The following is a 57,671-nucleotide window of genomic DNA, read 5'->3' as shown; positions in this document are numbered from 1 at the left end:
GAAGTGACCGCAGACGTTTTGGGTGCTGTTGCTGACTCGTTTAACTTGACAATTCAAAATCTGCGCGAAATTGTCCATCAGGTGAAGCAGGCGGCTCGGGAGGTCAGCAAAGGCGCTACGGATAGTGCCAAGTTTGCGGGCGATTTGTCTTCCGATGCGCTGCGGCAAGCTGAGGAACTGGCGGCAACGCTGAATTCCGTGCAAGTCCTCACCGATGCGATTCAGCGGGTCGCAGAGAGCGCTAGAGAGGCGGAAGAAGTGGCCAGGGGCGCGGCGGCAACGGCTCTGAAAGGGGGCGAGGCTGTGGAGCGGACGGTGGCCGGGATTTTGGAAATTCGCGAAACAGTAGCAGAAACCACGAGAAAAGTCAAGAGGTTGGCGGAAGCTTCTCAAGAAATTTCTAAGATTGTGGCTTTAATTGCGACGATCGCCTCCCGGACGAATTTGTTGGCCCTCAACGCCAGTATTGAGGCGGCGAGAGCTGGGGAAGCGGGCAGGGGTTTCGCGATCGTGGCAGATGAGGTGCGACAATTGGCAGACCGATCGGCTAAGTCTTTGAAAGAAATCGAACAGATCGTGATGCAAATTCAAAGCGAAACCGGCGCGGTAATGACGGCGATGGAAGAAGGGACCCAGCAGGTTATTGAGGGGACAAGATTGGCAGAACAGGCGAAGCGATCGCTTGAAGATATCATTCAAGTAACTAACCGAATTGACGTGCTAGTGCGATCGATTACTGCCGACACAGTAGAGCAAAACGAAACAGCTCGCGCAGTCGCCAGTGTGATGCAAGCAGTCGAGCTAACTGCTCAGGAAACCTCCCAAGAAGCGCAGCGAGTTTCGGGTGCTTTGCAAAATTTGGTGGGCGTTGCTCGCGACCTTTTGACATCGGTGGAAAGATTCCGAGTAGAAACAGCAGAAAGGCAGTAATCAATTGTCTAATGCTTTTTTTGCTGGCTGATTTACAAGCACGTTAGTGTGGCAATGATGACAGACAAAAAGCAACCTCGCAGTCTTGAAACCGCTGCGGGGATGCCAATCCAACACCTAAACAAAGTAGGAGTTGCACAGATGGACGATAACATAGTAGAGGTAATACCGGGCATCTTTGGTGAAGTTCAGCCGACGGGCTGTATTATCTCTACCCTAACCAAATCTAGCAGTGGCTATGCCAATAAAAGACTTCGCATTAACGGTGAATGGAAAACGTTTACTGTCCACCGTTTAGTATTAGAAAATATCTTAGGTCGTCCGATTAGACCGGAATACTTTGCTTGCCACACTTGTGATGTCCGCAACTGCATTAATCCAAACCATTTATGGGAAGGTTCTAGACTGGAAAATTCTCAAGATAGGTTTAAGAAAGGACGTATTAAAGATGTCGGAAGTACATCTGCTCCTCAACCTCAAAAACAAGTGCGAGGCATAGAAATAATTCCCGGTATTCGGGCCCAAATACAGCCGAACGGCTGCATGGTTTGTACCTTGGCTAAAAGAAGTGATGGTTACTCGGTGAAAACTATCAAGATTAATGGGAAAAATCAAAGTTTCTATCCCCACAGGCTGGTACTGGAACACAAACTGGGAAGGCCTGTCAAACCCGGTTATTTTGCTTGCCACAGTTGCGACGATCGCGGTTGTGTCAATCCAGACCATTTGTGGGAAGGAACCCCCGCCGATAACTCCCGCGATGCTATAGAAAAAAACCGCTTTCCTTTCGTTCCCGGCAAGATATCTGTCCACCGCAAACTCCAACCCGAACAGGTGCGGGAGATTCGCTATCTTTTAAGTGAGGGCATATCGAAAAGAAAAATAGCCAGGACATTTGCCATATCTCGCAGTCAGATTATTCTCTTGGCAAGGGGCGAGATATACAGAGACCTTCTCTAGAATTACTAACATAGACCCAATACAATAACGCTTAAAATCAGGAATAAAACTATGCTGCCGGAGCAACAACAGAGGATAATGGGCTACTTTATTGAGGAGGCCAAAGACCACCTCAATACGATCGAACAAGGCTTGCTGAATCTGCAAACCACGATCGAAGACCCAGAACTGGTCAACGAAGTATTTAGGGCCGCTCACTCTGTCAAAGGAGGAGCAGCAATGCTGGGGCTGACGAGCATTCAGCAAACAGCTCACCGACTAGAAGATAGTTTTAAAGTATTAAAAGAGTGCAGCGTTAAAGTAGACCAACAGCTAGAGTCCCTGTTTCTGCGAATTTTTGACACATTGCAAGGGCTGTTAGAGCAACTGTCGGGGCCTTTTGGACTGACAGAAGAATTGGGAGAACAGATGGTTCGAGAATTAGAACCAGTATTTGAAGAACTTAATGGGCACTTGGGGGGACTCGTTGGACACGGAGAATACCATGCATACGAGAGCAGCGCTCTGGCCGTACCCGAACCAGTTATGGCGGGGATGGGAGTCGGGGCGTTGGCCTCATCAAGGAGTATTCAGGATTCGCGGTCAGTTTATGCACCTGATGCCAGAGCAACAGAAGACAGCGCGCTGCAGCTAGTATTTGACTCGGACGTGCCGGCGAGGATGCGGGAACTTCTGCAAGAGTTCAAACAGCCCGAAGGGCCAGAAAGCAGGCGGCAACTCAAGAACATTTGTCGGAACTTGCTCAGGGCGGGGGAAGAATTTGAACTGCCCTGCTGGATAGAATTGATCCAAGCTGTATCCAAGGCGATCGCCAACCCAGACAATACCTACCGTACCTTAGCCCCAACGGTGATCAAAGACATCAAACAAGCGCAAGAACTGGTCATTTCTGGTCTAGAATCGTCGATCGCACCAAGTGCAAAACTTCTGGCGCTGCAGCCGGCTGTTCTGGTTCCAGAAACAGATTTTGAAGATTTGCTGGCCTTCGCTCAACCGAGTAAATCCGGGAAAAATGTGGTTTCTGTTGAGGATGAGGCCTGGGATCTGGTGGGATCGGGCGATGCCCCGGATGGATTGAACAAGTTGCTGCCGACTATTTCGGGGCTGAGTATAGACGAGCTGTTCGACCAACTCGACAGTGGCAACAGCAACGATGAAAGTGGCATTCGATCGTCCCAGTTCGACGCGGATTCCGCCTTCGCAGAATCGGATATAGAGACGGGTGCATTTAGAGGCTCGACCCGCACCGGCCCGGAAGTGGGCGCGGCAGAACTCAACACTTTAGCTGACTTGTTTGACGGCGAGTCCCCGGATCTCGACGGCGCTTGGGAAGAAGAAGAAGACCTCGACTATGCACAGTCTTCTGGGATATCGGCGGGAATGCTGGGGTCAGACGATGACAATTCCGGCGATTTTACTGATTTGTTGTTTGACGAATACGATGCGGAAAGTTCCGAAACGAACACGAAGCCTCCGATTGATGACCTGACGAGTTTGTTTGGGGAGGATTTGCTGTTTGGAGAGGAGGCAGAGGGCACGGCAGTAGCTGCCGGTCAGAAAAATGCGGGTTCGAGCCAGCGGTTAACTCGCAAACAGGTTAAAACGGGTAACGGTAAGGGCGGTTTGGAGCGGCGAGACGAGACGGTGGCCCCAGCCAGGGGACAAGCTGACGAAGATGCTCTCGGTACGCTTTTGGACGAAGTGGCTGCCCAAACTTCTGCAGGTGGTACGGACAATGCTGATTTCGAGAACTTGTTCAGCGATTTAGGCTTATCTGAGGCAACAGGTGGGCTGGCAGTCTCTTCGGAGTATTCCCTGAAGTCTGAGGCTTTAGATGGAGAATCGAAGAAACCTGCAGCAGGGGGGGGCAATGATTCAGCGGAGGCCGAAGCGGTTGGTCTGCCTGAAATCGATGATTTCGAGTTGTTCTCTGAGCTTGGCGAGGATTCGGATTTGAGCGAGTTGTTGGGGATTACTTCTAATTTCCTTTCTTCAGAAGACGAAGGTGGGGAGAACGGGGGCGATCGAGATCAAGCTGCAGGCACCGAACAAAATGAGGAAATGGGCAACGTTCTTAACATGACATCAAATTCTGATTTAGATATCTCTGCGGATGAAAACTGGCTAGAAGATGCTTTGGGCATGGAAGACGAGTCTGTGCAATCGCTCAACCTGGAAGTGGACGATACGGATTTAGATGCGCTGTTTGGGGATATGACCTCGGACGCGATTTCTGAGGATGAACAAACTGTGCGGGATGGCAAAGGATCGGCTACTTCCCGAGAAGCGGCGGATTTGGCTGAGCTGTTCGGTTCTGTACCTACGGGTACTGAGTATGACGGAGAAGCTTCGGGGCAAGCCCGTGGGAGTTGGCCCAATGATGGGCATTCAGAATTGCTGAGTGCGGATGTGGGAGTTGATGAGGGCGACTTGGGGAGTTTGTTCGAGAACAATGGTGCGGCGGTTTCCGACCAAGGCTTGGCAAATTCGGCAGAGGCTGAACTAGAGGCTTTGTCCGACGATCGTCCTGAGTCGGAAATTTTAAATGTCGAATCTGATGAGGGCGCAGCTTTCGATTTCTTGGAGGATATGTTTGGGGAAGGCATGGTGCAGCAGGGGGATGCTGGATCGGCGCCAGATGACGGCGCTGCGGATGTGAAGGAGTTGTCTGCCCAACCTGCCGATGGTTTGTTCGACGAGGCGAGTGCGGATTTGTTCGATCGAGCCGAAACAGATGCCGCCGGGGAGTTTGAGGGCGAAGATGATTTGTTTGATGCCCTGGAAACGGATTTTTCGAGTGTGGATTTAGAGGCACTGCCTGCAGAATCTCTCGATGGTATGTTTGATGGGGATGCTGACTTGCTCTCGGCGATGGAAACCGGGGCTACTCTCAACAACGAAGAGTTGGAGGGTTTTGATGATTTGTTGGATTCGATCGATGCTGAGGTTCTGGTGACTTCGGAACTGACGACGGGCTTTTGGGACGCTGAGGACGAGTCGGCCCAGGCCGATTCCTCAGAGTTAGAAGAGGCGTCGCTGGCAGACTTTTTTGGCGAGGGCGAATCAGGCGATGAGGATGCCGAAGGCAATTTTGACGATTTAGAAGCACTGTTAATTGCCGGGGGTGCGGGAGCTGTCATAGCAGCTTCTGGGAACACAAATCAGAGTCCGGTAAATACAGAAGTTTTCTCGGATCTCGAAGAACTCCTCAGCGAGAGCGCAACTATGCCGGAAATTTCTGCACCGGCGACAACTGCCAGTAAAGTTTCGCGCGCTGCTGCCGAGGAGAGCGACGACGAATTTGGCGATTTGGAAAAACTGCTGGAAGATCCCAAGGACAGTGGCCGCCAAGGGGAAGGCAATATGGGGCCGTCGGCGATCAACAGACCCAGGCGGAATGCCCGCGCGGGCGGGTTCGGCGACCAGACGATGCGGGTGCCGGTCAAGCAACTGGACAACCTCAGCAATTTGATGGGGGAACTGGTTGTGAACCGCAACAGTTTGGAGCAAGACCAAGAACGGATGCGGCAGTTTTTGGACAATTTGCTGCACCAGGTAACGCTGCTGAGCGATGTGAGCCAGCGGACTCAGGATTTCTACGAGCGGAGTCTTTTGGAGATTGCTTTGCTGGCCAACCGGCAGGGACACCGATCGGCCTGGCGCTCTGAGGATTCGGCGCACACCAGGGAAAGTGCCTGGAGACCGGAGGAAATGGACAGGTTTACTCCTTTCCACAGTTTGGCTCAGGAGATTATCGAGCTGATCGTGCGGGTACGGGAGTCGGCGGCGGACATTGAGTTTTTGGTGGATGAGGCGGATCAGGTGACTCGCCAACTGCGGCAAGTCACGACTCAACTGCAAGAAGGTTTAACTCGCGCCCGGATGAAGCCGTTTGCGGAGACAACGGACAGGCTGTTCCGGGCGGTGCGGGAAATTGCGATTAAGTGCGGCAAGCAGGCTCAATTGCAGGTTGAGGGTAAGGATATTTTGATCGACAAGATGATTGTGGATCAACTATATGACCCGATGACTCATTTGGTGAACAATGCGATTACTCACGGGATCGAAGCGCCGGAGGTGCGTCTGGCGGCTGGGAAGCCTGCAGTCGGCAGGATTACGATTCGCGCTTTCCACCAAGGGAACCAAACCGTGGTTTCGGTTTCTGATGACGGGGCCGGAATTGACCCGCAAAGGGTGAAGGCGAAGGCGATTAAGCAGGGTATGCTGACGGCGGCTCAGGCTCAGAGGATGTCTCGCTCGGAAGTTTACGATTTGCTGTTTATGCCGGGTTTCAGCACTCAGGAACAGGCGACGGAGTACGCCGGCCGGGGGGTCGGTATGAATGTGGTGCAGACTTCGTTGCAGGAAATCCGGGGCACTGTGTCGATCGATTCAACCATCGGCAAGGGGACTGTGTTTACGATCCGTTTACCTCTGGTGTTGAGCATTTCTAAGGCTCTGACTTGCATTAGCGATCGCGCTCGCATTGCTTTCCCGATGGATGGGGTCGAGGATATGATCGATGTGCCTCGCGATCAGGTGACGACGGGGGCGGATGGTTTGCCTTGCATTGAGTGGCGGGGTCAAAGCTTGCCGTTCCGGCCGCTGCGGGATCTGCTGGCTTACAGCCGCCATTTGGGTCGGGGCAGTGTTTACGGGTTTAATACTGACGATGACATGATTTCGGTGATTGTGCTCCGCTCTGCTGGCAATTTCTTGGCGGTGCAGGTGGATCAGGTTTCGACGGAACAGGAAATTGTGATCAAGCCGTTGGAAGGGCCAGTGCCGAAGCCGATCGGGATTGCTGGGGCCACGGTGCTCGGAGACGGTCGGATCGTGGCAATTGCGGACGTTCTGGAGCTGATCGATTTGGCTACTGGAAGGCTGCGGAAGGACACTGGCGGTACGCTTTGGGATGAGGGCGATCGGGCTGCTGCCGAAGCGGAACTCGAGAAGACTGAGCCGACTGTGCTGATTGTGGATGACTCGATTACCGTGCGATCGCTATTGTCGATTACTTTCGAGAAGTCTGGCTATCGTGTAGAAGAAGCTCGCGACGGTAAGGAAGCTTGGGAAAAGATGAAATCTGGTCTGCCTTGCGATATCGTTTTCTGCGATATTGAAATGCCGAGAATGGACGGTTTGGAACTACTTTCTCGGATGCAGAAGGATGCGGTTTTGTGTGAATTGCCGATCGCGATGCTAACTTCTCGCGGTGCTGACAGACACCGCCAAATGGCTTACAGTTTGGGCGCGAAAGGCTATTTCACTAAGCCTTATTTGGAGGAGCAATTGCTTGATGCTGCTTCTCGGATGTTGAAAGGTGAGGTTGTTGGTGCTCCGGTTGGTGTGTAATGTGTAAATCGGCATTTATCTGCGGTTAAAAAAGGTAATTTCTTAACCACAGATAAGAATTGATAGACGCGGATTCACGCAGATAATCTCTAATTCATCTGCGTGAATCTGTGTTTATCTGCCTCTATCTGCGGTTGCAAAAAAGGGAATTTGTTAACCGCAGATGAAAATGGATAGACGCAGATTAACGCAGATTTAGCTCGCGCTTTCGGTTTTGGTGGTAGGCTGGGAATGTGGGGTGTAGCGGAAGGGCGATCGAGGTTATGAATGACGGCTGAAGAACTTTTAGAAAAATACGCCAAAGGCGAACGAAGCTTTGGGGGACAACTGTTAAGCGGGATAGACCTCAAAGGTGCAGACTTGAGTGGCATACACCTAGTGAATGCAAATCTGTCGGGAGCTGATTTGAGTGAGGCCACTTTGAATGGTGCAGACCTCCGAGGAGCAAACTTCAGTAGAGCATCCTTGGTAGGAGCAAACTTAAGTGGGGTGACAGGTAATGTCAACTTCAGTTTTGCAGACCTCAGCGGTGCTGACTTGAGTATGGCAAACCTCACTGGAGCCAATTTGAGTAATACTAAACTGGACAATGCAAACCTAAGTGGTGCTCAATTAATCTCTCTATGGTTAACTAAAGCTTCCTTGAAGGAAGCAAATTTAAAGAGAGCAAATCTGAGCAAGTCAAATTTGACGAGGGCAAACTTGACAGGAGCAGAATTGATTCAAGTGAACTTAGAGGGTGCTAACCTCCAAAATGCCAATCTCCAGAAAGCCAAACTCCGAGGAGTCAATCTGTCTGCACTTAACTTATCAGGCATGAATCTGGCTGAGGCGGATATTAGTGCAGCGGACCTCACAGGAACCAATTTGAAAAAAGCCTGTCTGGCAGGGACAAATCTCGAAAGAGCGATTCTTCAAAAAGCAAATTTGATAAGAGCAAATCTGGAGGAAGCCTACCTTCAGGAAGCAGACTTGACTGATGCTCAAACCTATGATTGGAATATTAAAAATGCAGGCTTGACTGGTGCGATAATGCCAGATGGAGAAATCTACCAGCCAGAAATCTCAGAACCAGAAATCGACTACAAACCGGAAACCTCTCAACAAGAATCCCAAAAAGTGACATCTATGACCCGCAAAATTATTCGTACTGACAAAGCACCGGCACCCGTGGGCCCTTACAATCAAGCGATCGCCGCTACGGGCACTATGCTGTTTGTAGCTGGTCAAATTGCGATCGACATTAGACTAAACGATATTGTCTACACCGACGATGTGGCAAAACAAACCGAACAAGTTATGGCGAATCTAGAAGCGATTCTCACAGAAGCCGGCGCTACTTGGTTGGATGTGGTAAAAACTACGGTTTTTCTCAAAGATATGAATGATTTTGCCGCCGTGAATGCGGTTTATGCGAAATATTTTGATGCGGAAACTGCACCGGCGCGCGCTTGTGTGGAGGTTTCGCGTTTGCCGAAAGATGTGTTAGTAGAGATTGACTGTATTGCGGTTATTTAACGTGAGTTAGAGTGCTGACCTGGCACGTCGATCGGATCGACGTGCCAGGTATATAGAGTCTGACTTCTCAAGCTGCAATAGTCTCACTACTTCTTCAAATTAGCAGGAGTTTAACTTAAGTGCCAAATAGTTTGCTAAACTTATTCATAGTTAATCACGCTTGAGGGAGTTTTATGTTTGCCATCAAACGAGCGCTAAAACTAAATAATAAGGAAGCGACGTTGATGGCAAAACACGCAGGATTCCGGCGCGTGGTTTTTAACTTTGGATTGAGCTTGCGGACTCAAATGTACAGTGAGGGGAAATTTACCGACTCGAAGGTAATCAACGAAGTCAAGAAAGTTCTCACCAACTACGTCAAGAAAAAACCTGAATTTGCTTGGATGAATCAGTTATCCAGTCGAGTTTATCAAAATGCGTTAATCGATTTGAAAGATGCGTTTAGTCGCTACCGTTCTGGTTCTTCAGGTCATCCGAAATTTGCTAGCCGACGCTCCGGTCAATCTTTCACTGTTGACTCGTCGAACGGTAAAGTTTTGTTAGCCGCTGGCAGCAAGATCAAGATTCCTACTTTGGGAACTTTTCGACTCTATGAACCATTAGAATGCAGTTTCATCTCTCAAACTTTTACTATTTCAAAAGAAGGGAATCGCTGGTTCGTTTCCTTCTGCGTTGACGCAGAGCGCTTGCCCGTCCAGCACTTTGAAGGCTCCGTGGGAATTGATGTCGGCATCAAGTATGCGGCCACGCTATCAACCCAGCAGACTTTTGATGCACCAAAGCCGCTAAAACAAGCGAAAACCAAGCTTGCTACTTTACAGCGCCAAGCATCAAAACAGGTAAAAGGCTCTCGCAATCAGCGCAAAACTTACAGCAAAATTAGTCAGCTTCATGCCCGGATAGCTCGCATTCGTTTGGACTTTCTCCACAAGTTGACAACTTATTTAGCCAAAAATTTCAGGGTAATTAAGATTGAGAACTTAAACGTTCAAGGAATGATGGCAAATCACAAATTAGCCGGGGCAATATCTGACCTTGGATTTTACGAATTCAAACGTCAACTCGACTACAAGTGCCAAATGTACGGAGCTAATTTAGTGTTGGTAGACCAGTGGTTTCCCAGCAGCAAGACTTGCTCGAATTGTGGCACAAAAAAAGATATGCCGCTAAGCGTTCGGACTTTTGACTGTCCTGCTTGCGGTATATCTTTAGATCGCGATTGGAATGCAAGCGTTAATATTTTAAACTGGGAACCCTCGGCTTGAGGGAGATAGCCTACTTATCTTGGGATTAGCCGTCTACCCAATAGCGTAGGAAGTGAACTAAAAACTGTGTCTGAAAATGAGTTTAGACAAGTTTAGATAAGTTTTACGAAGCAGTTTCAGGTACAACCCAGTAGTAGACTGTTCTCTCGCCCACTTTTACTACCTGCTCAGGTTTCCAGTCGCCCATATCGAATTCATGGGACACAATGCGCGTACCTGGTTTTAATTCACTGAGTAATTTGGGGCGCAGTTTTATGTTAAGTTCTGGCAGTAGGTAAAGCGTGACAACTGTTGCCTCACTGAAGTCTGTTTGGAATAAATCTTCCTGACGAAACTCGACACGATCGGTCACGCCAGCCTTTTTGGCGTTCTCGTTAGCTTCTCGAATGCGTTCTGGGCTGATGTCAATACCAATGCCCCGCGCGCCAACCTTTTGAGCGGCTGCAATCACAATCCGACCGTCGCCACTACCCAAGTCGTAAACTACGTCATTGGATTGCACGTTTGCCAGCCGCAGCATTTCATTCACAACCGGTACAGGGGTTGGAACGTAAACGACATCGGGTTGACGGGTGGGAGCTTCTGTTGTGGGGCTAGGAGTCGCTTGAGCCAGATCGGAAACAGAATTAGTTGGGGATGTGGCAGCCGGAGTTGGAGCCACTGTCTCAAAGTTACGTTGTTCGGTACAGCCGATCGCAGCAAAACTGAGAATGCTAACGCCAACAAAGACTGATTGCCTAATGGTTTTGAGTTGCATGATCGTAAATCTCCAAAAAAAGTTGCTATGTAGTATGACGGGCAAAGGGAATACCCAGTAGAACAACGATGACCCCTACGATCGCGCCGATGCCTGTATAGACCAGACTGGAATAGAGCAAATAGCCACAAATGGCGCAGAACATTATGGGAACGATCGGGTAAAGCGGTACGCTAAACGGGCGGAGTTGATCGGGTTCTCGAATGCGTAAAACAATTAACGACAGAGTGCTGATCAAAAAGAAAAACCAGAAGATGGGCGCAGTGTAGTCCACCATTGTTTCAAATCCTTTGCGGGTGAAGGTTCCCAGCCCAATCAGCGTCAGCGCGATCGCACCTTGCAATAAATAAGCGGTTGTTGGTGAACTCGGATGCGGATGCCAGCGTCCCAACCAGCGAAACGCAGACCTATCCTGCCCCAGAGCAAAGCTGCTGCGTGCCCCCGTAAAGATGCTGCCGTTGATCGACCCCAGCGTGGCGGTCACAACCAGTAAACTCACAAACGTGGCTCCCGGTTCACCCAGCACTCGCCGCAGTAAATCTGATGCAACGGCTTGAGAGTCTGCCATGCCTGCGATACCCAATCCCCGCAGATATGCCAGATTAATCAGCAGATAAAGTGCTGTAATGATGCCAATGCTCCAGAGGAACGATCGCAAAATATTGCGCTGCGGGTGGTGAATTTCGGCAGAAATGTAAGCGGCTTCATTCCAACCACCATAGGACAGCAGCACGAAGACCAGCGCTAAGCCCCAGGAAGAGGTAGGAGAGGCATCGAAGGGAAGGGGCCCGACGGGAGGAGGGGAGGATGCCAGACCAACCACGATCACTAGGAGTAAGCCTAAAACGAGTATCACCGCTAGCCAGTTCTGGAGGCCTTTACTCTGGCGCAGTCCAATGATGTTCAGCATTGTGAGCAGGGCGATTGCGACTGCTGCGTAAATTGCAGGCGAGTAGCCACCTAGTCGAAATAGCTCCGAGGCATAGTCGCCAAACACAAATGCCAGCAGCGCGATCGAGCCAGTCTGAATCACAGTCATGCGCGCCCAAGCAAATAAAACCGCGATCGGTTGCCCAAATGCCCGTTTCAGGTAGTAGTAGTTGCCGCCGACATGGGGATAAGTCGTTGCCAATTCGGCGTAGCAAAGTGCCCCCAGCAATGACACAACACCGCCCATTAGCCAGATTCCTATGACACCACCAACCGTTCCGGTATTAGCAGCGACCAGAGCAGGGGTTTCAAAAATGCCTGCGCCGATTACTAGCCCGACAATCAAGGCGATCGCTTCAATTAGAGTAATAGAGGGTTTTGGAGTCCCTGTTTGGGGTTCGTTACGTTCCACCAGTGCAGTGTTCTCTAATCTATCCACAGTTTTAGCTTCTCAACGAGTAGAATTTGTAACGACACCCAGGCGTAAAGCAATTTCCGTTTTGCCCAAAAATCCGACGCCCACTCAGAAGAATTAAAATTCCTGCGATACCAGAAATTAAAAAGAGTTGCTGGAAACGTGAACTGTTCATCCTCAAAAATCTATTGAGGAGAGGGTTGACAATCAAGGTCTACTCTTAGCGTCAACAGCAAATGTGACTCAAAGGTGACAATCCCCACATTTCTCCAATTAATTACTGGGAGCCTATCGATATTACAGAAGACACAATTTCTAGTCCTTCTCATCACAGGCACTAAATCCCTGCTTAGGATCGGCGGCACTCGATCTATTTCCCACTCGCGAATGGTGCAGCAATTTTTTGATCATCCGCTTAGTTCTTAATACGGTAGCTGATCAATTTGCGGACATTTTCAACCGGCATTGCTAATTCTTGGGCGATCGTTGCTTCGACCTGACTGGCTTGGGTTACTGGAAACTCGTATTCCAGCTTCTTTAGAGTTGAGTCACTGGTGTTGACAAAAATAGTGGTAACACCTAGGCTGCGATCGATTTCTGCATTTATGGTCAAGATTGTTACTGGTAATCTCCGATTTAACGGTCTATCTGCCTGGAGTTTGTGGACAGAGTTATAAGGACGGCTGAGAACTTGAACCGCGAGGAAGTTACCTGTAGTCCAGAATAAGGCTGCTACCAAAGGCAGGGGTAACCAGAATTCCCAGGCAGCGCGGTGTAGAAGCGGTAGGAGGCGAGGTAAAGCCATTGGAATGTTGGATTTTAGATTTAGATGGCTCGAAATAATCTGGAGAAACTACCAACATTTTAGTTAGCAACAGATTGGCATAAATCTTACCTGTGATGGAGGCTTTGCCTAAATTTCTTCTCTACCATACGTAAAATTTGCCAAACAATGGTTAGACGGATGCGAATTCTCCTGGTAGAAGACGATGTAGATCAACTGGAGCCACTTCAAGCTGCTCTCTCTGAGGCTGGACATATTGTCGATGGTGTAGAAGATGGGGCGACGGCCCAGTGGATTTTATCGAAGCGGGACTATGATCTGTTGATCCTGGATTGGTTATTACCTGAGATCAGTGGCTTAAGCTTATGCCAGCAATACCGCCGTCTGGGAAAAACGGCCCCAGTGTTGCTGTTGACTGCCAAAGATGCGATTGTTGACAAAATTAGCGGTTTAGACGCTGGAGCTGATGATTATCTGATCAAACCTGCCGATGTGTTTGAACTGCTGGCACGGGTGCGGGCATTGGGACGACGATCGCCACTTTGGAAAGGAGATACTTTACAGGTTGAAGATATGACTCTACATCTATCAACGCTGACTATTGAACGGGGGGAGCAAAGTATGCAGTTATCGACTCGTGAATTTCTATTTCTAGAGTATCTGATGCGCCATCCGCGTCAGATACTCTCCCGTAGCCAAATAGAACAAGCTTTGTGGGAGTGGGGCAGCGAACCGGAGAGTAATGCGATTACTGTCCTAGTGCGTCGTCTGCGGCAGCGATTGCAGATGATAGGTGCTGTCCGTTGGCTAGAAACCGTATATGGTATGGGATATCGCTTGAATCCAGATGTTTAATCGTAGCCGCCGCAATCTTGCCCACTGGTTTACGCTCTCGATGGGGGCTATTCTGATCATTTTTGCAGGGATCATTTACTACCAGCGAGCAGTTAACCGCTTAGAAGAGAGCGATCGACTACTCTACAAAAAAGCAAGAGTCATGGCTGCCAATATTGACTATGGTTTGCGGCAGGGAAAAGAACACATCGATCTGAGTAACGTTCCGATTCTTGGGAATTATTCTCCTCCCTCTGACAGTGAAGTTGTTTATGCTCGGTGGTATTCAGCGACTGGACAACTGCAACAGTTTTATGGGGCGCAGCCCTCGGCTCAGATTCAGGCTCGCGCGGCGTTTCAAACCATTCAGTCTCACCCCGAGTGGCTGCGACAATTAACCCTTCCGGTTGACTACAAGGGACGCACGATTGGCTACCTCCAGATTGCCATCCCATTGACTGATGCTCAGAAAACACTGAGAGAGTTACTGATGGTAATGGTGGTAACATTGCCCTTGACCCTGGGCGCGATTAGTCTAGTAGGTTGGTTTTTAGGCGGATTGGCAATGCAACCCATTCAAAACGCCTATACCCAAATGCAAAGATTTACATCTGATGCTTCCCACGAACTAAGGGCACCGCTTGCCACAATACTCAGCAATGCCCAAGTTGGCTTACTCAGCCCAGTCGATGCCGGCAAGCCTAAGCACTCTCGATTGGAAAAGATTGCTGAAACGGCTAAGTCGATGAATCGGTTGGTGACTGATCTCTTGTTTTTAGCACGACAGGCAGGACAGTTAGACCGAAACTCGCTTCAATCAATTCACTTAAATGACCTGTTGAAAGATACGATCGCCACTTCATCAATACAGGGTGTTGCCCAGCATTTAAGCCTTCATTTAGAACTGCCTGAAGAGAGAGTTATCATCAAAGCCAATTCTGATTTATTAAAACAAGCTATCACTAATCTACTCACCAATGCCTGCAAATATACCTTACCTGAAGGAAGAGTGTGGCTGCGGTTATTGACTCAATCTCATCGCATTTTAATTCAAATAGAAGATACGGGAATCGGCATTCCCGATGTAGATTTGCCACACATTTTTGATCGATTTTACCGAGTTGATGAGGTACGAACACGGAAGAAAGGCGGCTCTGGATTGGGATTGGCGATCGCCCAGCAAATTGTGGAAGCTCACGGCGGACACCTAACAGTAAGTAGCGAGGTTGGGAAAGGTTCTCTGTTTCAAATAGAACTGCCCCTGTCAATCGATTTTAGATTTTAGATTTTAGATTTTAGATTTGAAGCATTGACTTGCGCGAGATAAATTCGGGGGCTCCTTTATCGGATACAGGTTTTTTATTTCTGGACGGATGAATCACGTGGCGGGTATCCTGGATGCTTTCGGTCATAGAAGATATCCTGCGGCTATAACGGGGACATAGAAGATTGTCACTCTTGAATCACAGTTGCGATCGATTATGTAGTTACGGTTTCAACCGCCGAGGGTAAAGTGCGCGACTTTATTAACTTCCACAGCCGATCGCACTTTTGTCGATCTGTCGCTGTCGCGCACCTACTCCCAAATCAATCTGAAACAATCAGATTTCATCTCAATTAGCAATTAGCAATTACTAATCACCAGTTAGCAATTAGCAATTAGCAATTACTCTACAAGTAATTACCAATTACCAACCGTAAACTATTTATTCAGCGCTTCGCGGGCGGCTACCGCTTCGTCGGGATGAATATTCAAGCGGGTCAAATTAATTCGACCTTTATTGTCAATTTCTCGCACTTTGACAATCACTTCATCATTGACAGCTAACTCGTCTTCCACTTTCCCGACGCGGTAGTCCGCTAACTGGGAAATGTGAATCATTCCTTCTTTTCCGGGCAAAATTTCCACAAAAGCGCCGATCGGAATAATTCGAGTTACGCGGCCGACATACACATCTCCTGCATTCAACTTGCGCGTCATGCCTTGGACAATGTTGTAAGCCCGCTGAGCTTTTTCGCTGTCGTTGCCAGCAATTGTCACGGTTCCGTCGTCTTCAATGTCAATTTTGACACCGGTTTCTTCGGTGATGGCTTTGATCGTTTTGCCACCAGGCCCAATTACCAAACCGATAAATTCTGGATCGATTTTCAGGGTTAGCAAACGCGGTGCAAACGGCGACATTTCCTTGCGGGGAGTGTCGATGGTTGCCAGCATTCTTTCTAAAATGTGCAGTCTGGCTGGTTTGGCTTGTCGGATGGCGGTGGCAATCACATCTAAGGGCAAACCTTTGATTTTCATGTCCATCTGCAAAGCAGTAATGCCGGTGTCGGTACCGGCTACTTTGAAGTCCATGTCGCCTAAGAAGTCTTCAATTGCCTGAATGTCAGTCAAAATTCGGACTTCATCGCCTTCTTTAATTAAGCCCATTGCCGCGCCGCTGACGGGTTGGGAAAGGGGAACGCCTGCATCCATTAATGCTAGCGTTGAGGCGCAAACTGAACCCATTGAGGTGGAACCGTCGGAAGAAAGGATTTCGGAAACTACGCGAATCACGTAGGGGAAATCTTCTTTGGATGGCAACACGGGCAGCAAAGCGCGTTCTGCGAGGGCTCCGTGACCGATTTCTCGGCGGCCGGGCGATCGCATCGGCTTGGTTTCTCCTACCGAAAACGGCGGGAAATTGTAGTGATGCAGGTAGCGTTTGTCTTGCTGCGGGTGCAAGTCGTCTCCTAAGTCTTGGGCGTCGCCTGGGGTTCCCAGGGTAGCTGCGGACAAGACTTGGGTTAACCCCCGATTAAACAACGCACAGCCGTGTACTCGCGACGGCAGCACGCCTACGCGACAAGAAACGGGTCGCACCTCGTCTAGCTTGCGACCGTCTACGCGAATGCCATCTTCGAGGATCTGCTTCCGCATCATTTTTTTGGTAACGTCTTTGAAAACGTTGCCGATCGCCTTGCTGTTGGCGGTGGCGGCTAGTTTTACCGGATCGTCTTCGGCAAGTTCGGCGATCGCAGATTCGACTGCATTTGCCTTAACTTCGTCCAAAGCTGCATTCCGTATTGTTTTGTCTTTTTCAAATCTTGACAAAATGATGCGGATGGGTTCTTGGGCGCGATCGCGAATGAAGTTTTCTAGGGCCGAATCTTGGGATGGCCGTTCCTCTACCACCAAATCGATACCCAATTCCGCCATAATTTCGCGCTGGGCTTGAATCAAGTCACAGGCTGCTTCATAGCCGAAGTCGATCGCCTCGATGATATCCTGTTCCGGCAACTGGTTGGCGCCGGCTTCTACCATGATTACTCCGTCAGGAGAACCAGCTACCACGAGATCCAACTCGCCTTCTCTGATTTCGCTGTAAGTTGGGTTGATGATGAAATCATCTCCTACCAAACCGACTCGCACCGCAGCCATCGGCCCGTAAAACGGCATTTTCGCCAGCAGTATCGCTACTGAAGCCCCCGTCACCGCCAAAACATCCGGTGGCACTTGTTCGTCCATCGAAACCGTTGTGGCTACAACTTGGATGTCATCTCGCAGCCAGCTTGGAAATAGGGGACGCAGGGGTCGATCGATCAAACGACCCGTCAGAGTCACTTTTTCTGGGGGACGCCCTTCCCGGCGCAAAAATCCACCGGGAATTTTACCGCCAGCGTAGAGTCTCTCTTCGTAATCCACCAACAGGGGCAGGAAATCAATTCCCTCTCTCCCCTGCGATCGAGTCGCTGTCACCAAAACGGCCGTGTCACCCGACTGAATCAAAACTGCACCGCCTGCTTGAGGCGCTAGTAAACCAATCTTCAGTCTAATATCCCGTCCATCGAAGGATATTGACTTGTCTATCTCTACCATGTAGCACTGCTTCCTTATCTACCACATTCTTTCTCTGTCGGGATCGTAACATTACCACAGGATGTTTGAGAGTCCGACGCCAAAAGACAGGGATAATCGCCTCGCGATCGACTGTCTGCGTCTGGCTTATAAGCATTTATACTCTCGAATTATTTTTTGCAGTCTGGGGTCGATTCTCTGGTCGATCGTCCGCTAAACGCCTTCCATAGATGGTACGATCAATTTTCGTTTGGGAATTGGGACGTTGAAGGAAGAAGGAAGAGGGATTTAGTTATCTAGGCCTGGCAATAAGCGGTAAGGTGTGCCCTAAGTACCTAAATATACAGGTTCTACCTAATTCCTATCTGGCTCAAAATTTCCTCGGTTTGTTTTAAATAAAATTTTCACAAATTCCATATAAATGCTGTAGTCAACCTCGCACTTAAATACAAATATCAGGGTAAAAAAATATGGCAATTTTACACGGCAGTTGGCTCCTAGAGGATGAGAAAAATTGCTTATTTATATGGGGAGAAACTTGGCGAAAAATAGGGGCAATTGACACCAAGGTGGGGATAAATCTACAGCATCCCTTAGCTATGACCGAAGCTGAATTTAAGAGTTTCCTAAATTCCTTGCAACAGTCGGGAAAACTGGATTGGCAATTACCGGAAACCGCAGAAACTCCACCGGAAAAAAGCAAAAAAACTAGGCGATCGCCTAAAACTCAAAACGCAGCAGAAATTCCCGCCCAAAACTCCTCGATTAAAAGGGAAATTCGGGCGATCGCACTTCCCACCCAAATCTCAGAATCAAACGCAACTCTGATGCCGCAGCACTCAGCAGCAGCACTTGAGGAACCCACTAAAACCGAGGAAATTTACCTTTATCCCTGGCAAGTCCAGGGTTTTTGTCTCAACCCTCAAGCAGCTTTTGTTTTCTTGCAATCACTACCCCTTAACAGCACAGAAACAGACTCTTTTGTCGGCTCAGATTTGCGTTTTTGGTCTCATATTGCTAGGTGGAGTTTGGATTTGTTGGCAAGATGCAAGTTTTTGCCTGGATTGGAGAAACAGTCGGACGGTTCTGCTATTGCCAAATGGCAACCGTTGTTAGATAGTTCTACAGATACACTCCGCCTCGCCACTTTTGTCAAGCAAATGCCGACGGCTTGCAGAACATATCAGAAGAAGGAAGAAGGAAGTTCGGCAACGGATTCTGTAACGGATGTAACGGATGTCAGGAAGAAGGAAGAAGGAAGAAGGAAGAAGGAAGAAGGAAGAGGGGAAAAGGAAGAAGGAAGAGGGGAAAAAGAAGGAAGAGGGGAAAAGGAAGAAGAATCTAGTCAATTGCCTTTAGCGGTCGATTTGCCGATGGGGGCGGAGGAATTGGTGTTAGGCTTTTTGAGCAGTATTGTAGATAGTCAAGTGCGATCCTCTTCGAGGGCTGCGCTAACGACTGGTAGCTTTACTTTAGACATCAAAGCAGTTTCTCCTGTGCGCGACTGGCTGCAAGCTTTGCAGCAGGAATCTGGAATTGTGCAAGTAGAAACAGCAGCATTGGAAAACTTGGCAACCAAGCTGAGTGCTTGGACTGCACCGCTGCAAAACCAATTATCTCAACACAATCAATTTCGCACTTGCTTTCAACTCATACCACCAGCGCCCGGTAAAGCCGACTGGAGTTTAAATTATTGCTTGCAAGCAGCAGATGAAGCAGAATTTTTGGTAGACGCGACAACCATTTGGAACAACTCAGTCGAGCGTTTGAATTATGCAGGCAGGACTATAGAATTACCTCAAGAAACTTTGCTCAGCGGCTTGGGCTTAGCCTCAAAACTCTATCCGTTAATTGAACCGAGTTTGCAAGCACAGCGGCCTCAATCTTGTCTTTTAAAACCGTTAGATGCCTACAATTTTATCAAGTCTGTGGCTTGGCGTTTTACTGATAGCGGATTGGGCGTAGTTTTGCCGCCTAGTTTGACAAAGACAGATGGTTGGGCGAGTCGCTTGGGTTTGAGCATTCAAGCGGAAACTCCGAAAGTGACTCCGGCGAAAGGTGGGCTGGGATTGCAAAGTCTGCTAAATTTTAAGTGGGAATTGACGATCGGCGGACAGCGCATTTCTAAGGCAGAATTTGACAGATTGACCGCGTTGAATTCGCCTTTGGTGGAAATTAACGGCGAGTGGGTGGAGTTGCGCGCGCCGGATGTGAAAGCGGCTCAAACTTTTTTTGCCAGCCGCAAAGAGCAAATGACTCTTTCTTTGGAGGATGCTTTGCGTTTGGCGTCGGGCGATACTCAGATGATCGAAAAATTGCCTGTGGTGAATTTTGAGGCTACGGGTCAACTTCAGGAATTGTTGAATACTTTGAGCGATAATCAAGCGGTAAGTGCGATCGCAACTCCGGCTAGTTTCCGAGGACAATTGCGGCCTTATCAAGCCCTAGGAGCAGGCTGGTTAGCATTCTTAGAACGCTGGGGTTTGGGTGCTTGTCTCGCGGACGATATGGGGCTCGGTAAATGCTTGTTACCACAAAGTTTGCTTTTTGTCAATGGTTTTTTACAAAAAGCTGAAAAAATATGGGAAGCTTATGCCGGAAAAACAGAATTCGACGGTGAGGGCTTTTGGTCTGAACCTAACGAGCAATTACTGGTAAATTCCATAAATCAGGAAACAGGCAAAATTGTACAGGCACCTATTCGACGACTTTACCGCCAGCAAGTGCAAGAAAAGTTGCGAACAATCAAACTGCAAGACGGTAGCAGCATCACAATTACCCGCCGCCACAAATTGTTAGGACGCGATGGCTGGACAAATGACCTCAAGGTGGGAGATTATGTTTGCGTTCCTGCTAAATTGTATTGGGAAGGAAAACCGGAAGATCCCGATTTGGTCAAGTTTCTGGCTTGGCAGATTGCTGAGGGATATGAGCAGCGCGATCGAGCTGTACTCTCGATCGCACAAAAAGATGCGACAGTTCTTCAAGAGTTACGTGTCGCACTGCACCGGATCGGCAAAAAGTATGGAGTAAAAATCAATAATCCTGCTGTTCGTACTCGTGCTAAGCAGACAGCAGCAGACTTGGTTGTATGTAGTCGATCGTACCAAAGCTTTCTTGAGTCTAAAGGCTACGAGTGGGGGAAGCTGTCAGCCGAGAAAAGCTTCCCGCAATTTATCATGCAAGCCAATCTTGACACCATACGGATTTTCCTCAAAAACTACTTTGATGCTGAAGGTTCTGTCTTCCTTAACACGCGAAATATCGAAATTAGCACCGCTTCGCCTTTAATCATCCAACAACTTTCTACACTGCTGCGGCGCTTTGGAATTTGGCTGCGAATCGCCACCAGACAGAAATGCGCCACCAATGGCAGCGGGATTTTTCGCACCTATTATATTGGTACTTTCGGCGGTAACTCAGCGCGCATATTTTTGCAGGAAATTGGCTTCGGTGATTCCGAAAAACAGCGTAAATTAGAGCAGATTTGCGAATCGGCTTGCAACACCAATGTTGAGGGAATTCCTGCTTCCGATATCGTCGCTCGTGCAGTGGAAATTACAAAATTACCATTGCGCCATTTCGGAATGCACAACCCGGTTTACATCAACGGTTCTCAGGAGTTTTCCCACAGGAGTCTGGCCAGGGTAGTCGCAGGGATGGAAAATATTTTAAATGGCTCGGCAGAACAAGAATACCGTCAGCTCAAGCCTTCAAAGTGGACGAATCAAACTTTAGAAGCTTATGCAAATTTAGACACACAACAGCTAGATACAATCAGAGAAGGCTTACAACTTTTTCTAGACCAAGAAGTATTTTATTGCAGAATAGAAGAAATTGAGGATTTTGAGTACAGTGGGTGGGTTTATGATTTTGAGGTGAGCAAGCATCACAATTTTGTTGCCAATAATATCTTGTGCCACAATACTATTCAGCTTATTACTTTTCTCCTGCACTTACAGGAACAAGATGCCCTAGAAGCGCCAACATTACTGGTTTGTCCCACATCAGTATTGGGCAATTGGGAGCGCGAAGTCAAGAAATTTGGCCCGACGCTGAAAGTGTTAGTTCACCACGGAGACAAACGCCCTAAAGGCAAAGCATTTGCGACGGCAATTAAGGGAAAGGATTTAATAATTACCAGTTACGCGCTGGTGTTTCGGGATGCTAAGGAATTTCAAGGCATTAAATGGCAAGGATTGGTTTTGGATGAAGCGCAAAATATTAAAAATTCCGAGGCGAAGCAGTCGCAAGCGGTGCGACAAATCGAGGCATCTTTTAGAATTGCGCTGACGGGAACTCCCGTGGAAAATAGACTGCAAGAATTGTGGTCTATTTTGGACTTTCTCAATCCTGGCTATTTGGGGCCGCGCAATTTCTTTCAGCGCCGATTTGCAATTCCGATCGAGAAATACGGCGATCGAGAATCTTTGCAGACTTTGCGATCGCTCGTTCGGCCTTTCATCCTCCGCCGCCTGAAAACTGACAAAGAAATCATCCAAGATTTGCCCGAAAAACAGGAGATGACTGTGTTTTGCGGGCTGGCGGCTCAACAGGCGGTATTATATCAGAAAATAGTCGAAGAGTCAATAGCTGAATTAGACTCAGCCGAAGGCATTCAGCGTCGCGGAATGATTCTGGCTTTGCTGGTAAAACTCAAGCAACTTTGCAACCATCCGGCTCTTGTGAAAGCAGAAGCAAAGCCGAAAGAATTGGAGATTAAGAGTCAGGAATCGGGGAAATTGCAGCGGTTGGTGGAAATGTTAGAAGAGGTGCTCGCTGAGGGCGATCGGGCTTTAATTTTCACTCAATTTGCTGAATGGGGAAAACTCCTGAAACCCCATCTAGAACAGCATTTAGGGCGAGAAGTTTTGTTCTTGTACGGCGGAATTCGGCAACAGCAGCGGGAAGAAATGATCGATCGCTTCCAGCACGACCCCCAAGGCCCGCCGATTATGATTTTATCTTTAAAAGCAGGCGGGACAGGTTTGAACTTAACCAGAGCAACTCACGTTTTCCACTATGACAGATGGTGGAATCCTGCAGTCGAAAATCAGGCAACTGACCGCGTATTTCGCATCGGTCAAACCCGCAATGTACAAGTTCACAAATTTGTCTGCACAGGTACGTTAGAGGAGAAAATACACGATATGATCGAAAGCAAAAAAGCGTTAGCCGAACAAGTTGTCAGCGCTGGCGAAAACTGGCTCACCGAGCTAGATACAGACCAACTTCGGAATTTACTGATTCTCGATCGCAATGCTATTATAGAAACAGAAGAATAATAATATAGCATTTCTCATAAAGATCACGTGCTATCGGTCATAGGGCATAGGGCATAGGGCATAGGGCATACCTCACTTTCTTGAGAACCGCTATATAACCCATTCCAAACAGCATGACACGGAAGTTACGAATACACGGATAGCTGTTTTTTTCTTTCTGAATTCAACATCCCAATTACCAATGCCCAATGCCCGATGCCCAATGCCCGATGCCCTATGACCGATGCCCAATTCCCAATTCCCAAATAAATGATTGACAGAGAATGGTGGACACAACAGTGGTTAGATTTAATCAATACCTATCGCTTCAAAAAGCGCTTAGAACGTGGCTGGCAATATGCGCGCGAAGGTAAAGTTCTCAGCATTAAATTCCCTAACCAAGAAGTAATTGCCGTAGTTCAAGGCACTGATCCAAAACCCTATCAAGTTTCTTTAGGCCTAGACACCTTAAGCGATGAAGATTGGGATTATGTGATTGAAAATATGTCTCAAAGAGCAGTTTTTTCAGCTAAACTCTTAGCAGGAGAAATGCCGCACAATATTGAAGATGTATTTGCAGCGGCGGGCAAAACGCTATTTCCGTTAAGTTTATCTGATATTCGATCGCGCTGTAGCTGTCCTGACCCGCAAAACCCTTGCAAACACATCAGTGCAGTATACTACTTATTGGGCGATCGCTTCAGTGAAGACCCCTTCGTACTCTTTCAACTGCGGGGGAGAACCAAAGAGCAAATTTTGACAGCACTTCGTCAAAGACGAGGTACGCAAGGAGAGGAAAATTCTCAACTCAACTCCGGCGAAAATGCGCCCACAGCGAATTCTAAATTGCCAAAGGTCGATCGCTTTTGGGAATACAATCAGCAGCTAGAATCATCTTTAGTAGTTATTGTACCCCCACCCAGCAGCGAAACAGTATTAGATATCTTAGGCCCAATTCCCATCGCCACCGACGGAAAAGGAAGCGCTAGTAAATCCTCGCCCGCATCTGACGCACTCAAGCAACATTTTAGCAAAATCTACCAAGCAGTTAGCCAGCAAGCAGTTTTAGCAGCACTAAAACGGGGCGAAGGAGATTAATAGATTTTACTCTTACAGAGTATAATAGGGACTATAGCTGATAACAAATCAGGCTTTAATACCCCTTTTATTCTTTAGTCCCTCTCTGCTGCAACGAGAGTTTGTGTAGAATTGATTTCCACCGAGGAGTCTTACTTTTGGCAATTTCAGTTTACACTTCTCGCAAATTACTCATAATCTCTATCAATTCCTGGGGGCGTTTAATCAAAAAATCGGGATTGTGTGCAGCCAAAGCCTCCTGAGAATTAAAACCCCAAGCTACAGCCATTACCTTAATTCCTGTTTTTCGAGCAGCTTCTATATCTCTAATCTCATCTCCCACATAAACAACTTCTTTAGCATTTATATTTTCTCTTTTTAGCCAGCTATTAATAACTTTATGTTTGCCAAAAGTTGAACCCGAGTAAATAAATGTGAAAGTATCTTGCAAACCGTTTTTTTCCATCGATGCCAAGACGTTTTCTCTGGAATTAGATGTGATAATGCCCAGTTGAAATCCCAGTTTTTTTAACTCCAGTAAAACTTCTTTAATTCCCGGAAATAATTGAATGTTGGGAATTTCGCTGCGTAACTCTGCTTTCAACATTCTAATCAACAGCGGGAATTTGAAGATAGAAATGCCAGAATACTGAAGGAGTTGCCAAGAAGTTAAATTGCTCAGTTGAGCGATTTGCTCCTTGGTCGCAGACTTAAAGCCCAATTCTACTGACAAACGGTTGGTGATGCTCAGAAGAATATCGATTGTATCTGCTAAAGTACCGTCAAAATCAAAAATAATTACTTTGGTCATGGGACAATAGCAAATAAGGAACCGGGTATCATACAATTTTAGATTTTAGATTTTAGATTTTAGATGGGGAATGACTTACTGCATAATGTATTGACTATTGGCGCTCCGTACATACCCTAGGGTTATTATCTATAGGGTAATGTGCCCCCTAAGCACCCTGACGAACATCTCAAATTTTAAGGGTTAATTTGATTGGCTTTGGCATTTCGCCGCAGCATTTCCGGTTTAATGCGCCGCAGCGCGGAAGCTGTAAATCTGCGGTTCCATTCCTCGTCGGAAATGTCGGCTAATTCTGCAAGTGTCGGTGCTATATTTTCAGGATAAGGCTCAAACTCTGCCACATCAGTTGGTTTAGCAAATCGCTGATTCCAAGGACAAACATCCTGACAAATGTCGCAACCTGCTACCCAACCTTGTAAATTAGATGCAATTTCGTCGGGCAATTTTTCGGCTCGATTCTCGATCGTGTGATAGGCTATACATCGATCGGCATTCACCACAAAAGGCTCAGTAATTGCTCCCGTCGGACACGCCTCAATGCAGCGAGTACAAGTACCGCAATGTTCCGTATGAGACTCATCCGACGCTAACTCCAAATTAGTCAAGATTTCGCCCAAAAACACCCAAGAACCGTATTCGCGCGAAATTACATTACCATTTTTGGCAATCCAGCCAATCCCGGCACGCTGCGCCCACATTTTATCCTGAATTGGCCCGGTATCAGCATAATACCGCGCTTCAATTCCCTCGCCTTGCGATCGCACCCAATTTGCCAAAACCTTCAGTTTTTTGTGAAAAATTCTGTGGTAATCCCGCCCCCAACCGTAGCGAGAGATTTTAGCATATTCGACCGCTGTATCGTCCCCCCTCTCACAAGGGGGATTTGAGGGGCGTTGGTGAGGTGTGTAGTAGTTGATGGCGACACATATTAATGACTGCACCTCTGGCATGAGCGATCGAATATCCTGCCGTTTCGGGTTTGCCATCCATGCCATATCCGCCTGATAACCCTTGTCCAGCCAAGCTTGCAATCTTTGTTTTTCTAAATCAAAATCCGCGTCTGTTGAGGCTATCCCCACTTTGTGAAATCCCAACTCAAGGGCTTTTTGCTTAATGCGATCGCTATTAATTGATTTTTTCATCACGTAAGAAACCACTGCACAATTTGTGCCATAAGTCTAGTAGTTTTAAGAGTATTTTTGGGACAGTATTGATAATTCTTTTACAATCTTTATATTTATAAGTTTGAACTCCAAAATGTCAAAAATGTTACATAATTTAATTTAGGGAGAATTCGATTCGCTAATTCAAGTACGCAAGTAAAACCGACAGCGAATCCCACAGCATACATATGGCAGTTAGTATTCAATCAGCTCAATCTATTTTTTCCAACACCGAGATCGCTAGCGTTGTTCCGGCTACCACGGAAGCGTTCTACAAACTCAGCGTTGAAGACCAACTCGCACTGCTCTGGTATGCCTACACCGAAATGGGCGTTTCCATTACCGCAGCAGCACCGGGAGTAGCCAGCATGGCGCTTGTCGAAGGCATTCTGAGCGAAATCAAGCAAATGTCGCCGGCTGCTCAAAGCAAAACCATGTTTGACCTAGCCAGCAACGCCGACACAACAATTGGCCGGATTTACACTTCTTTGCGCGTCAATACCAAACTCGGTTTCTGGTATGAGTTGGGACAGTTGATGAAACAGGGCCTTGTCGCTCCGATCCCCGCTGGCTATCAAATGTCTCCCGAAGCCACCCAAGTTCTCGAAACCATCAAAAAACTCGATCCGGGTCAACAAATTACCGTACTTCGCAACACCGTAGTTAACATGGGCTATGACCCTGCTTTTAACCAAGAGTACGGCAAACGCTCAGCCCCCCGCAGCACTCCCACCGCTCCAGAAGAGCGGGTGAAAACCCAAATTGAGGGTATTAGCGAGCAAACTGTACTCAGCTACATCGACTACATGAACGCCTTCGACTTCACGCCAGCCGTCGGTTTATTTGCTGAAGAAGGTGCCCTGCAACCACCTTTCCAAAAGCCGATCGTTGGTCGCGACGCTATCCTCAACTATATGCGGGAAGAGTGCGTAGGACTGAAAATGATGCCCCAGCAAGGCGTATCGGAACCTGCCGAAGATGGCTACCGACAAGTGAAAGTCACTGGCAAAGTCGAAACTCCCTGGTTCGGATCGAATGTGGGTATGAACATCGCGTGGCGGTTTTTGCTCGATCCCCAAGGTCAAATTTTCTTTGTGGCGATCGACTTGTTGGCATCTCCTAAAGAATTGCTCAATTTGATCCGCAAATAGAATATTCTTGTTGGCTCTGTTAAACAGGCTGGCCCAGAAACCCAGATGCCATTAGGTGTCTGGGTTTATATCATTTTAGATTTTAGATGTTAAATTTTAGATTCAAGAATTAAAGGATGAAAAATGAGTGATTGTATCAGGGTTTACAGCTTGGCTACACTTGTATTTTTTGAAAGTAGGATTGATTTTGGTCGATCGCTCTGAAATCTGCGATCGACGCTCTGCGCTTCCCGATTCCTCCTTTTTTCGGAGAATTATTTCCCTACCCCTACTTATATCTTTTGAGGGATTTGCTGCGACAAAGAGAATGATTACAGTATAATCATTCATTTGAAATCACTTGTTTTATGACCGCAACAACTCGACCTATTTTAACTAACTCTATAAAGATTGCAGGCATCACAATGCCAGGGATACTGCAATATTTTGAAACTTTAAACGCGGGGGATTTTGAAGCGACGGCTAATTTATTTGCCGATGATGGGGTTCTGCACGCGCCGTTTGAAGATCCAATTATCGGCAGGATTGCGATCGCCACTTATCTAAAAAAAGAAGCACGAGGAATGCAGCTAGAACCCCAGAAAGGTGTCAGCCAAATTTTAGAAGATGGCACTGTGGAAGTTCAGGTCAGCGGCCGGGTGCAAACTTCCGCATTTGGTGTTAATGTCGGATGGCTGTTCTTGCTCAATTCTGACCATAAAATCCTTTCTGTTACGGTCAAACTGTTAGCTTCTCCCCAAGAATTGCTAAATCTGCGGTCACATAAGAAATAAGCTGTTTGATAATCTGTTTCAGATTTAAATTGCCTATTGGGGTTTGACCTGTCGATCGCACGTAATAGCTAAAGTCGTGCGATCGCCAGGTTAATCGGCTCTTTATCGCCAGAATCAGGCAGAAACCGGGTTTTTTCCAAATCTTTGGTAAAGTGCCACTCACGGTATAAAAATCCCGTTTCTGCGGTATTTGTGCGATCTGGACTGTACCCCTACAATCTTACAGTTTCTTAGAGAGGGACGCTACTGCACGAAAAACTGGCTGTCACCGCAGCGTGCGACAGACAGCCAAAGCGAGTCAAAAAGTGCATTGCCAATCATTAATGACTAATGACTAATGACTAATTAAGATTTTTCCGGCAAACTCGCTTCCAACTTTAGACAGTTGCGACCGTCTATTTGCAAAGTGTAGTCCACCCGATCCATAAGTCTACTCATAATCAGCCAGCCGTAGCCGCTTTCCTGTTTAGCTTCCGGCCTCGGCGGATTGTAAGTATCCATTTCGTAACCTTTACCGTAATCCCAAATTTCTAAACCAATATCCCTATTTTTTAAATTCAAGCGAATTAACACGGGCAAATTGGGTTGATCTTTGTGAGCATGGCGGATCACGTTAGAATAGGCTTCTGCTAACACCAAGCGCAAACGATTCGACTGACGTGGCCAATCGACGTGCTCTCCTAGCTCTACTTCCAAACTGCTCAGCAACCAATTTTCAACAATTGTTAAAAACCGCAAGTCGCTTGGCACATGAAGCTCAGTATTCATAAAAAAATCCCGTAAGTTTGAAAACCCCTGTGTCTTCACACCAGGTATGAAACACGACGCGCCGAATGGATTCGGCCTCAATACTTGTCGCTACTTGGAGGATACTAGCCTTTTCTGTTTAAAAATCAGGCATTCGTCATTCGGTAGAAGGCAGAAGTTAAGAGTATAGTTGAAAAATTTTGTTAGGGGCTTAAAGCCCATTAACAATTGATAATTATACCGAGACTGCAAGCAGCGAAGTATAAAAATCTGTGTTTCAATCCTTTGCTTTTAAGCGTTGGTTTTTTCTGACAAATGCCTTCTACCTTAACCCTTGACAGGTATTTAATCCCCCAGTAAAGCGATTCAGGAAACTAGCTGCGTCATCGCCGGCTAGGTTTTTTACTGTGGTTTTTGACTGTTGACGATAACGCCGTCCTTTGCAGGACTACTCTATGGGCCGTCAACAAGCAGGGCTTAAGTTTTTTCGGCTCTCACCCCCGACTATGCGTCGGGAGTCGCTGACAGATTCAAAGAACCTCCAGAGAGAGTATGGTTTGGTCGTCTTCCTGAACGGGATTATCGGCTCGGATGTGAGCCAACAAATTGTCCAAGTTGAAAGAACCAGGTTCTTGAATCAAGAGTTGCCAAAGCCCTTCTTGTTGTAGCATAGAACGGGTTGGTACACCCCCTGCTACCGCTTGACTTGTCACGCTAGCTTCAGTAATTCCGTCACTCGTCAGCAGAAATACATCTCCTGACTTTAGTTCGATCGCACCTGCTTTGCCTCTCCAAACTGGTAGTATCCCCAAGGGAATGCCACGAGCTTTCAGGAAATTCGGCTCGGCTGGCGTTTTACCGCTAGCGGCTTGAGCTTTCACCTCCGAGTGAGACCAAACAATCGGGTAAATGTGACCGGCATTAGCAAAGGCTAGGTGTCCGGTTGACGGAGTGTAACGAGCTACAACCATTGTAATAAAATGGTTGTTGCCGATCAGGTCGTCAGACATAGTGCTATTCATGTTCTGCATAACTTGATCGGGCTCTGGAGAAACTTCTTGGGAAAGTTCCCGCCGCATCACCGAAATCGCGCTGGCCATAAATAGAGCAGCCGGAACTCCCTTACCCGAAACATCTCCCACCGCTATCCAAATATCCCCCTGAGAGTGAACGTAGACTTCAAAAAAGTCGCCGCCAACTTCCCGCGCGGGATAACAGCAAGCTTGCACCCTGACTGTTTCAAAATCCGGCCAACTTTGGCGCAACAAGTTTGTTTGGATTTGGCGAGCCACTTCCAACTCGTTTTGCATCTGCTTGGCTAAATCCAGAGTCCGCTGGTAGAGCTTAGCTTGAGACAGGGCGAGAGCAGCTTGAGCTGCTACACCTTCTATTAACTCTATATCTTCTGCCGACCAAGGGTTAGCGCCGCCAATCTGGCACAAAGCCAGTACCGCCAGCAATTCTTGCTGGTAAGTCAGGGGCACGGCAATCTCAACCGAGTTACCATCCCCCCCACTGTTTGGGTTCACTTGAGTTTGGCGGCTGGCTACGGCTTGAACCAGCAAATTTTCATCAAAAGAAAAGCTACTGGCTTCAGAGGTTTGGGATTGGTAGGGGAAGGTACTCGGCAATAGTCGATCGGCTTCTACCGGCCGCAGCATACAATAGTTGGCCTCAAAAGTTTGACCTACGGTTTGAACAATAGTTTGTACCATACTAGAGTAATCAAGCGACCCGCGAATCACGCTCATTACCTCATTGAACAGAGATTCCTTGCGTAAAGCGCGGCGCAATGCAACGCTGCGCTGCTTGTAGTATTTGTAAGTATCTGAGGCTTGATTGATCACCAATTTGAGTTCTTCTGGATTCCACGGTTTGGTGATGTATTTGAAAACTTGACCTGAGTTGATGGCCTCAACCAAATCTTCAACATCGGTGTATCCCGTTAGCAGAATCCGAATCGTATCGGGAAATCGCTCGACTGTTTTCCCCAAAAACTCGGTGCCATTCATTTCTGGCATCCGCTGGTCAGATATAATCACCGCCATCTCACCCTGTTCGTCTAGAACTTCCAGGGCGCTGAGGGCGCTATCTGCTTTGTAAACCTGAAAGTCGCGTCGAAACGTCCGGTACAATAAATCCAAGTTGTCGGGTTCGTCATCGACTACCATCAGTTTCAGCTTGCTTCCATCTCCCCGACTCATCTTTCTTCCCCCTTGAAAACCCCCACCATAGCTGTAATCAGCAAGGTGGCGGGAGGAAAAGGGGGGCTGGATATATGCAACATATCAGTTACGTCAAGTTGAGTTAAAGAAACCCGTTTTACCTCAAGGTGAGCATTCCTTTCGCACCATCTGTTCGCACAGATGAGAGGCTTTCGATACTGTAACCCGCCTCGGTAGGCCGCTTCAATAGGGAAAATTCCCGAGTCAGCTTTCACGCTGTGATACGAGCAATGACCTTGTTAGCAGTTGGTACTTTTCTAAACACACCAGCATTCAAAACGGCTAATTAATGTTCTGATTGCAGAGTTCTTAACTAGCTGGGTACTGTCCTCGGTGTGAATTTTAACACTTACTACTAACGCAGGTATTGCTACCTAAGTCTGGTCAACACCGGCTGTATTTCCAGCCCCACTGTACCCGGAGGGTTAGTGGTGGGTTGTTGGCGCTATTCCCTACATCTTTGCCGAATCGTACTTGATTGCTGCATGCAAGTCTCCTTAATCTCTGAACTTTTTGCAGCAAGCATATTACTACTGCCGAATCAAGTTATTCTTTCTGCCAGTCTGAGCTTAGCAGAACGAGAGCGGGGATTTCTAGCGACTTCTTCGGATTGTGGGACGATCGGCTTTTTTGTCAGTACCTGCAAATTGGGTGTTCCTCTGAGTTGGTGCTTGACTGGTCGGTCTTCGAGACTGTGAAATGTAATGATTCCGATTCTCCCACCGGGTTTTAACCACCGTGGGGCTTGGTTGAGGAAAGTTTCTAAAGAAGCGAGTTCGGAGTTGACAGCTATCCTTAAAGCTTGGAAAGTACGGGTGGCCGGATGGATTCTGCCGTTGCGCTGCTTGGGGGGGAAGCTGGAGGCGATCGCGCCTGCAAGTTCTGTTGTAGTTTGAAAAGGACGGCTTTGCACAATCCGCCTCGCGATCCGCCGCGACAGTCGCTCCTCGCCGTACTTGTAAATAATATCTGCTAGTTTAACTTCTTCCCAGTGGTTGATAATCTCTTCTGCCGTCAAAGATTGCTGCTGGTTCATACGCATATCTAGTTGAGCTGGGTGGCGAAAACTAAATCCTCGTTCCGGTGTATCGAACTGAGCAGAGCTGACGCCCAAGTCTGCTATGATACCATCAAATTCGGCCTCTGAGGACTGATATTCAGCAAAGTTGCCGTGCCAAAACTCAACGGGCGAGTTGGCAAATCGGGCTTGGCAAAAACGGATGGCTTGTTCATCGCGGTCGATCGCCACCACTGTAACATCTGGCGCCGCCGCTAAAATCAAACTCGTGTGTCCCCCGCCCCCAAGCGTCGCGTCCAAATAGTGCCCGCCTGGACGCACAGCCAAACCCGCAATTAATTCTTGACCCAAAACTGGAACGTGATAGGTGTCAATACTGACATCTGATCCAGGGGTATCCTTCTCAGAGAGCTCGATATCCTTCATAATCATAAAAGCCAAACAAAAATCAACAATAGCTAGTAATCATTAATTCATTTAATTATGTCAAGAATTGAGACGAGAACCGAACCGATGGTGCTCAACATGGGGCCGCACCACCCATCCATGCACGGGGTACTCCGGTTAATCGTCACCTTAGACGGGGAAGACGTAGTGGACTGCGAGCCTGTTTTGGGCTATCTGCACCGCGGGATGGAAAAAATCGCCGAAAATCGCACCAACGTGATGTACGTGCCCTACGTGAGCCGCTGGGACTATGCTGAGGGGATGTTTAACGAAGCGGTGACAGTAAATGCGCCGGAAAAGTTAGCGAATATTGCTGTCCCCAAACGGGCGAGTTACATTCGGGTAATCATGCTGGAGTTGAACCGGATTGCTAACCATTTGTTGTGGTTGGGGCCGTTTTTGGCGGACGTGGGGGCGCAAACTCCTTTTTTCTATACTATGCGTGATCGCGAGATGATTTTAGACTTGTGGGAAGCAGCCACAGGTTATCGCATGGTGAATAATAACTATTTCCGCATTGGCGGAGTTGCCGCCGATTTGCCTTACGGTTGGGTAGATAAGTGCGAAGATTACTGCGATTATTTCGTTCCCAAAATTGACGAGTACGAACGTTTAATTACCAACAATCCAATCTTCCGCCGCCGGATTGAAGGCCTGGGTACTATTTCTCGCGAAGAAGCGATTAACTGGGGACTTTCCGGTCCGATGTTGCGCGCTTCCGGCGTTAAGTGGGATTTGCGGAAAGTTGACCATTACGAATGTTATGACGACTTCGACTGGGAAGTTTGTACCGAAGCTGCTGGCGATTGTTTGGCCCGGTATGTGGTGCGGGTTCGGGAGATGCGCGAGTCGGTTAAGATTATCTATCAAGCCTTGAAAGGACTCCCCGGTGGCTCTTACGAGAATTTGGAAGCGAAGCGACTCGAAAGCGGGCCAAAATCTGAATGGAATGGTTTTGACTATCAGTTTATTGGCAAAAAAGTAGCGCCGACTTTTAAGATTCCCAAGGGCGAACATTATGTCCGCGTTGAAAGCGGCAAAGGTGAGTTGGGGATTTATATTATCGGGGATGATAGTGTCTTTCCTTGGCGCTGGAAGATTCGGACTGGGGATTTTAATAATTTGCAGATTTTGCCTCACATTGTGCGCGGCGTGAAGATTGCGGATTTGGTGGCGATTTTGGGGAGTATCGACATTATTATGGGCTCGGTTGACAGGTAGGTTTTGTCGGTTTTTATCTGAGAACTTAACCCGGTTTTTTTGTGGAACCGGGTTAATTTTTTTAAACCGCAGATGAACGCGGATAAACGCGGATGGATATCGATTAATATTGCTATTAACGTCGCTAAAATCTACCTTATTTCTCTCTTCTCTCTTCCTCTGCGCCCTCTGCGCCCTCTGCGGTTAATAAAAAAATCTCTCCTTCACAAAGGAAATAACATCAACTTTGATTCGATAAATTATGAAAGTTCAGCAATCAGATATCAATGACAGCAACCCGGAGCTCTGCGCTTTAATCTGCGAAAGAATTGCGGCAACTCCGCAGCAGCGAATTACTTTTGCTGAATATATGGATTTGGCATTATATCATCCGCAGCACGGATATTATAATAGCGATCGCCCCTCGATCGGCAAACAAGGCGATTTTATCACGTCGTCTCATTGGGGTGCTGATTTTGCGGAGGTTTTGGCACAGCAGTTTTTGGAAATGTGGGAATTGCTCGATCGCCCCTTCAATTTCGCGATCGTAGAAATGGGCGCTGGGCGGGGGAATTTTGCAGAAAATGTGCTGCAATATCTGCAACGGCAACATCCCGACTTATTTAAAGCTTTAACATACATAATTGTTGAAATTTCGCCAATACTTCAAGCGGAACAACGCCAAAGCTTAAGTGATATCAAGTGTGTTAAGTGGTGCGATTGGGATGAGATAGTTAATAATTCGATTGTGGGCTGTTTCTTTTCTAACGAGTTAGTGGATGCTTTGCCAGTGCATCAATTCATTCTGGAAGAAGGGCAAGTTAGGGAGATTTACGTTGCCGCAGAAACGCCCAAGAATGAACAAAAAGAGATAAAATTTATTGAAGTAATTGACGAAGTTTCCACCCCTAAAATTGGCGAGTATTTGGATTTTGTGGGCATCGATTTGTCGGCGAGTGTTTATGGGGACGGATATCGCAGTGAGGTAAATTTGGCTGCTTTGAACTGGATGAGTACAGTTGCTCAAAAGTTGCAGCGAGGATATTTGTTAACTATTGATTATGGCTATGCGGCGCACCGCTATTACAATCCGAGGCGCAGGGAGGGGACGCTACAGTGTTATTATCGCCACCGATATCACAGCAATCCTTATATTAATGTGGGGCGGCAGGATTTGACGGCTCATGTTAATTTTACGGCGCTGGAAAGGCAGGGTGAATTGTGCGGTTTGGATGTGGTAGGGTTTACTCAGCAGGCTTTGTTTTTGATGGCGTTGGGTTTGGGCGATCGTATTGCTTCTCTGTCTACAAATGATGCGGAAGTATTGGATTTGGCAACGTTTTTGCGGCGCCGGGAGGCTTTGCATCAGTTGATCGATCCGATGGGTTTGGGGGGGTTTGGGGTTTTGGTGCAGTCGAAGGGGTTGAGGGAGGAGGAGAAGGGGAGAATTTTGAAGGGTTTGATAGTGCCTGATTGATTATTTTAGATTGATTATTAACTAATTAAGCTGTTTTCTAACCGCACGAGCGATTAAAGGCGCTTTCTTTTCTAACCCTTCTAAATTAAGTTCGTTCTCTAGATACATCCGATACCACTCCTGACGTTGTTCTATCACCCATTCACTATTCTGAAGCTGTAACTTTTTGAGGGTAAATTCGGCTCGATCGCGCTCGTGGGAAGGAATCGCATCAGTCAAAATCAACTGACAAGAAGGTAGGATAATCTCAAACCAATTATCTTCTACTTCAAACGGATCGAGAATTTGTCTATCGTAAGTTCCTTTGCAGCTATTTACCCGTTGCAAAGCATAGCGATAGTTTTTCCAGTCATAAATCAAATGCCGATTTTCTGCTTTACTTTTACTCAAATAATGATCTACAGTACCCATCCGACTCGGTATGTACATAACTGAATAGCCACAAAGATTTTGGAACTCTTTAGCTAATTGAGGTTTGAAGGAAGACCAAAAATCTTTTGGTTCTTTAGTAGGATTTTTAACTAACCAATTATTGCCTGCTTGTCGCACTTGTTGCTCAAAATCTGCTGGTTCCGCTGGCGGAGTAAATCGCATCATTTTTACTCTACCTCGGTGCTCACAATCCATCGCGGCCAGAAGCGATCGTGTTCTGGTAAAACTCGCAGGAGTTCCTGATGAATTTGATCCTTAGTTCTGAGGTATTCAGGAAAAGTTTCCATGCTTTCTCCTCGCATGAAGGTATACGCAGCCTCAATCGCTATTTCTGCTTCGCGGGAACGAGCCTGTTTTAACCCAAAAATATCTGAAGTTAGCCAGCCAACAGCATCCCCATGTTTTGTCCAATGAACTTCATTAAGAGTTACATCTTTACCTTGTAACTCAAACAAAAATAATTTATCTTTTTCCTCATCAAATTCAGGCTCGATTGAGGCAAGTAGCAGCGGAGAATGAGTTGTAGCTATGAGCTGAAGTTTCATTTCATTTTCGAGGTTTGTCGCTACTTCTAAGATGGCTGGCAAGATTGAACGTTGCCACTGTGGATGTAAATGAGCTTCAACTTCATCGATTAAAAGAATTATCTTATCCAGAGGTTCTTGTTGCCGCAACTTAGAAGCCATTGTGTGTTCATACCAAGTCCATACTAACAAATAAGCTAATCCTAAAATTCGCTTAATGCCCGCTGATGCGTAGATAATCGGAACATTGCCATAGGGAAAATTCAAGGTAGGAATCTCACGCACATCCTCAACAGAAACTCTGATGGGATCTCCCGGTTCCATCCATTCATCAGCATCGGGAGAAAGTTGTTTAATGACGCGAGATAATAGTTGGAATTGAGCTCGGTCTGGTTGACGTTGCCAGTTCACCCAATCATGAATTAGACCATTACAGATAAATTTTCCTTCTGAATTAATCAATCCATTCCAAAGACTATCATAATTGAAGTGATAAGCTGCTAAGCGATTACGGGCAGGATCTAAGACTGAAAATCCATCAACACGGACGTAAATAATTAACCCTTTGAAACTAGAATACTTGCCAATGTCTAACCACTTTTGTTCGGAAAAACTAAACAGACTTCGATATTTATCGGATTTTTTTTGATTGCTTAAAAGAGAAGTTATTTCCGGGGAATTGCCCTGTCCCTGCTGTGGCCAAGCTGGACTATCCGCCCATTTTCCAGTTAGTACCCACCAAGCAACATCAAGCAAAAAAGTTTTCCCCAAACCATTGTCGCCAGTAAATAAATTAATGCGAGTGGCAAATTCTACATCGAACTGGGGGGCGGTTCCGACTTGTTTTAGATGAAGTTCTTTCAGCATTTTGAATATTCACTCTATCAGCTACATAATTAGCTCGATATTTAGCAATATTGTACTATAAACTACTTGCTGATTATAAAATATTTTGACTGGGTTCTAATTCAGCCCATCTCAATCGCTCTTGAATAGACATCCCCTGCAACTTTTTACTCATTTCATATAAATCAACTTGGGGATAATCCCCCTTAAATAGCGGAATCAAAGACTCAATAACGGCAGCGATTCCCTGCGGCGGCACTGCATTGCCAATCTGCCGCCGCACTTCTGTCGTAGAACCTTCAAAAACAAAATCATCGGGAAATGTTTGCAATCTTGCCCTTTCACGGTTTGTCAAAGAACGCGGCTCTAAATAATGATAACCCCAAGTTCCGCCACCTCCACCAGCAATTATTGTCGATGATGGTTTATCTGGATGAATTCGCCGATAAACGTGACTGATCATGCCTTTGACATAGTATGGGCTATCCTTGGGAATATCAGAGAAATTGCCTCCCGGTTTAATTCGATTTAAAATTTCAACGGTGCGGGCTTGAATTTTATGATGTTGGTTATTGTCAAGAACTGCTTCCACATTTTTGAGTGCTTCGCCCGCTGTTCGATATGGATTTTTGCGATTTTGACCGTATTCTGGCTGAGGATGCACAAAGTTAAATCCTGTATCCATCCGAATGCCAATTAATAAGACTCTTTGGCGAAATTGGGGAACTCCGTAATCAGCAAAGTTGTAGAGTTTAGGTTTAACTAAGTAGCCCGGAGCGATACTTTCAAAGTCAGAAATTATTTGTTTTATTGCTTGATAATTATTTGCACTTAATAAACCTTTGACGTTTTCTGCTACAAAAGCTTTGGGCTTTTTTTTGTTGACAAAATCGAGAAAGTATGTATATAAATTGCCTCTGGTTCCTTCAAGTCCGGGGCGCTTCCAAATTAGGGAGAAATCTTGACAGGGGAACCCTCCTATACATATTTCTGCTTCGGGAACTTGTGCAATGTCTATATTTTCTATGCTGTCGTTGACGATGACATCAGCAATGTTTCGGCTGAATGTTTTGCAGGCGTATTTATTGGAGTCGATCGCCCAAACTACCTCAAATCCGGCTTGGTGGAAGGGCAAGTCCATGCCGCCGCAACCAGAAAATAAAGATATGAGTCGCGGTTTTTTTGCCCAGGCGATCGGCTGGAGACGTTCGATTAACATAGGAGTGCAAAGTTAGCCAAGGGCGGGCTGGATGCCCGCACCACAAGAGTGTCATCATACCAAAACCCGATCGAATTCGACTCATCAATTGATATTTCACTCTTCGTCATCTAACTCGATCCCCGCTTGACGCAGTTTTTCGGCCAATTTTTCAGCGCGGAGTCTTTCGCGATCGCCCCGTTCTTCCGACCAAAGCAACAATTCGCCTTCAGGATTCCACCACCTCAACCAACAGCCTGTCCTTCCTTCGTGGGTTCCTTCCCAAACTCCTAAAAACAAGTCTAATCCCGGTATCCAATAACGTCCATTTTCATCAGGTTTTTGCAAGTTGTAGTGCTCTGATTCTAAAGCGTAAACTTCTAAATGAGCTGTTTTGGCTCGGAATATGATGTATCGGGGTACTTTGATTACTTGCTCGTAAAAATACCACTTTCCCACCCGCGAGGTAAACTCTACAGAGTATTCTTCTCCATAGGTTTCTGAAAGAAATTCCATCACGATTTGGGGGATGGTTCCTTCTGTGTGTGGCGTGTAACTACGGCGGACTTGCGAGACATTTTTTGGATTGACGGGTTTCACGTACATCCAATCTGGTGCTTTGCAGATAATACGCTGTTCGTCGCTGCTTGAACCTGGGAAACTTATGCCGGCACACAAGGCAAAGTTGGAAACAATTAAGGCCTCCTGCATTAATTCAGGAAATCCTGTTAGTGGCTGGCGCAAAGCGGCGGCTAATAATGGTTCGCTTTCGTCTTCCACTGGGTCGTCTGGTAGTTGAAAATCTTCTGGTAGTAGCGGCCAGGTGATTGTGAGTTGTGTTTCATAATTTTTAGTGGCTACAGACATAGTTTATCAGAGGTTAAATGTTTTAATGTTTAAATTATATCTCTTGGTTTTTCGGATTCATGTTAATGGCTTAATGACGAGGCAGATCCTCTGGATATGCGTTACCGGGCAGAGCCTGGTAACGAGGAAACCGACCGTTTCTTTTGTTTGTATCGAAGTCTAGATCCCCCCTAGCCCCCCTTAATAAGGGGGGGACAAGAGTGCCGTCAAAGCCATTCTCAATCAGGGGGGACAAGAGTGCCGTCAAAGTCCCCCTGATTAAGGGGGATTTAGGGGGTCTAGACTGGGCTAAAACCGAGAGTTCTAAGGGTTGTTAATTTTCTGCTGTAGCTCGTTTGTCATTGCTAGTAGTTCAGATTGGGCGATCGCACTTTGTTCACCACTCGCCAACCACTTCAATTGTACCGTCTCGTTTTCAGCTTCCGCATCTCCCAAAACTAAACACGCAACTGCACCGCTTCTGTCGGCTCTTTTAAACTGTTTCCCGAAAGCACTAGCACTCAAATCTATCTCGACACTAAACCCCACACTTCGCAATTTTTGAGCTAACAATACCGATTGCTGTTCAGCTTTTTCGCCCCTAGATACAAAATAGAAATCTAACTTCGGCGCGGGCAAAGGTTGTAACTTTTGCAGCAGGATAATCAACCTTTCGATACCCATTGCCCAACCGACTGCCGCCGTATCTGGGCCGCCCAATTCCTTGACTAAACCGTCGTATCTGCCGCCTCCGCAAACTGTTGCTTGCGCTCCCAAATCGTCGGAGATAATTTCAAATGCGGTGTAGGTATAGTAATCTAAACCGCGCACTAATCTGGGATTTAACTGATAGCTAATTCCTAAATTTGTGAGCATAAGCTGCACTTGCTCGAAGTGCGATCGCGATTCCTCTCCCAAATATTCTAAAATACTCGGCGCACCAGCTACAATTTCTTGAGTACGCTGATTTTTGCTGTCCAAAATCCGCAGCGGGTTTCGAGTCAAGCGGTCTTGGGAATCGGCGTCTAATTCGTCTTTGTGCGGTGTAAAATAATCTATCAAAGCTTGCCGGTAATTTTGTCTGTCTTGCTTATTTCCGACAGAATTAATATCGAGGCGCAAATTTTTTAAACCGAGGGTTTGCAGGATGTCGCAGGCGATCGCAATTACTTCGACATCCGCACGAGGATTCGCACTCCCCAAGACTTCCACGCCAATTTGATTAAACTGCCGCTGTCTTCCCTCTTGCGCGCGTTCGTAGCGAAACATCGGCCCCGCATACCACAAACGCTGCACGTCTCCCGCCGCGTACAAACTGTTTTGAATAAAAGCTCGAACTACTCCGGCTGTGCCTTCTGGTCGCAAAGTAGTCGATCGATCGCCCTTATCCTTAAAAGTGTACATTTCTTTGCCCACAACATCGGTAGCTTCGCCGATGCCGCGTTCAAATAAAGATGTCTGTTCAAAAATTGGCGTCCGAATTTCTCGATAAGCCGCTTTTTTTAAAATGGTTCTAGCGACTTCTTCTATATTTTGCCAATATTGAATTTCAGCGGGCAAAATATCCCGCGTTCCCGGTAAAGTTTTAATTGCACTCATTTTGTTAGTCAGTAGTCATTAGTCAGTAGTCATTAGTCATTAGTCATTAGTCAGTAGTCATTAGTCATTAGTCATTAGTTAACAGTCAACAGTTAGCAGTCAACAATTACCAATAACTAATGACTTAATAATTCCCACGCTCCGTAACGATCGCCATAATAAGCCAAAATGCGATCGACCCGCTCGCGACCTGCCAAATCGAACCCTTCAGGATACTGTATCCACAAACCCCCAACTTGGCTGTCGTAGTAATCAAACCGCTGCGACTGCTGCGGAATTAAACCGGTTTGCACCCCTTCAACTTGACGCAAATGGGTCGCCACTTCGCGATACACCGCCAGCGGCAATCCAGGGCTTTGAATTTGATAGCGGAGTTGTTTTTCTTGTGCCGTTTGCATCATTTCTTTGCCTGTTTCCAACCAAAATCCCTACTTAAGATACTTCTTTATCGATCGGCCGCGGTAGAGGACAGCAGTTAATATTGTCCAAACATACCTTTCCCCACTGCAACGCCCAGCGTACAAGTGTAACTCGATTGTCAGCCCGCGTCTTGTTCAAGATATTGCTAATGTGGTTGTCAACTGTACGCTTGCTAATCTCTAACTTTTCGGCGATTTTCTCATTAGTCAATCCCGCTGCTACTAACTCTACCACTTGCAATTCTCTGTCCGACAGGGTGACAGGGGTTCCAGAGACAATCCCACTCATAAATTTTTCCTATGTCTGCATATTTACCTATCTACAATTCTAAAGGATGAGGGATCAAGTATGAAGAGAAAATTAAATTTGCTGTGCTACTTTTTCGGGCCAGAAGCACCAACTCGCTTGCAGAATCGCCACGAGTGCAAACCCAGCGCGCACAAGGCAAGACGGGCAGCCACCACTGCTTGTGCGTCGGGTGGCGGATGCTGCCTTTACCTACCTCCATCTGAGATCCGGACCCAACCTGCAGATGTTGGCGCGTAAAACAACTAACTGATACCCCCGCACTATATTTGAGCCTTTAGGGAGTAACTGCCAATATCAGTAAGTCTGATATTATAGGAGCAGCCATAAAAAAATAGCTTGCAATTTTCCTGGGATGGGTTAAAAATCATTATTGACCTGTCTACTGCTTGTCTAAAATCTCCAATCTCAAATCTCAAATTTCTATGACTTATCCTCGCGTTCTGTGTCTGGGTGAAGTTTTATTTGATTGTTTAGCAGACAAACCAGGAGTATCTCTCGAAGAGGTAGAATCTTGGACTGCATATCCCGGCGGTGCTCCTGCTAATGTTGCCTGTGCTTTGGTTAAATTGGGGACGGCGGCGGGATTTATCGGTGCTGTAGGTGGGGATGAATTGGGGAATTCCCTAGTGCAGGTGTTGCAAGAAGTAGGGGTTGATATTGCTGGATTGCAGCGACATCCAAGTGCGCCGACGCGACAAGTTTATGTCTTGCGAAATGAAGTGGGCGATCGATCTTTTGCCGGTTTTGGCAAATTTGATACTGCGGATTTTGCTGACACCCGCCTCCTCGCTGCACAACTACCCGAAGTGCTGTTTGAAAATGCCGAATATTTAGTGCTAGGCACTTTAGAATTAGCTTATCCTGAAAGTCGAGAGGCGATCATCCGAGCGATCGAACTAGCAGAACAGTACGACGTTAAAATTATACTTGACATCAATTGGCGTCCCGTGTTTTGGCCAAATCCAGACGAAGCAAAAGCGCGCATTAGAAAAATATTAAAAAAAGTTGATTTTGTCAAGTTATCTGAGGAAGAAGCCGAATGGTTGTTTGACACTACCGACGCTGGAGCTATTACCTACCGTCTCGATTCTGTAGAAGGCGTTTTGGTGACAGCAGGCGAGAAAGGTTGCGCTTATTGTATCTCTGAAAATGAAGGAAAAATCCCCGCATTTACAGTAGATGTTGAGGATACAACAGGTGCAGGCGACGCATTTCTGGCTGGTTTTGTGCGACAGTTGTGCAAGCAGGGAATTAAGAATTTAGCCGATCCAAAAATAGCCCAAACAATTGTAACTTATGCCAGTGCGGTAGGTGCGATGACAGCGATGAAACCCGGGGCCATTAGAGCTCAACCTACTGGGGCTGAAGTAGAAGCTTTCTTGTATTTGTACAAAAATTAGGGCCGCAAACCTATCAGCCTGGAAACGAAGAGGGGGCTAAATTTAGTTCAAAAACTAGGTTTTTCATAAAAAAATAACTTTTATACTAAATCCGCCTTAAAAATCTCTCCTAGCGGAGAGAAACTAAGAAATTAAGGGGTATTGAAGCTAGATTTGGTATTAGAGGTTTTATTGTGTCCAATTAACGGCACATCAGATGAATTCTAATTTGGCGCAAGATTAACTCTAACGGCTGCGAAGCATCTATGATAATTGCATCTTCAGGTTCTTCGAGACTGTCTAACTGACTTAACAGCAAATCTGCTTTCATGTAGTGATTTTCGCGAGTTTTTAACCTTGTGGCTAATAGCTGAAAAGAACATTTTAGATAAACTATCTTCATTCGCTTGTGGTCTCGGTAGAGCATTTCGCGGTAAGATGTTTTTAAAGCAGAACAAGCCAAAACCACATTTTTATTTTCTAACAGCCACCTGTCTATTGTAGCTTGCAATTGTAATAGCCAAGGAAGGCGATCAGCATCTTCTAAAGGAATGCCCCGACTCATTTTATCGATATTAGCTGATGGGTGAAAATCGTCGGCATCGCTGAAATCCCAATTGAGAGATTGCGCCAGCAACTTGCCAACAGTTGTTTTCCCAGAACCTGAGACTCCCATCACGATCGTAATCATGGCATCTATTTACCGAATACTTGCAATTTTATCAAGTTGTGCGATCGACAAACCGGGTTTCTTAAGTTGCCGGATGAATTCTACCACCCTAAAAAAATCAATAAACCCGGTTTATTTTTGATTCTCGATCAAATTTCTTCCATAGTGGGTTTAATGAGATTATAAGCCAAAACGCCGATAATTCCACCAATCACTGGGAATACAATAAACGCCCACAACTGTTGGATTGCCCATCCGCCTTGAAAAAGTGCAACACCGATACTTCTAGCTGGGTTAACTGAAGTATTAGTTATGGGAATTCCGACTAAGTGAATCAACACCAGCATCAAGCCGATGGGAATTCCACCAAAACCGACTGGATATTTGGGATGGGTAGTACCCATGATTGTAAATAACAGAAAAGCAGTCAGTACAATTTCCGTCAAAGCTGCTGCCAAAAGTCCGTAACCAGTGGGAGAATGTTCTCCAAAACCGTTAGATGCAAATCCCGAAGCTGCCGCATCAAAACCTGGTTTTCCTGATGCTATCATATACAAAACAAGACCGCCTAGAATTCCCCCTACAATCTGACCTCCTATATAATAAGGAAGCAAAACAGCATCGATCAGTTTGGCAACTACTAAACCGATGCTTACCGCCGGATTAATGTGGCATCCAGAGATAGGGCCGATGGTATAAGCCATGATTAAGAGGGATAGACCAAAGGCGATCGAAACTCCCAAAAAACCGATTTTGTCTCCAGCTAAAACCGCACTGCCACATCCACCTAATACCAACACAAAAGTACCAAAAGCTTCAGCAACCCCAATCTTTATTTTTTTGTTCATACTTACAATTTGCGGAAGTTTCTAATCGGTCAATTTCGCACTCATACGAGTTCTAAGTATAAAAATTAAAACTCGTATTTGTTTCATTTAGCACAAAAATACTAATGAAAATTATTAGCAGCGTATAGCTCTAATAATTTTCATAAATTGTATGGGCTTGACTGAGAATGCGGAATTTGGAATCGATAAATTAGCTCAAAGATACTCTATTATGTAAAAAATGTCAACAGCTAGCTAATTATTCGTCTAAATTGTGCAATTTTCTGTATTCAATCTGTATTCAATTCACAATAATTAACTTGACTTTTTTCCTAATTCTGCGATCGTAATTTTACTTATTGTTGCTGATTATCCGATCGCACTTGCAGCTAAAACATCACTGCTAACCGGCTGGTACATCGGGCCTTTGAAGGGTCGAAAGCCTTGCTGGCAATCGGCAGTAATCTTGCACAGCAAGCGGAACTTTAGGGGTGTTGGGGGTTGATTCAGACGATCGACTTCTACGCGAACCAATTCTGGATGCTGCGAAATAATTTCAAAAAGATCATCCACCAGATAGCGCTGACAATAGCCGACAATCCAGTGATCTTTAGTACACAGAAGCAGACGGGAAGGGCGCGGATGTTGAAATTCGTGGGCTAAATACAAAAGTTCGCCCACTTGAAGCCGATTAATCCGTTCAATTGCCGACTTGGAAAGGTATCGCAGTCCATCTGCAAAAAAATGGATACAGTAACGTCCATTTTCATCTGGTTCGGGACAAGGGAACACCTCAAATTTATCAGTTGCCCGTTTGCCTCCGCTGCGCGCCAATAAAGCAATTGGGTCATGTTCGTGTTCAGGGATATTCAACCATTGTACAAATTCAGGGTACTCAGGGCGCGATCGCGCCATCACTCGATTAGAAAACAACGAAAACAGTTTCTGTGAAGTGTAAACATTATTGAAATTCGGGAAAGATGGCAAAGGCAGAAACCCGCACTTAAGTTTAGCTTCTCGAACACCATTTGTATAATTGAACTGGTATTCTTTGCCGTTAAATGTCAACCGACCAATCGGAAACCAAGAACCGCTGTCCGGGGTTTGCCAAGCCAAAAATAGTGTTTTCAAAGCAAATCTCCTGTCACTTAAACTAGGTAATGCACCTTATCTTTACTCTTAATTAATAAGAATTTTTTGCAATTTTTGCCGAGTTTTACCGTCGATTATCTCTTTGCCAACATTGGGTTGGCTGACATTCACTCGGACAAAATCAATACCGTCTTTTTCGGTAAACTTCCGATCGCCATCCGAGTCTTTTCTAATAGTGAGAAAAATTCCGCCGCTCTTTTCATCAAATACCCAACTCATTAACTGGGTATCGGGCGGAGTTATTGCCTGAAGCGATTTGCCTCCCAAGTTAGATAAATATCCAATAATTGCGTCCGCCCTGTCAAGTTTGCCATCAGCATTTGTATCGCTATCTATGATGTGAAATAACAGCAACTGATTCTGAGGCTTGCTGGATGCTTTGTTGGATCGATTTTGCTTTGGTTGATTTGTTTGTACATTTTCCTGGCTTGGATTTTCTGGTTCTTGTTTACCTAACAAATATTCAAATTTGGAGATTAACGCTGGTCTGTTTAATAAAATATTAGACTCTCCGCTACTTTTGTTATAAAAAATCATATTATAACCAACTATTCCGCTACCCCTAGACTCTTCATAAGAATCGTATAGTGGTGAGACAGTGGGAAATCCCGCTTGTTTTTCATCGCCAGATAAAGTAACGGGAATCATCATATATTCTGATTCATAGTCAAATATCAAATCGCCGTAACCAACCTGCAATTTTGGCTTTTCTTCAACCTTTTCTGCTTGAGTTATTGCCGTAGTTGAGCTGCATGATAGGGCAACCGCTAACAGGAGAAATGCGGCAGACATCTTGCGTAAGATCTGATGAGTCACCATAATTTTTCACATTTGATATAGATAGTTATTTTGATTTTATTCTAGTTATCGCGTCTACATCATTCATACAGATTTGTAGGGGTAGTGCCAAGAGTGCCTACCCCCGATATGGGCGCAACCACGGGGGGATTGCCCCTACCTTATAGGAATTCGCGCGGATCTGTGACGTGCCCAGTCAGCGCCGAAGCGGCGGCCGTGTAAGGCGAAGCTAGATAAACTTGCGCTTCTTTATTTCCCATCCGGCCGGGGAAATTGCGGTTAGTTGTAGATACACAAATTTCGGGTTCATTCATCCGCCCAAAAGTATCTTTCGGGCCGCCCAAACAAGCGGCGCAAGAAGGGGCAGCAGGTTCGATGCAACCGGCAGCTAAGAAGATTTCCGAAAGCGTTTGACCATCGTATTTTGTGACAAACAAATCTTCGTAAACTTTCTGAGTTGCTGGTACTAAATAAGTCGGAACTTTGACTTGATTTCCTTTGAGAATGCGGGCGGCATTCAGGAAGTCGGAGGTTTTGCCACCGGTGCAGGAACCGATGTAAACTCGATCGATCTTGACATCGCGGCAGTTGCGGGCTAAGTCGCGGTTGTCGGGAGAGTGGGGTTTGGCGACGACTGGTTCTAATTTGCTGACATCGTAGGTGCGATCGCTATAAAATTTAGCATCCCCATCGCTGTAAAATGAATCGAAGGGTTTGTCAGTCCGCGAAGTAACGTAATCAAACGTAGTTTTGTCTGGCGCAACCGTGCCGTTTTTACCACCAGCTTCAATCACCATATTGCACAGCGTCATCCGTTCTTCCATCGTCAAACGCTCAACTGTATCGCCCGCAAATTCCATCGTCCGGTAGTTAGCACCGGCCACGCTAATATCACCAATAATCTGCAAAATTAGGTCTTTTGCTAACAAATAATCCGGCAGTTCGCCGTTGAACACAAAGCGCATGGTTGCGGGAACTTTGATTAACAGTTTGCCGGTTCCCATGATAAAAGCCGCGTCTGTATTCCCGATACCGGTGGCAAATTGTCCGAAAGCGCCGGCATTGCAGGTGTGGGAATCGGTGCCGAACAGCACTTCGCCCGGTCTGGTGTGGCCTTCTTGTGCTAAGGCGATGTGGCAAACTCCTTTGTAGTCGGGATTTGCTTTGAAGTCCGATCGATCCGTGATGTCGTAAAAGTATTTTATCCCTTGTTCGGCGGCAAAATCGCGGAGAATATCGACGTTGCGGTTAGCGCGTTCGTCGTTGGTGAAAATGTAGTGGTCGGGAATGAGGACGATTTTGTCTGGGTTCCAGACTTTAGCATTCTCACCGAATTCGCGTTTGAAAACGCCGATGGTGCCGGGCCCGCAGACATCGTGGGTCATCAACACGTCTGTTTCTACCCAGATATTTTCTCCGGGCTCGACTTTAGTGCGGCCTGATGCTTTGGCTAATATTTTTTCGGTCAGAGTCATTCCCATAGTGCGATCGCTGTTTTTTATTAGATGCTACAAGTGTATTGTAAGCGAAACATTCTATTAAAATTGAAATTATCAGGTCTCAAAAATCGGGAGTAAGGACTATGACCTTGCTGACGTTACCCCTAAAAGTTAATCTCGATCGCGTTCAATTTACCGATGAGCAGTTTTATCAACTCTGTCTCAGCAATCCTGAATTGACGATCGAGCGCGATGCTGAAGGAAGATTAATTGTTATGTCTCCAGTTGGCGGTGATAGGGGTAGTCGCGAGATGGATCTCGGCGGTGAGGTTTATATTTGGAATCGCGAAACCCAACTAGGTAAGGTGTTTAGTTCTTCCACGCTATTCAAATTGCCCAGTGGAGGATCTCGCTCTCCTGATGTAGCATGGGTGGAATTGTCTCGCTGGGGAGCACTCACTCCAGAACAACGACAGAAATTTCCCCCCATAGCGCCGGATTTTGTCATTGAACTGCGTGAAGCGAAGCTATCCCGTAGGGAATCGCGATCGGACAATCTGCAAACCTTGCAAGATAAAATGATGGAATACCTACAAAGTGGGGTGCGGTTGGGTTGGTTGTTTAATCCACAAAATCAGCAGGTAGAAATTTATCGACAGGGACAACCAAAAGAGGTTCGCTCTTTACCAACACAACTTTCTGGAGAAGATGTTTTACCTGGATTTGTGCTGGAAGTTCCATTATTTACCGATTGAACTATAAGAGGCAATCGCAGTGATGTTGCCAACATTTGGCGGCTCGTCTATAGCAGTTCTCAGGGATCTCGCGCTTTGGGGAGCAATTCTTTCATGATTGCCGGAGCAGTGGCAGAACCCAGCACCATTGCTGCCATGATTGTTGCAGGATTGGGATTGTTGGTCGTCAAAATTAAGAGGCGATCGCTCTTAATTAAATGATAGTTTTACCAGACCCGATTGCCGATCACGCTTGGGTGTTATAACGAACCGCGAAGACGCGAAGTCGGATGCTATAATTATGGATATAAAAAATTTAAATGTTCTCCTGGAATTTGGCTCAACTCTTCGGGAGTTCCAGTTAGTTTGAGTTCACCCCGATCGAGCAGTACAATCACATCAGCCCGCTGAATGACTCGGGGACGGTGGCTGATTAAAATTGTCGTTTTGCCCTGACGATCGGCTAATAATCGATCGAGCACTTCAGTTTCAGTTGCGGGATCGAGGGTTCCTGTAGATTCATCTAAAATCAACACAGGCGGTTCGGTGACAAGGGCGCGGGCGATCGCCAATCTTTGCCTTTGTCCGCCAGAAAGATTCGCGCCAAACTCGCCCAAAACAGTCTGATACGTGTCGGGAAGTCCGCTGACAAAATCGTCGGCACCGGCAATTTGGCAAGCTTTTACTATTTGTTCTAAAGTCGCGCTAGGGTAACAAAAGCGGAAATTCTCGACAATCGATCGGCTCCAAAAGTGAGCTTCCTGCGGCACGAGCACGACTTGTTCGCGCAGGCATTCTAGGGACAAATCGGATTGATTGTACTGTCCGAAGCGGATATTGCCGGATTGCAGTGCATACAAACCGGCAAGCAGTTTTGCTAGCGTACTTTTGCCGCAGCCGGATTTGCCAATCAAAGCTGTCACCTTGCCGCCGGGAATTGTTAGGGAAAAGTCTTTCAGCAAATCCACGCGGCCGATGTGGTGGAAGTTGAGGTTTTTGCAAGTAATATCGGCATCAGCGGGAATGTCGGCACGATCGCGCGGGGCGTTCTCCCCCATTTCTGGCGCGGTGTCGATGATGTCGCCGAGACGCTGGGTAGCAGTTTGAGCGCGGGCGAACTCGTCCGTCAAGTTGATGGCGGTGCTAATTAGGGCGGTGAAGTTGCGGTTCATGCCGTTGAATGCCAGCAGTTGACCGACGGTGAGTTCTTGGCGAATTACCAGAATGCTGCCAAAACAGAGGACGGCAAGGGAACCGACGCCGGAGGCCAGAGTAGAGAAGACGCTATTGAGGATGCTGATTTGTAACAAGCCGAAGGTGGCATTTGCCAGATGACCGAAGCGACTTTGCACTTCTTCCCAAGCTTGAGGCGCGGCATTGTTGGTTTTTAAAGTCAGGGCGCCTTTGAAATTCTCAACTAACAGGCCTTGGTTTTCCGCATCTGTGACCAAAACGTCGCGGGTTTTCTGTTGCAGGGCTGGCAGGAAGATTAGGGCTGACAGAGTTGTGAAAAACGAGACGGCGACGGCAGCGACAGTCAGTTGCCAGCTATAGACCAGCATAAATCCCAGGGATACTAGGGCGATGAAGAATTGGCTGGGCAGGCTGGTTACTACCTGGGAGACTAGGAGATTGATTTCCCGGATGTCCCGCAGGCGGCTGACAATTTCGCCGCTGCGGTGCGATTCGTAGTAGCTGAGAGGAAGCCGCAGGATTTGGCGGCCGAATTCGAGTGCGAGTCCTAGTTCCAAACGTTGAGCTAAGTGAGCTACTAGATTCGCCTGAACTAGGCTTAGGAGGCTGCTGAAGAGGAGTGTGGCGGCGGTGGCGATCGCGATCGTAATTAGCAGTTCCGTGTCTCTCCGCACCAATACGTCGTCGGTGAGTACCTGAATCAGCAGCGGGAAAGCCAGAGAAAGCAGGCCGATCGCCATGTTCAGCGGCAAAACTTCGGCAACTAAGCCGCGGTAGTGCCAGACGCGCTGCAAAAAGCGCCCAAATCCCCCTATTCGGTCATTTGGCAGTGCGTAAAAACGGTTCTCGTCCGGCACTAGCAGCAGCATCACTCCATTGTTCCAAGACTCTGTGAGTGCCTCGCGGGTGAGGTAGCGCAGGCCTGCACCGGGATCGGCAACTACATACTTTTTGCCCCGGCGGCCGTAGAGGACAACCCAGTGAACGCCTTTCCAGTGAATGATCGCGGGCAGCGGGGCTTCGTTGAGGCGATCGATCAATTCGGGTGTCGCTTTGACGGAACGGGCGTTAAATCCCAAAGCTTCTGCCCCGCGGCGCAATCCCAGCAGCGTTGTGCCTAATTGTCCGGTACCGACGGCTTCGCGGACGCGGTTGATGGCCAACGTGCGCCCGCAGGATTTGGCAACGGTGGCGAGACACGCGGCACCGCAGTCTTCTTCGCTGTGTTGGAGAACGATCGGATATTTCATAACAAGTTAGAAGCTTACAGGCTTATTTCCTCTGTTGATTTTTCGTTTTTCTGGGTCTTTTGCGCCTAGAACGCTTGATGATTAGACATCTCCAAAAACTATTTTGGGGAGTAGGGTGAGGCCATTAGTGTCAACTTAATGTCAAACGTAGTACCGGTCTGCTGTTTGACTATTAGGGTTCGATCCCCCCTAGCCCCCCTTAAGAAGGGGGGGACAAGAGTTTTATCAAAGTCCCCCTTCTTAAGGGGGATTTAGGGGGATCTAGACTCGGCTATAAGCGAAATCTATCAAAGATTTTAGGCTTAAGTTGACACCAATGGGGTGAGGCACCCTGCCGGCTCTTGACTAGCATTTCAGTTCTATGTATATTCAGAGATTTTAGTCGCCTATCGCCCTATCAAACGTAAAATTAAATAAACCGTAAAGTTTCACTATTAGGACTTACGCATAAACTCTCTCTGTAGGGCGAAACACACCGCACCTTATCGCTACCAATAGTGTTGGAAGGCTGTTTTTACGTAATTTCTAACTATCAAACAGAAAGATAGTTTTGTAGCGGGGTACAGAAAATCATGTCTGAAAGTAAAGTTCTTTTTGTCGATTCAAATCAAGAAAACCACTTTCCCCAGATATTTCCTCAGTTGCCAATCATCAAGAACGATCGCGCAATTTGGACTGGCATCAGTTTAGAATACCACCGCCAGCCTCCGTTTGAAACTCCAGAATATGCGATCGGCTCCTACCAGATCGGCATCAACATCGGACAGAGTTTCCAGATGGAACGCAAGATTGACGGTAAGTGGGAAACCAAGCAAGTATTTCCAGGTGCACTCGGTCTTTGTCCGTTCAATTTACCTCACGAACTTCGCTGGCACGATGAAATGAATTTACTCTCTCTCAATCTCGATCGCGAATTCATAGTTCGCAGCGCACTGGAGTTATTTAATACCGAGCAAGTTGAGTTATTGTGTCCGATGGCATTTCAAGATCCGTTAATCCAGCAAATTGGACTGGCACTCAAGGCAGAAGCGCAATCAGATGGCGGGGGCAGCCGGCTTTATGCAGAGACAATGGCGAACGCACTTGCCGTACATTTATTGCGGCATTATTCGACGACGCAAGGGGAGCGTAAAATCAACGGCAAATGGGCAATGTGTCCGCACAAATTGAGGTGGGTTCAAGACTATATCAACGATTATTTAGAACGGCAATTCAGTGTAGATGAACTGGCGGCGATCGCCCAACTCAGTCCCTACCACTTTTCCCGCGCTTTCAAACAATCTGTTGGTATCAGTCCGCACCAATACGTGATTCAACAGCGGGTAGAACGGGCAAAACAATTGCTGTTGCAGGGAAATATGAGTTTGTCGGAAATTGCGATCGCCTGCGGCTTTTCTCATCAAAGTCATCTCAATCGCCACTTCAAACGCTTGACAGGAGTGACTCCCAAGACTTTGCTCAAGTCATAGCAAGATTGTGCAAAAACAGCAATATCGTGCAAGATTCTTCTTCCAGTGCGTGCCACTATCAAACTAACTAATTAACTAGCAAAGGAGCCATGATATGTTTCGTAAGCCCTTAAATAAGAAGTTACAATCTTTTCAATCGTCACTTGTGCAGTGAGAACTGAGCGATCGCGAATAAGAAAGAATTTGTGGCGGCCAAAACTCTAGACCTTACAGGGGACCAACAGCAGTTTCAGGTTGTTGGGGTCCCAACGATATGTTACCTCCCACTTCTGGTCAAGATCGGTGTTAGTAACTGCGGAAATGGTTGTGGAATAAAAGCTAAATAGTTTGAGGAAACAAAGATGGAAAAAACCCAAACAAACATGGAAAAAACCCAAACAAACATGGAAGCAACCCTTTGGCATGAACTGGACGAAAAAACCTCAGCAACAATTTCTGGCGGTGCACAGGTAGAGGGATGCCTGGCCTGGAGTATTCGTTTCGGTGATGTCACCCGAACGCCGCGATCCTCCGAAACCATCATAGATGGTTTGCTGCTTTTGGGATTCCGTTCTGCTTCATAAATTCCTACAAGGAGGTTAAGTAACCATGCTTAATTTGTTCAAATCTCAAGATCAATCTTCAAATCAAATTAAACTCTCTAAATCTCACCATCTTTGGAATAATTTGTCCTTAGAGGAATCTTCATCTTATGTAGGAGGAAAATTGATTTGGAGGAATGAAGATCCAGTTTTTGGGACTGGTTGGTGCCGACGCAGACTAGACGGTGGTACGACTTGTAGATACCCACAGCGCGGTGTTCCTTAGAGTGATGCTCTTTGACAACTCTCCCCAATTTGCCTAATAGCGATCGCTCATGTACTGGCTGTGCCTTCTATCGGTGAAGAGCAAAGCAGATGCAGGAGTTAAACAGGCAGTTCTCAATGATTTTTCCAGCCGAGATTCCCAACTTCTATAATAAGTCGGGAATCTCAACTCATAGCAATAACGTGCAAATAGAGGAGCTAAACCAATGTCTTATCAGTCTCTCATCAAAAAAGCAGCACAACCTAAATTGAATTCTCTGCCACTCCAAAAACTCGTCATCACACTGGACGAACAAGCTGAGGAACTATTGTCAGGTGGTGGCAAGGAGCAATTTAAAAGACATAAACCCCATGTGAATGCAGGTTATTTTTTGTAATTCTACTAAGGCACTGCCACTGCTAAGGAGTTGAAAGATGAAACGAAAAACATTAAACAACCAAACATTAAATCCTTCAAATTGCTTGGAACTAAGCGATCGCGAAGCAGAAGCTTTACAGGGAGGAGCCATTCAACCTGAAGGCGATAGGATTGTTCTACACTTAAGCCTTACGCCCGTGCAAGCATTGGTATTGCTCTTCGCCAATCCCTTTGCTTAGCGCGATCGCATCTCCCATAATTTGTCTGTTTGAAAACTCGGGAGGAGAAAAATGTTTCGCAAACACCAAACTAAAAATTCATCAAAATCAGTGTTGGATGTTAAAAAATACATACGCTAATGATGGATTTAAACGAACACGAGCAAGAATCGATATCGGGTGGGAAATTACAGGTGCTACAGCGTCTCCAAGAGGAGTTCGGGGCTGATTTAGCGACTTTACGTGCGATCGCTCTCCCTTCTTTTCTTAATCAAGCCAACAAGGCAAAACAATAGTAATTGTAACAGGAGGCTTGGAAATGCTTAATTAGAGTCCTTGGCTGAGCGATCGCGAACTTCAGGATATTTCAGATCCAGAAGCCAATTTAATCGCAGGCGGTCAAGTTACCAGCGTTAGTCAATTTTCGGATGTTCTGCCAATAGATGTGAGTACCGAACCCAATAAAAAACGCGGTATGCGGTCTAAAAACTTGCAATCAATGGGATTGGCAGCGCTGTCTGCTAATATCCGCGCTCTATTCTTCGCCAATTCATTTAGTTAAATAACATCAAGGAGACCAACAATGTTTACGAAAACACCAGTCAATAATTTATCGAAGTCCATCTTGGATACTGTTTTCTTGGGAGAAATCACAGTACCGTTAGACGAACAAAAGGAAGAATTATTCTCAGGAGGAACCTACTCAGCTAATCTTTCGCTGAGGGCTACGACTACACGCACGCGGCATGATGTCGATTTTGTGTGTTGGGATGATAATAAAGGCGAGATTGTTTGCGTAGAAATCAAAAATAAAGGAGTAGCTTAATAGGACTTACGCAATGGAGTAATTTCTACACTATTTGTGGGGCAAGGTGGGCCGAAGACTGCCCTACGTATAGAGTGGGTGCGTAAGTCCTGTTTGAGGGCGATCGGGATATGTGGTGGATAAGTTTAATATTTATCCGTTTATCCTTTCGCCCTTCAATGAACGCTTAGCAATCAAGACAGGATAAAAATTCAATTTGTCAGGGATATATCTGCACGAGGTGATTATGATGCAATTAAAATGTCTCATATTTCTTACAGCGATCGCGGCGCTTTTTAGCTTTCCTAGGGCCGCTGTAGCCAATGACCAAGATGTTCTAGCAACAACTATTCCTGCTAGTGCTTGTCGCCCGGAAAGTGACACTGCGGACGCAAGGGTCAGGATGGTGAACGGCGCTTTTATTTTCAATGATAATGCCACAGGAACAGTAAGATTTTTCTGCCCGCTGCCAATCAACAGGTTAACAGTATCCAACCCATCAAACGACAACGATTTGACAGGGTATCGCGTCTATTACCGGGATACGGATGGTACAGGAAATCTGGCTGAAATTACGACGCACCTTTTTTACCGCAATAGCAACGCTGGCAGCTCCATAGCAGTTGGTACAGCGTGGGGTTCTAATTCTAACCCTAGCAACTTGAGAGTCAATACATCTTTTTTTGTTAGACAAACTCACCAATTTGGGGATTTTAGGCTCTACTTTTTTGTCGTGACTATGAGGCGGAATAACATAAATCAAGACCCGGCATTTGGCGGTATAGACTTTATTCCTCCTCAAGAACCTTAAGTAGCATCAAAAATAAACTCATGAGTCTCCACGCCGCCCACGCTTGCACTTGGAGAAACCGCAAGCGTGGGTGGCATGACGTTATTGGAAAGCCACGAACCACTAACTAATGACTAATGACTAATGACTAATGACTAATGACTCTTCTTTTGACTTTCTCCGTACTGCGAAACCCGATGAATTCTTGCCGCCCATCAGCCGCTGGATAACGGCGGGCGGATTATTTTTGTTGGCAACTTTTGGCGGTGCGATCGCCCTTGCTGCTGTCGCTAAATATAATGTTACCGTCCGAGTTCCCGCTACCGTCCGTCCTGCTGGTGAAATTCGCATTGTAGAAGCGGCGACAGCAGGCACGGTTAAAAGCATTCAAGTCAAAGAAAATCAGGCTGTCAAACAAGGAGATACGATCGCCCTGATCGACTCTTCCCAACTTTTAACTAAACAAAGCCAACTGCAAGGAAATATCCAGCAAAACCAACTGCAACTGCGTCAAATTGCTGCTCAAATTAGCGCTTTAGACGATCGCCTAGCAGCGGAAACCCAGGCCATGGAAGGCGCAGTTGCCTCTGCCCAAGCTGATTTAAGCCGCAGCCAGCGGGACTATGGAGAACGGCAAATTACCTCGCTGGCTGAAGTTGAAGCGGCCAAAGCTAATTTACAATTAGCTCAGTCGGAATGGGAAAAATCGCTGCCGGAATTGCAAAAAGAACAGGCTTCCTTGCAAACAGCCGCAGCAAATTTAAAGGCAGCCCAGGCAAATTTAAAAGCAGCCGTTTCTAAGCGCGATCGCTATCAGTCAATCCAAGAAACAGGCGCTATTTCGCTGGATTTATTGGAGGAGACGAAACTTGCCGCACAGCAGCAAGAACAAGCCGTAGCAGGGCAAAAAGCCGCCGTAGAAGCGCAAAAAAAAGCAGTTGAAAGCCAAAGAAAAACCGTTGACAGGCAGCAACAAGCTGTTGAAGTGTCCGCAGCTAAATTGAAAGTTGTTGAAGCTGCCTTGAATCCCAGTGGTGCACCCGTGGCGATCGCCCAACAGCGAATTGCTCAAGAAAAAGCCAAGGGTGAAGCAGCTTTGGCAGCGTTGAAAAAAGAACAATTAGTTTCGATTCAGAATCGCGCTGACATCGAAAATCAAATCAATCGCGATCGCCAAGAGCTCAAACAAATTGATACCGAACTTGCAAAAAGTGTCGTTCGTTCTCCCGTAGACGGCACCATTCTCAAACTGAATCTGCGAAATCCCGGACAAACTGCACAACTCGGTGCGGCAATCGCTCAAATTGCTCCCGCTAATGCTGCGATTGTCGTCAAAGCTCGCGTCGCCGCTCCTGATATTGGTAAAATTGCGATCGGTCAAACATCTATCCTGCGGATTTCTGCCTATCCCTATCCCGACTACGGGGTACTAGAAGCGAAAGTTAGCGCGATCGCACCCGATGCCATTGCTGGTGAAAATAACAGTCCGCCTTACTATGAAGTGACTGTTATACCCCAAAGAACTTATTTAGTCAAGCGCGATCGGGCTATTAGTCAATCTGCTGATCAACAGTGCTGTCAGTATCATATTCAAGCCGGAATGGAAGTTACAGCAGACATTATTTCTCGACAAGAAACCGTACTTACATTTATTCTCAGAAAAGCCAGGATGCTCGCTGATGTTTAACCAACTTTACCATCACCAATTAGTATATTTCATGACGTAATTCACCGCGCCCTTCTTAGGGCGATTTGCTATACTGGTACGCACGGCATTTTTACCTATCTTCAAGTTGGCCGATTCACCAGTCAAATCAGGTTTGGAAAAGCAACCTGCATCAACGCACTCAGCATTCTCGAAGCAGCGCCATAACCTAGCAATATTGTTGCCCTTGCTATTGGCCGATTAGGCTGGTTTGCCTTCCAGATTAAGAAACAGCTAGGTTTTTTTTACAGGGCTAGGTGTTGGCAGCGATCGCATTTTTTCCATAAGTGCGATCGTCTCCCCTGTATAAATTTATCTTTGGCGAATTTAATAGTAAAATTTTGTCCTGACCGAAAACAACCAGTGTACAAGCCCCCGGATAAATCCCTGGGGTCGCTTTCTTCAATCTAAAATCTAAAATCTAAAATCTAAAATCGATTGACTGTCACTTTCTTTTTCGCCACTAATCTCTACAATAGCCTCTACTTGGATTAACACAAAAATAAAATTTCTGCAAGTCACTCGATTATGCGACTGGTAACTAACAGCTAGTGACTGTTATTGTTAGTGATTACTTAAGAAAAGCAATTTAAATCAGGGACTGTCAAAAAAATTCAGAGTGCATTTCTACAGTTGTAGACCTGAACAAGAGTGAAATGAGCTAGATACCCCCACCGCAAGGGTATCTGGTTTCGTCATTCTCACCCTGTATGCCAATGGAGATATTTCCCATGAATTCACAGACACCAAAACGTCAGCGCGCAGTTATGTTGACATCTGAAGGTATTGATAAATTCCCAGCAGCAAAAGCTGAGGCCAAAAGTTACGAAAATTGCTACCAAAATTATACTCTCGAAGTTTTAGGCGATCGCACTAACACAGAGTCAGATAATTTCATTAAGGTATTAGTTAAGCAAATCTTGGATCGGGTAGGGGCGATAGTTGTGGAGATTGCAGGGCAGGTGCA

Annotated in this window: 48 protein-coding genes (2 of these 48 only partly in view); 25 read left to right on the top strand and 23 right to left on the bottom strand. The window is 46.5% G+C overall.

What is annotated here, in order from left to right; genetic code table 11:
- The 5 genes from Q5691_RS01040 to Q5691_RS01020 all read left to right on the top strand — a co-directional run.
- Positions 1–930, top strand: partial view of a methyl-accepting chemotaxis protein gene (locus Q5691_RS01040; RefSeq protein ID WP_333210281.1) — the final stretch only. It extends 2,166 nt beyond the left edge of the window; only the last 930 of its 3,096 coding nucleotides appear in the window; the start codon falls outside the window, past its left edge; its stop codon occupies positions 928–930.
- A gap of 141 nt (positions 931–1,071) precedes the next feature.
- Positions 1,072–1,890 carry an HNH endonuclease gene (locus Q5691_RS01035; protein ID WP_333343754.1) on the top strand — a complete coding sequence of 273 codons (819 nt, stop codon included), beginning with the start codon at positions 1,072–1,074 and terminating at the stop codon, positions 1,888–1,890.
- Positions 1,891–1,941: 51 nt separating this feature from the next.
- Positions 1,942–7,245: a response regulator gene (locus tag Q5691_RS01030; RefSeq protein ID WP_445305820.1), complete on the top strand. Its 5,304-nt coding sequence runs from the start codon at positions 1,942–1,944 to the stop codon at positions 7,243–7,245.
- A gap of 267 nt (positions 7,246–7,512) precedes the next feature.
- Positions 7,513–8,763: a Rid family detoxifying hydrolase gene (locus Q5691_RS01025; RefSeq protein ID WP_333309339.1), complete on the top strand. Its 1,251-nt coding sequence runs from the start codon at positions 7,513–7,515 to the stop codon at positions 8,761–8,763.
- Positions 8,764–8,936: 173 nt separating this feature from the next.
- A complete protein-coding gene (locus Q5691_RS01020; protein WP_333210275.1) occupies positions 8,937–10,028 on the top strand; it encodes an RNA-guided endonuclease TnpB family protein in 1,092 nt (363 codons plus the stop codon).
- A gap of 103 nt (positions 10,029–10,131) precedes the next feature.
- Here Q5691_RS01020 and Q5691_RS01015 read toward each other — a convergent pair whose 3' ends face one another.
- The 3 genes from Q5691_RS01015 to Q5691_RS01005 all read right to left on the bottom strand — a co-directional run bounded on the left by Q5691_RS01015 (position 10,132) and on the right by Q5691_RS01005 (position 12,935).
- Complete coding sequence (locus Q5691_RS01015) at positions 10,132–10,785, bottom strand: class I SAM-dependent methyltransferase (protein ID WP_333343752.1); 654 nt, start codon at positions 10,783–10,785, stop codon at positions 10,132–10,134.
- 25 nt (positions 10,786–10,810) lie between these two features.
- Positions 10,811–12,154 (bottom strand): amino acid permease, encoded by a 1,344-nt coding sequence (locus tag Q5691_RS01010; protein ID WP_333343751.1) that lies wholly within the window; start codon positions 12,152–12,154, stop codon positions 10,811–10,813.
- Positions 12,155–12,545: 391 nt separating this feature from the next.
- Positions 12,546–12,935 (bottom strand): hypothetical protein, encoded by a 390-nt coding sequence (locus tag Q5691_RS01005; protein WP_333309334.1) that lies wholly within the window; start codon positions 12,933–12,935, stop codon positions 12,546–12,548.
- A 159-nt stretch (positions 12,936–13,094) separates the two neighbouring features.
- Between Q5691_RS01005 and rppA the strand changes: the two genes are divergently transcribed.
- Complete coding sequence (gene rppA / locus Q5691_RS01000) at positions 13,095–13,769, top strand: two-component system response regulator RppA (RefSeq protein ID WP_333210331.1); 675 nt, start codon at positions 13,095–13,097, stop codon at positions 13,767–13,769.
- Complete coding sequence (locus Q5691_RS00995; RefSeq protein ID WP_333343750.1) at positions 13,762–15,033, top strand: HAMP domain-containing sensor histidine kinase; 1,272 nt, start codon at positions 13,762–13,764, stop codon at positions 15,031–15,033. The genes rppA and Q5691_RS00995 overlap by 8 nt, the downstream gene beginning before the upstream one ends.
- A 417-nt stretch (positions 15,034–15,450) precedes the next feature.
- Here the strand turns inward: Q5691_RS00995 and Q5691_RS00990 are convergent, their stop codons facing one another.
- A complete protein-coding gene (locus tag Q5691_RS00990; RefSeq protein ID WP_333210266.1) occupies positions 15,451–17,604 on the bottom strand; it encodes a polyribonucleotide nucleotidyltransferase in 2,154 nt (717 codons plus the stop codon).
- A gap of 449 nt (positions 17,605–18,053) precedes the next feature.
- Between Q5691_RS00990 and Q5691_RS00985 the strand changes: the two genes are divergently transcribed.
- Positions 18,054–22,868 carry an SNF2-related protein gene (locus Q5691_RS00985; protein WP_333343749.1) on the top strand — a complete coding sequence of 1,605 codons (4,815 nt, stop codon included), beginning with the start codon at positions 18,054–18,056 and terminating at the stop codon, positions 22,866–22,868.
- Positions 22,869–23,117: 249 nt separating this feature from the next.
- On the top strand, positions 23,118–23,945 hold the full coding sequence (locus tag Q5691_RS00980) for an SWIM zinc finger family protein (protein WP_333210263.1): 828 nt from the start codon (positions 23,118–23,120) through the stop codon (positions 23,943–23,945).
- A gap of 151 nt (positions 23,946–24,096) precedes the next feature.
- Here the strand turns inward: Q5691_RS00980 and Q5691_RS00975 are convergent, their stop codons facing one another.
- A complete protein-coding gene (locus tag Q5691_RS00975; protein ID WP_333210261.1) occupies positions 24,097–24,735 on the bottom strand; it encodes an HAD-IA family hydrolase in 639 nt (212 codons plus the stop codon).
- Positions 24,736–24,911: 176 nt separating this feature from the next.
- On the bottom strand, positions 24,912–25,877 hold the full coding sequence (queG, locus tag Q5691_RS00970; RefSeq protein ID WP_333343748.1) for a tRNA epoxyqueuosine(34) reductase QueG: 966 nt from the start codon (positions 25,875–25,877) through the stop codon (positions 24,912–24,914).
- Between the two features lie 209 nt (positions 25,878–26,086).
- Here queG and Q5691_RS00965 point away from each other — a divergent pair, with 209 nt between their 5' ends.
- Positions 26,087–27,049, top strand: coding sequence for an orange carotenoid protein N-terminal domain-containing protein (locus Q5691_RS00965; RefSeq protein WP_333210258.1), 963 nt, complete (start codon positions 26,087–26,089; stop codon positions 27,047–27,049).
- Positions 27,050–27,396: 347 nt separating this feature from the next.
- Positions 27,397–27,822 carry a nuclear transport factor 2 family protein gene (locus Q5691_RS00960; protein WP_333343747.1) on the top strand — a complete coding sequence of 142 codons (426 nt, stop codon included), beginning with the start codon at positions 27,397–27,399 and terminating at the stop codon, positions 27,820–27,822.
- Positions 27,823–28,167: 345 nt separating this feature from the next.
- Here the strand turns inward: Q5691_RS00960 and Q5691_RS00955 are convergent, their stop codons facing one another.
- The 3 genes from Q5691_RS00955 to rsmH all read right to left on the bottom strand — a co-directional run bounded on the left by Q5691_RS00955 (position 28,168) and on the right by rsmH (position 32,238).
- Positions 28,168–28,590, bottom strand: a complete 423-nt coding sequence (locus tag Q5691_RS00955) for an ATP-binding protein (RefSeq protein WP_006633914.1) — start codon at positions 28,588–28,590, stop codon at positions 28,168–28,170.
- Between the two features lie 509 nt (positions 28,591–29,099).
- Positions 29,100–30,773 carry a SpoIIE family protein phosphatase gene (locus Q5691_RS00950; protein WP_333230745.1) on the bottom strand — a complete coding sequence of 558 codons (1,674 nt, stop codon included), beginning with the start codon at positions 30,771–30,773 and terminating at the stop codon, positions 29,100–29,102.
- Between the two features lie 562 nt (positions 30,774–31,335).
- Positions 31,336–32,238, bottom strand: coding sequence for a 16S rRNA (cytosine(1402)-N(4))-methyltransferase RsmH (rsmH, locus tag Q5691_RS00945; protein ID WP_333343746.1), 903 nt, complete (start codon positions 32,236–32,238; stop codon positions 31,336–31,338).
- Positions 32,239–32,295: 57 nt separating this feature from the next.
- On the opposite strand from rsmH, the gene Q5691_RS00940 reads away from it, so the two are divergent.
- On the top strand, positions 32,296–33,480 hold the full coding sequence (locus Q5691_RS00940) for an NAD(P)H-quinone oxidoreductase subunit H (RefSeq protein ID WP_333210250.1): 1,185 nt from the start codon (positions 32,296–32,298) through the stop codon (positions 33,478–33,480).
- A gap of 241 nt (positions 33,481–33,721) precedes the next feature.
- A complete protein-coding gene (locus Q5691_RS00935; protein WP_333343745.1) occupies positions 33,722–34,936 on the top strand; it encodes a class I SAM-dependent methyltransferase in 1,215 nt (404 codons plus the stop codon).
- 21 nt (positions 34,937–34,957) lie between these two features.
- Here Q5691_RS00935 and Q5691_RS00930 read toward each other — a convergent pair whose 3' ends face one another.
- The 8 genes from Q5691_RS00930 to Q5691_RS00895 all read right to left on the bottom strand — a co-directional run bounded on the left by Q5691_RS00930 (position 34,958) and on the right by Q5691_RS00895 (position 41,309).
- Positions 34,958–35,533: a hypothetical protein gene (locus Q5691_RS00930; RefSeq protein WP_333343744.1), complete on the bottom strand. Its 576-nt coding sequence runs from the start codon at positions 35,531–35,533 to the stop codon at positions 34,958–34,960.
- Between the two features lie 2 nt (positions 35,534–35,535).
- On the bottom strand, positions 35,536–36,759 hold the full coding sequence (locus tag Q5691_RS00925) for an AAA family ATPase (protein WP_333343743.1): 1,224 nt from the start codon (positions 36,757–36,759) through the stop codon (positions 35,536–35,538).
- A gap of 73 nt (positions 36,760–36,832) precedes the next feature.
- Positions 36,833–37,957, bottom strand: coding sequence for a DNA cytosine methyltransferase (locus Q5691_RS00920; protein WP_333343742.1), 1,125 nt, complete (start codon positions 37,955–37,957; stop codon positions 36,833–36,835).
- 96 nt (positions 37,958–38,053) lie between these two features.
- On the bottom strand, positions 38,054–38,803 hold the full coding sequence (locus tag Q5691_RS00915; RefSeq protein WP_333343741.1) for a Uma2 family endonuclease: 750 nt from the start codon (positions 38,801–38,803) through the stop codon (positions 38,054–38,056).
- Positions 38,804–39,106: 303 nt separating this feature from the next.
- On the bottom strand, positions 39,107–40,381 hold the full coding sequence (hisS, locus tag Q5691_RS00910; RefSeq protein ID WP_333343740.1) for a histidine--tRNA ligase: 1,275 nt from the start codon (positions 40,379–40,381) through the stop codon (positions 39,107–39,109).
- 116 nt (positions 40,382–40,497) lie between these two features.
- On the bottom strand, positions 40,498–40,779 hold the full coding sequence (locus Q5691_RS00905) for a hypothetical protein (protein WP_333083165.1): 282 nt from the start codon (positions 40,777–40,779) through the stop codon (positions 40,498–40,500).
- A 34-nt stretch (positions 40,780–40,813) separates the two neighbouring features.
- A complete protein-coding gene (locus Q5691_RS00900) occupies positions 40,814–41,089 on the bottom strand; it encodes a photosynthetic electron transport-dependent transcriptional regulator PedR (protein WP_006633901.1) in 276 nt (91 codons plus the stop codon).
- A gap of 31 nt (positions 41,090–41,120) precedes the next feature.
- Positions 41,121–41,309, bottom strand: a complete 189-nt coding sequence (locus tag Q5691_RS00895; RefSeq protein WP_333343739.1) for a hypothetical protein — start codon at positions 41,307–41,309, stop codon at positions 41,121–41,123.
- 223 nt (positions 41,310–41,532) lie between these two features.
- Between Q5691_RS00895 and Q5691_RS00890 the strand changes: the two genes are divergently transcribed.
- Positions 41,533–42,510 (top strand): carbohydrate kinase, encoded by a 978-nt coding sequence (locus tag Q5691_RS00890; protein ID WP_333210235.1) that lies wholly within the window; start codon positions 41,533–41,535, stop codon positions 42,508–42,510.
- A 181-nt stretch (positions 42,511–42,691) separates the two neighbouring features.
- Here Q5691_RS00890 and Q5691_RS00885 read toward each other — a convergent pair whose 3' ends face one another.
- From Q5691_RS00885 to Q5691_RS00865, 5 genes are all read right to left on the bottom strand, one after another.
- Positions 42,692–43,180: a gluconokinase gene (locus Q5691_RS00885; protein ID WP_333210233.1), complete on the bottom strand. Its 489-nt coding sequence runs from the start codon at positions 43,178–43,180 to the stop codon at positions 42,692–42,694.
- A gap of 128 nt (positions 43,181–43,308) precedes the next feature.
- On the bottom strand, positions 43,309–44,007 hold the full coding sequence (gene aqpZ / locus Q5691_RS00880) for an aquaporin Z (protein WP_333210231.1): 699 nt from the start codon (positions 44,005–44,007) through the stop codon (positions 43,309–43,311).
- Between the two features lie 348 nt (positions 44,008–44,355).
- On the bottom strand, positions 44,356–45,117 hold the full coding sequence (locus tag Q5691_RS00875) for a DNA-binding protein (RefSeq protein ID WP_333343738.1): 762 nt from the start codon (positions 45,115–45,117) through the stop codon (positions 44,356–44,358).
- A 48-nt stretch (positions 45,118–45,165) separates the two neighbouring features.
- Positions 45,166–45,930, bottom strand: coding sequence for a hypothetical protein (locus tag Q5691_RS00870; protein WP_333210227.1), 765 nt, complete (start codon positions 45,928–45,930; stop codon positions 45,166–45,168).
- Between the two features lie 167 nt (positions 45,931–46,097).
- Positions 46,098–47,417 (bottom strand): 3-isopropylmalate dehydratase large subunit, encoded by a 1,320-nt coding sequence (locus Q5691_RS00865; RefSeq protein WP_333210226.1) that lies wholly within the window; start codon positions 47,415–47,417, stop codon positions 46,098–46,100.
- A 101-nt stretch (positions 47,418–47,518) separates the two neighbouring features.
- Between Q5691_RS00865 and Q5691_RS00860 the strand changes: the two genes are divergently transcribed.
- Positions 47,519–48,130, top strand: a complete 612-nt coding sequence (locus Q5691_RS00860; protein ID WP_333210224.1) for a Uma2 family endonuclease — start codon at positions 47,519–47,521, stop codon at positions 48,128–48,130.
- Between the two features lie 93 nt (positions 48,131–48,223).
- Positions 48,224–48,331 carry a PEP-CTERM sorting domain-containing protein gene (locus tag Q5691_RS00855; RefSeq protein WP_333210223.1) on the top strand — a complete coding sequence of 36 codons (108 nt, stop codon included), beginning with the start codon at positions 48,224–48,226 and terminating at the stop codon, positions 48,329–48,331.
- A gap of 77 nt (positions 48,332–48,408) precedes the next feature.
- Here Q5691_RS00855 and Q5691_RS00850 read toward each other — a convergent pair whose 3' ends face one another.
- The gene (locus Q5691_RS00850) at positions 48,409–50,553 is read right to left on the bottom strand and encodes a peptidase domain-containing ABC transporter (RefSeq protein WP_333343737.1); all 2,145 of its coding nucleotides are present in this window, start codon (positions 50,551–50,553) and stop codon (positions 48,409–48,411) included.
- Between the two features lie 572 nt (positions 50,554–51,125).
- On the opposite strand from Q5691_RS00850, the gene Q5691_RS00845 reads away from it, so the two are divergent.
- From Q5691_RS00845 to Q5691_RS00805, 9 genes are all read left to right on the top strand, one after another.
- The gene (locus Q5691_RS00845) at positions 51,126–52,022 is read left to right on the top strand and encodes an AraC family transcriptional regulator (RefSeq protein WP_333343736.1); all 897 of its coding nucleotides are present in this window, start codon (positions 51,126–51,128) and stop codon (positions 52,020–52,022) included.
- 341 nt (positions 52,023–52,363) lie between these two features.
- A complete protein-coding gene (locus tag Q5691_RS00840; RefSeq protein ID WP_333343735.1) occupies positions 52,364–52,585 on the top strand; it encodes a hypothetical protein in 222 nt (73 codons plus the stop codon).
- A 449-nt stretch (positions 52,586–53,034) separates the two neighbouring features.
- A complete protein-coding gene (locus Q5691_RS00835; protein WP_333343734.1) occupies positions 53,035–53,205 on the top strand; it encodes a hypothetical protein in 171 nt (56 codons plus the stop codon).
- Between the two features lie 37 nt (positions 53,206–53,242).
- Complete coding sequence (locus Q5691_RS00830) at positions 53,243–53,425, top strand: hypothetical protein (RefSeq protein WP_333343733.1); 183 nt, start codon at positions 53,243–53,245, stop codon at positions 53,423–53,425.
- 119 nt (positions 53,426–53,544) lie between these two features.
- Entirely contained in the window at positions 53,545–53,700 is a 156-nt protein-coding gene (locus tag Q5691_RS00825; RefSeq protein WP_333343732.1) for a hypothetical protein, read from the top strand.
- Between the two features lie 287 nt (positions 53,701–53,987).
- Positions 53,988–54,230 (top strand): hypothetical protein, encoded by a 243-nt coding sequence (locus Q5691_RS00820; RefSeq protein WP_333343731.1) that lies wholly within the window; start codon positions 53,988–53,990, stop codon positions 54,228–54,230.
- 226 nt (positions 54,231–54,456) lie between these two features.
- Complete coding sequence (locus Q5691_RS00815; protein ID WP_333343730.1) at positions 54,457–55,020, top strand: hypothetical protein; 564 nt, start codon at positions 54,457–54,459, stop codon at positions 55,018–55,020.
- 130 nt (positions 55,021–55,150) lie between these two features.
- Positions 55,151–56,686, top strand: coding sequence for an HlyD family efflux transporter periplasmic adaptor subunit (locus Q5691_RS00810; RefSeq protein WP_333343729.1), 1,536 nt, complete (start codon positions 55,151–55,153; stop codon positions 56,684–56,686).
- A 749-nt stretch (positions 56,687–57,435) separates the two neighbouring features.
- A protein-coding gene (locus Q5691_RS00805) for a helix-turn-helix transcriptional regulator (RefSeq protein WP_333230705.1) crosses the window boundary here: on the top strand, positions 57,436–57,671 show its start. The gene runs 496 nt beyond the window's last position; only the first 236 of its 732 coding nucleotides appear in the window; it begins with the start codon at positions 57,436–57,438; its stop codon lies off the right edge, out of view.

The organism is Microcoleus sp. w1-18aA5, assembly GCF_036701705.1.
Classification (GTDB): Bacteria; Cyanobacteriota; Cyanobacteriia; order Cyanobacteriales; family Microcoleaceae; genus Microcoleus.
The sequence above is the reverse complement of the archived record's forward strand: the minus strand, read 5'-3'. Positions and strand labels throughout refer to the sequence as shown.

What these genes read in the sequence shown, in the direction of transcription:
- Q5691_RS01035 (WP_333343754.1), top strand. Translation starts at nt 1,072, where the DNA reads ATGGACGATAACATAGTAGAGGTAATACCGGGCATCTTTGGTGAAGTT.
- Q5691_RS01030 (WP_445305820.1), top strand. Translation starts at nt 1,942, where the DNA reads ATGCTGCCGGAGCAACAACAGAGGATAATGGGCTACTTTATTGAGGAG.
- Q5691_RS01025 (WP_333309339.1), top strand. Translation starts at nt 7,513, where the DNA reads ATGACGGCTGAAGAACTTTTAGAAAAATACGCCAAAGGCGAACGAAGC.
- Q5691_RS01020 (WP_333210275.1), top strand. Translation starts at nt 8,937, where the DNA reads ATGTTTGCCATCAAACGAGCGCTAAAACTAAATAATAAGGAAGCGACG.
- Q5691_RS01015 (WP_333343752.1), bottom strand. Translation starts at nt 10,785, where the DNA reads ATGCAACTCAAAACCATTAGGCAATCAGTCTTTGTTGGCGTTAGCATT.
- Q5691_RS01005 (WP_333309334.1), bottom strand. Translation starts at nt 12,935, where the DNA reads ATGGCTTTACCTCGCCTCCTACCGCTTCTACACCGCGCTGCCTGGGAA.
- rppA (WP_333210331.1), top strand. Translation starts at nt 13,095, where the DNA reads ATGCGAATTCTCCTGGTAGAAGACGATGTAGATCAACTGGAGCCACTT.
- Q5691_RS00995 (WP_333343750.1), top strand. Translation starts at nt 13,762, where the DNA reads ATGTTTAATCGTAGCCGCCGCAATCTTGCCCACTGGTTTACGCTCTCG.
- Q5691_RS00990 (WP_333210266.1), bottom strand. Translation starts at nt 17,604, where the DNA reads ATGGTAGAGATAGACAAGTCAATATCCTTCGATGGACGGGATATTAGA.
- Q5691_RS00985 (WP_333343749.1), top strand. Translation starts at nt 18,054, where the DNA reads ATGGCAATTTTACACGGCAGTTGGCTCCTAGAGGATGAGAAAAATTGC.
- Q5691_RS00980 (WP_333210263.1), top strand. Translation starts at nt 23,118, where the DNA reads ATGATTGACAGAGAATGGTGGACACAACAGTGGTTAGATTTAATCAAT.
- Q5691_RS00975 (WP_333210261.1), bottom strand. Translation starts at nt 24,735, where the DNA reads ATGACCAAAGTAATTATTTTTGATTTTGACGGTACTTTAGCAGATACA.
- queG (WP_333343748.1), bottom strand. Translation starts at nt 25,877, where the DNA reads ATGAAAAAATCAATTAATAGCGATCGCATTAAGCAAAAAGCCCTTGAG.
- Q5691_RS00965 (WP_333210258.1), top strand. Translation starts at nt 26,087, where the DNA reads ATGGCAGTTAGTATTCAATCAGCTCAATCTATTTTTTCCAACACCGAG.
- Q5691_RS00960 (WP_333343747.1), top strand. Translation starts at nt 27,397, where the DNA reads ATGACCGCAACAACTCGACCTATTTTAACTAACTCTATAAAGATTGCA.
- Q5691_RS00955 (WP_006633914.1), bottom strand. Translation starts at nt 28,590, where the DNA reads ATGAATACTGAGCTTCATGTGCCAAGCGACTTGCGGTTTTTAACAATT.
- Q5691_RS00950 (WP_333230745.1), bottom strand. Translation starts at nt 30,773, where the DNA reads ATGAGTCGGGGAGATGGAAGCAAGCTGAAACTGATGGTAGTCGATGAC.
- rsmH (WP_333343746.1), bottom strand. Translation starts at nt 32,238, where the DNA reads ATGAAGGATATCGAGCTCTCTGAGAAGGATACCCCTGGATCAGATGTC.
- Q5691_RS00940 (WP_333210250.1), top strand. Translation starts at nt 32,296, where the DNA reads ATGTCAAGAATTGAGACGAGAACCGAACCGATGGTGCTCAACATGGGG.
- Q5691_RS00935 (WP_333343745.1), top strand. Translation starts at nt 33,722, where the DNA reads ATGAAAGTTCAGCAATCAGATATCAATGACAGCAACCCGGAGCTCTGC.
- Q5691_RS00930 (WP_333343744.1), bottom strand. Translation starts at nt 35,533, where the DNA reads ATGATGCGATTTACTCCGCCAGCGGAACCAGCAGATTTTGAGCAACAA.
- Q5691_RS00925 (WP_333343743.1), bottom strand. Translation starts at nt 36,759, where the DNA reads ATGCTGAAAGAACTTCATCTAAAACAAGTCGGAACCGCCCCCCAGTTC.
- Q5691_RS00920 (WP_333343742.1), bottom strand. Translation starts at nt 37,957, where the DNA reads ATGTTAATCGAACGTCTCCAGCCGATCGCCTGGGCAAAAAAACCGCGA.
- Q5691_RS00915 (WP_333343741.1), bottom strand. Translation starts at nt 38,803, where the DNA reads ATGTCTGTAGCCACTAAAAATTATGAAACACAACTCACAATCACCTGG.
- hisS (WP_333343740.1), bottom strand. Translation starts at nt 40,381, where the DNA reads ATGAGTGCAATTAAAACTTTACCGGGAACGCGGGATATTTTGCCCGCT.
- Q5691_RS00905 (WP_333083165.1), bottom strand. Translation starts at nt 40,779, where the DNA reads ATGCAAACGGCACAAGAAAAACAACTCCGCTATCAAATTCAAAGCCCT.
- Q5691_RS00900 (WP_006633901.1), bottom strand. Translation starts at nt 41,089, where the DNA reads ATGAGTGGGATTGTCTCTGGAACCCCTGTCACCCTGTCGGACAGAGAA.
- Q5691_RS00895 (WP_333343739.1), bottom strand. Translation starts at nt 41,309, where the DNA reads ATGGAGGTAGGTAAAGGCAGCATCCGCCACCCGACGCACAAGCAGTGG.
- Q5691_RS00890 (WP_333210235.1), top strand. Translation starts at nt 41,533, where the DNA reads ATGACTTATCCTCGCGTTCTGTGTCTGGGTGAAGTTTTATTTGATTGT.
- Q5691_RS00885 (WP_333210233.1), bottom strand. Translation starts at nt 43,180, where the DNA reads ATGATTACGATCGTGATGGGAGTCTCAGGTTCTGGGAAAACAACTGTT.
- aqpZ (WP_333210231.1), bottom strand. Translation starts at nt 44,007, where the DNA reads ATGAACAAAAAAATAAAGATTGGGGTTGCTGAAGCTTTTGGTACTTTT.
- Q5691_RS00870 (WP_333210227.1), bottom strand. Translation starts at nt 45,930, where the DNA reads ATGTCTGCCGCATTTCTCCTGTTAGCGGTTGCCCTATCATGCAGCTCA.
- Q5691_RS00865 (WP_333210226.1), bottom strand. Translation starts at nt 47,417, where the DNA reads ATGGGAATGACTCTGACCGAAAAAATATTAGCCAAAGCATCAGGCCGC.
- Q5691_RS00860 (WP_333210224.1), top strand. Translation starts at nt 47,519, where the DNA reads ATGACCTTGCTGACGTTACCCCTAAAAGTTAATCTCGATCGCGTTCAA.
- Q5691_RS00855 (WP_333210223.1), top strand. Translation starts at nt 48,224, where the DNA reads ATGATTGCCGGAGCAGTGGCAGAACCCAGCACCATTGCTGCCATGATT.
- Q5691_RS00850 (WP_333343737.1), bottom strand. Translation starts at nt 50,553, where the DNA reads ATGAAATATCCGATCGTTCTCCAACACAGCGAAGAAGACTGCGGTGCC.
- Q5691_RS00845 (WP_333343736.1), top strand. Translation starts at nt 51,126, where the DNA reads ATGTCTGAAAGTAAAGTTCTTTTTGTCGATTCAAATCAAGAAAACCAC.
- Q5691_RS00840 (WP_333343735.1), top strand. Translation starts at nt 52,364, where the DNA reads ATGGAAAAAACCCAAACAAACATGGAAAAAACCCAAACAAACATGGAA.
- Q5691_RS00835 (WP_333343734.1), top strand. Translation starts at nt 53,035, where the DNA reads ATGTCTTATCAGTCTCTCATCAAAAAAGCAGCACAACCTAAATTGAAT.
- Q5691_RS00830 (WP_333343733.1), top strand. Translation starts at nt 53,243, where the DNA reads ATGAAACGAAAAACATTAAACAACCAAACATTAAATCCTTCAAATTGC.
- Q5691_RS00825 (WP_333343732.1), top strand. Translation starts at nt 53,545, where the DNA reads ATGATGGATTTAAACGAACACGAGCAAGAATCGATATCGGGTGGGAAA.
- Q5691_RS00820 (WP_333343731.1), top strand. Translation starts at nt 53,988, where the DNA reads ATGTTTACGAAAACACCAGTCAATAATTTATCGAAGTCCATCTTGGAT.
- Q5691_RS00815 (WP_333343730.1), top strand. Translation starts at nt 54,457, where the DNA reads ATGATGCAATTAAAATGTCTCATATTTCTTACAGCGATCGCGGCGCTT.
- Q5691_RS00810 (WP_333343729.1), top strand. Translation starts at nt 55,151, where the DNA reads ATGACTAATGACTCTTCTTTTGACTTTCTCCGTACTGCGAAACCCGAT.